43 protein-coding genes and 2 pseudogenes are annotated in these 54,799 nt (G+C 68.7%); 28 read left to right on the top strand and 17 right to left on the bottom strand.

Going from position 1 to position 54,799, the window contains the following annotated elements:
- Nucleotides 1–60: 60 nt before the first annotated feature.
- Nucleotides 61–1,146, bottom strand: coding sequence for a phosphoglycerate mutase (locus LJE69_RS17340; RefSeq protein ID WP_296927287.1), 1,086 nt, complete (start codon nt 1,144–1,146; stop codon nt 61–63).
- A 135-nt stretch (nt 1,147–1,281) separates the two neighbouring features.
- On the bottom strand, nt 1,282–2,862 hold the full coding sequence (locus tag LJE69_RS17335) for a peptide chain release factor 3 (RefSeq protein WP_296927286.1): 1,581 nt from the start codon (nt 2,860–2,862) through the stop codon (nt 1,282–1,284).
- Between the two features lie 572 nt (nt 2,863–3,434).
- Here LJE69_RS17335 and LJE69_RS17330 point away from each other — a divergent pair.
- On the top strand, nt 3,435–4,586 hold the full coding sequence (locus LJE69_RS17330; protein ID WP_296927285.1) for a carbon-nitrogen hydrolase family protein: 1,152 nt from the start codon (nt 3,435–3,437) through the stop codon (nt 4,584–4,586).
- A 442-nt stretch (nt 4,587–5,028) separates the two neighbouring features.
- Here LJE69_RS17330 and LJE69_RS17325 read toward each other — a convergent pair whose 3' ends face one another.
- Nucleotides 5,029–5,304 carry a hypothetical protein gene (locus LJE69_RS17325; RefSeq protein WP_296927284.1) on the bottom strand — a complete coding sequence of 92 codons (276 nt, stop codon included), beginning with the start codon at nt 5,302–5,304 and terminating at the stop codon, nt 5,029–5,031.
- Between the two features lie 756 nt (nt 5,305–6,060).
- On the opposite strand from LJE69_RS17325, the gene LJE69_RS17320 reads away from it, so the two are divergent.
- The 8 genes from LJE69_RS17320 (at nt 6,061) to LJE69_RS17285 (ending at nt 17,169) form a co-directional block, all read left to right on the top strand.
- Nucleotides 6,061–7,017, top strand: coding sequence for an AAA family ATPase (locus LJE69_RS17320; RefSeq protein ID WP_296927283.1), 957 nt, complete (start codon nt 6,061–6,063; stop codon nt 7,015–7,017).
- A gap of 268 nt (nt 7,018–7,285) precedes the next feature.
- Entirely contained in the window at nt 7,286–8,203 is a 918-nt protein-coding gene (locus tag LJE69_RS17315; protein WP_296927282.1) for a DUF58 domain-containing protein, read from the top strand.
- A 129-nt stretch (nt 8,204–8,332) separates the two neighbouring features.
- Nucleotides 8,333–8,941, top strand: coding sequence for a DUF4381 domain-containing protein (locus LJE69_RS17310; RefSeq protein WP_296927281.1), 609 nt, complete (start codon nt 8,333–8,335; stop codon nt 8,939–8,941).
- Nucleotides 8,942–9,011: 70 nt separating this feature from the next.
- Nucleotides 9,012–10,055 carry a VWA domain-containing protein gene (locus tag LJE69_RS17305; protein ID WP_296927288.1) on the top strand — a complete coding sequence of 348 codons (1,044 nt, stop codon included), beginning with the start codon at nt 9,012–9,014 and terminating at the stop codon, nt 10,053–10,055.
- A 99-nt stretch (nt 10,056–10,154) separates the two neighbouring features.
- A complete protein-coding gene (locus tag LJE69_RS17300; RefSeq protein ID WP_296927280.1) occupies nt 10,155–11,198 on the top strand; it encodes a VWA domain-containing protein in 1,044 nt (347 codons plus the stop codon).
- A complete protein-coding gene (locus tag LJE69_RS17295; RefSeq protein ID WP_296927279.1) occupies nt 11,195–12,997 on the top strand; it encodes a tetratricopeptide repeat protein in 1,803 nt (600 codons plus the stop codon). Before LJE69_RS17300 ends, LJE69_RS17295 begins: the two co-directional genes overlap by 4 nt.
- 65 nt (nt 12,998–13,062) lie before the next feature.
- Nucleotides 13,063–15,015, top strand: a complete 1,953-nt coding sequence (locus LJE69_RS17290; protein WP_296927278.1) for a BatD family protein — start codon at nt 13,063–13,065, stop codon at nt 15,013–15,015.
- A 324-nt stretch (nt 15,016–15,339) separates the two neighbouring features.
- Nucleotides 15,340–17,169, top strand: coding sequence for a S8 family serine peptidase (locus LJE69_RS17285; protein WP_296927277.1), 1,830 nt, complete (start codon nt 15,340–15,342; stop codon nt 17,167–17,169).
- A gap of 18 nt (nt 17,170–17,187) precedes the next feature.
- On the opposite strand, the gene LJE69_RS17280 is transcribed toward LJE69_RS17285, so the two are convergent.
- The 3 genes from LJE69_RS17280 to LJE69_RS17270 form a co-directional block, all read right to left on the bottom strand.
- The gene (locus tag LJE69_RS17280) at nt 17,188–18,804 is read right to left on the bottom strand and encodes a glycosyltransferase (RefSeq protein ID WP_296927276.1); all 1,617 of its coding nucleotides are present in this window, start codon (nt 18,802–18,804) and stop codon (nt 17,188–17,190) included.
- 396 nt (nt 18,805–19,200) lie between these two features.
- Nucleotides 19,201–20,055, bottom strand: coding sequence for a cyclopropane-fatty-acyl-phospholipid synthase family protein (locus LJE69_RS17275; RefSeq protein ID WP_296927274.1), 855 nt, complete (start codon nt 20,053–20,055; stop codon nt 19,201–19,203).
- Nucleotide 20,056: 1 nt separating this feature from the next.
- Nucleotides 20,057–20,881, bottom strand: a complete 825-nt coding sequence (locus LJE69_RS17270; RefSeq protein ID WP_296927273.1) for a class I SAM-dependent methyltransferase — start codon at nt 20,879–20,881, stop codon at nt 20,057–20,059.
- 476 nt (nt 20,882–21,357) lie between these two features.
- On the opposite strand from LJE69_RS17270, the gene LJE69_RS17265 reads away from it, so the two are divergent.
- The 4 genes from LJE69_RS17265 (at nt 21,358) to LJE69_RS21035 (ending at nt 23,976) form a co-directional block, all read left to right on the top strand.
- Nucleotides 21,358–21,978, top strand: a complete 621-nt coding sequence (locus LJE69_RS17265) for a MarR family transcriptional regulator (protein WP_296927271.1) — start codon at nt 21,358–21,360, stop codon at nt 21,976–21,978.
- A gap of 250 nt (nt 21,979–22,228) precedes the next feature.
- Nucleotides 22,229–23,035 (top strand): cytochrome c, encoded by an 807-nt coding sequence (locus LJE69_RS17260; protein ID WP_296927270.1) that lies wholly within the window; start codon nt 22,229–22,231, stop codon nt 23,033–23,035.
- 265 nt (nt 23,036–23,300) lie between these two features.
- Nucleotides 23,301–23,552 carry an AbrB/MazE/SpoVT family DNA-binding domain-containing protein gene (locus LJE69_RS17255; protein ID WP_296927269.1) on the top strand — a complete coding sequence of 84 codons (252 nt, stop codon included), beginning with the start codon at nt 23,301–23,303 and terminating at the stop codon, nt 23,550–23,552.
- Nucleotides 23,527–23,976, top strand: coding sequence for a PIN domain-containing protein (locus tag LJE69_RS21035; protein WP_367114701.1), 450 nt, complete (start codon nt 23,527–23,529; stop codon nt 23,974–23,976). The genes LJE69_RS17255 and LJE69_RS21035 overlap by 26 nt, the downstream gene beginning before the upstream one ends.
- Here LJE69_RS21035 and LJE69_RS17250 read toward each other — a convergent pair.
- The 4 genes and pseudogenes from LJE69_RS17250 to ndk form a co-directional block, all read right to left on the bottom strand.
- Nucleotides 23,870–25,387 carry an SUMF1/EgtB/PvdO family nonheme iron enzyme gene (locus LJE69_RS17250; RefSeq protein ID WP_296927268.1) on the bottom strand — a complete coding sequence of 506 codons (1,518 nt, stop codon included), beginning with the start codon at nt 25,385–25,387 and terminating at the stop codon, nt 23,870–23,872. The genes LJE69_RS21035 and LJE69_RS17250 overlap by 107 nt on opposite strands.
- Nucleotides 25,384–26,520, bottom strand: a complete 1,137-nt coding sequence (locus tag LJE69_RS17245; protein ID WP_296927266.1) for a hypothetical protein — start codon at nt 26,518–26,520, stop codon at nt 25,384–25,386. Before LJE69_RS17245 ends, LJE69_RS17250 begins: the two co-directional genes overlap by 4 nt.
- 325 nt (nt 26,521–26,845) lie before the next feature.
- A pseudogene (locus LJE69_RS17240) lies at nt 26,846–27,079 on the bottom strand (PD-(D/E)XK nuclease domain-containing protein); the annotation flags it as partial.
- A 199-nt stretch (nt 27,080–27,278) separates the two neighbouring features.
- The gene (ndk, locus tag LJE69_RS17235) at nt 27,279–27,728 is read right to left on the bottom strand and encodes a nucleoside-diphosphate kinase (protein WP_296927265.1); all 450 of its coding nucleotides are present in this window, start codon (nt 27,726–27,728) and stop codon (nt 27,279–27,281) included.
- A 470-nt stretch (nt 27,729–28,198) separates the two neighbouring features.
- Here ndk and LJE69_RS17230 point away from each other — a divergent pair, with 470 nt between their 5' ends.
- From LJE69_RS17230 to LJE69_RS17220, 3 genes are all read left to right on the top strand, one after another.
- Complete coding sequence (locus tag LJE69_RS17230) at nt 28,199–28,882, top strand: BCCT family transporter (RefSeq protein ID WP_296927264.1); 684 nt, start codon at nt 28,199–28,201, stop codon at nt 28,880–28,882.
- Nucleotides 28,879–30,825, top strand: a complete 1,947-nt coding sequence (locus LJE69_RS17225) for a glycine betaine ABC transporter substrate-binding protein (RefSeq protein WP_296927263.1) — start codon at nt 28,879–28,881, stop codon at nt 30,823–30,825. Before LJE69_RS17230 ends, LJE69_RS17225 begins: the two co-directional genes overlap by 4 nt.
- Before the next feature lie 235 nt (nt 30,826–31,060).
- The gene (locus LJE69_RS17220) at nt 31,061–32,197 is read left to right on the top strand and encodes a glycerate kinase (RefSeq protein WP_296927262.1); all 1,137 of its coding nucleotides are present in this window, start codon (nt 31,061–31,063) and stop codon (nt 32,195–32,197) included.
- Between the two features lie 383 nt (nt 32,198–32,580).
- On the opposite strand, the pseudogene LJE69_RS17215 reads toward LJE69_RS17220, so the two are convergent.
- The 3 genes and pseudogenes from LJE69_RS17215 to zwf form a co-directional block, all read right to left on the bottom strand.
- A pseudogene (locus LJE69_RS17215) lies at nt 32,581–32,784 on the bottom strand (hypothetical protein); the annotation flags it as partial.
- A gap of 99 nt (nt 32,785–32,883) precedes the next feature.
- On the bottom strand, nt 32,884–33,567 hold the full coding sequence (locus LJE69_RS17210; RefSeq protein ID WP_296927261.1) for an ankyrin repeat domain-containing protein: 684 nt from the start codon (nt 33,565–33,567) through the stop codon (nt 32,884–32,886).
- A gap of 136 nt (nt 33,568–33,703) precedes the next feature.
- On the bottom strand, nt 33,704–35,179 hold the full coding sequence (gene zwf / locus LJE69_RS17205; RefSeq protein WP_296927260.1) for a glucose-6-phosphate dehydrogenase: 1,476 nt from the start codon (nt 35,177–35,179) through the stop codon (nt 33,704–33,706).
- Nucleotides 35,180–35,607: 428 nt separating this feature from the next.
- On the opposite strand from zwf, the gene glgA reads away from it, so the two are divergent.
- Both glgA and LJE69_RS17195 read left to right on the top strand, forming a co-directional pair.
- Nucleotides 35,608–37,134: a glycogen synthase GlgA gene (gene glgA / locus LJE69_RS17200; RefSeq protein ID WP_296927259.1), complete on the top strand. Its 1,527-nt coding sequence runs from the start codon at nt 35,608–35,610 to the stop codon at nt 37,132–37,134.
- 304 nt (nt 37,135–37,438) lie between these two features.
- Nucleotides 37,439–39,310 carry an alpha-amylase family glycosyl hydrolase gene (locus tag LJE69_RS17195; RefSeq protein ID WP_296927258.1) on the top strand — a complete coding sequence of 624 codons (1,872 nt, stop codon included), beginning with the start codon at nt 37,439–37,441 and terminating at the stop codon, nt 39,308–39,310.
- Between the two features lie 284 nt (nt 39,311–39,594).
- On the opposite strand, the gene LJE69_RS17190 is transcribed toward LJE69_RS17195, so the two are convergent.
- On the bottom strand, nt 39,595–40,710 hold the full coding sequence (locus LJE69_RS17190; RefSeq protein WP_296927257.1) for a calcium:proton antiporter: 1,116 nt from the start codon (nt 40,708–40,710) through the stop codon (nt 39,595–39,597).
- Nucleotides 40,711–41,182: 472 nt separating this feature from the next.
- On the opposite strand from LJE69_RS17190, the gene LJE69_RS17185 reads away from it, so the two are divergent.
- Nucleotides 41,183–41,581 carry a hypothetical protein gene (locus tag LJE69_RS17185; RefSeq protein ID WP_296927256.1) on the top strand — a complete coding sequence of 133 codons (399 nt, stop codon included), beginning with the start codon at nt 41,183–41,185 and terminating at the stop codon, nt 41,579–41,581.
- Between the two features lie 138 nt (nt 41,582–41,719).
- Here LJE69_RS17185 and LJE69_RS17180 read toward each other — a convergent pair whose 3' ends face one another.
- A complete protein-coding gene (locus LJE69_RS17180; protein ID WP_296927255.1) occupies nt 41,720–42,598 on the bottom strand; it encodes an SIR2 family protein in 879 nt (292 codons plus the stop codon).
- 543 nt (nt 42,599–43,141) lie between these two features.
- On the opposite strand from LJE69_RS17180, the gene nifE reads away from it, so the two are divergent.
- From nifE to fdxB, 7 genes are all read left to right on the top strand, one after another.
- Nucleotides 43,142–44,605: a nitrogenase iron-molybdenum cofactor biosynthesis protein NifE gene (nifE, locus tag LJE69_RS17175; protein ID WP_296927254.1), complete on the top strand. Its 1,464-nt coding sequence runs from the start codon at nt 43,142–43,144 to the stop codon at nt 44,603–44,605.
- Nucleotides 44,598–46,007 carry a nitrogenase iron-molybdenum cofactor biosynthesis protein NifN gene (gene nifN / locus LJE69_RS17170; RefSeq protein ID WP_296927253.1) on the top strand — a complete coding sequence of 470 codons (1,410 nt, stop codon included), beginning with the start codon at nt 44,598–44,600 and terminating at the stop codon, nt 46,005–46,007. Before nifE ends, nifN begins: the two co-directional genes overlap by 8 nt.
- Nucleotides 46,008–46,068: 61 nt before the next feature.
- The gene (locus tag LJE69_RS17165; protein WP_296927251.1) at nt 46,069–46,563 is read left to right on the top strand and encodes a NifB/NifX family molybdenum-iron cluster-binding protein; all 495 of its coding nucleotides are present in this window, start codon (nt 46,069–46,071) and stop codon (nt 46,561–46,563) included.
- Between the two features lie 129 nt (nt 46,564–46,692).
- Nucleotides 46,693–47,175: a SoxR reducing system RseC family protein gene (locus LJE69_RS17160; protein ID WP_296927250.1), complete on the top strand. Its 483-nt coding sequence runs from the start codon at nt 46,693–46,695 to the stop codon at nt 47,173–47,175.
- 116 nt (nt 47,176–47,291) lie between these two features.
- The gene (locus LJE69_RS17155) at nt 47,292–47,762 is read left to right on the top strand and encodes a NifX-associated nitrogen fixation protein (protein WP_296927249.1); all 471 of its coding nucleotides are present in this window, start codon (nt 47,292–47,294) and stop codon (nt 47,760–47,762) included.
- A 188-nt stretch (nt 47,763–47,950) separates the two neighbouring features.
- Nucleotides 47,951–48,163: a CCE_0567 family metalloprotein gene (locus LJE69_RS17150; RefSeq protein WP_296927248.1), complete on the top strand. Its 213-nt coding sequence runs from the start codon at nt 47,951–47,953 to the stop codon at nt 48,161–48,163.
- 102 nt (nt 48,164–48,265) lie between these two features.
- Nucleotides 48,266–48,574 carry a ferredoxin III, nif-specific gene (fdxB, locus tag LJE69_RS17145; RefSeq protein ID WP_296927247.1) on the top strand — a complete coding sequence of 103 codons (309 nt, stop codon included), beginning with the start codon at nt 48,266–48,268 and terminating at the stop codon, nt 48,572–48,574.
- A 165-nt stretch (nt 48,575–48,739) separates the two neighbouring features.
- Here the strand turns inward: fdxB and LJE69_RS17140 are convergent, their stop codons facing one another.
- Both LJE69_RS17140 and LJE69_RS17135 read right to left on the bottom strand, forming a co-directional pair.
- Complete coding sequence (locus LJE69_RS17140; protein WP_296927246.1) at nt 48,740–49,354, bottom strand: hypothetical protein; 615 nt, start codon at nt 49,352–49,354, stop codon at nt 48,740–48,742.
- Between the two features lie 592 nt (nt 49,355–49,946).
- Nucleotides 49,947–51,581: a cation:proton antiporter family protein gene (locus tag LJE69_RS17135; RefSeq protein WP_296927245.1), complete on the bottom strand. Its 1,635-nt coding sequence runs from the start codon at nt 51,579–51,581 to the stop codon at nt 49,947–49,949.
- 239 nt (nt 51,582–51,820) lie between these two features.
- Here LJE69_RS17135 and fusA point away from each other — a divergent pair, with 239 nt between their 5' ends.
- Complete coding sequence (gene fusA / locus LJE69_RS17130; protein ID WP_296927244.1) at nt 51,821–53,869, top strand: elongation factor G; 2,049 nt, start codon at nt 51,821–51,823, stop codon at nt 53,867–53,869.
- A 318-nt stretch (nt 53,870–54,187) separates the two neighbouring features.
- Nucleotides 54,188–54,400, top strand: a complete 213-nt coding sequence (locus LJE69_RS21030) for a Uma2 family endonuclease (protein WP_367114703.1) — start codon at nt 54,188–54,190, stop codon at nt 54,398–54,400.
- Nucleotides 54,401–54,799: the final 399 nt, after the last annotated feature.

The following is a 54,799-nucleotide window of genomic DNA, read 5'->3' as shown; positions in this document are numbered from 1 at the left end:
GCGGACATGTGCCAGGTCGAGGGTGCCTGGAAGGTGCTCCGGTTGCCGGAGTAGCGCGGATCAGTCTTGCAGCAAACCCGACGGCGGCCGCAACGCCGGTCCCGGCGAAGACCCGACGGTGGCCCGCTCCAGCAGTGCCCGCGGCCGCCGCAGCAGGCGCCGGTACCAGCGCAAGTCCAAGCCGCGCACAAGCAGGCAGTCGCCGTCGCAGGTGTCGATGCGCAACGCGCGCACCTCGCCGCGCCGCAGCGCCATCGGCAGCGACGCAACCCACCGCTCAAGCCGGGCGGCGGCGCCGGCCCAGGCGTCCTGGTCGCGGTCCCGCAGGGCCTCATCCAGGCCGCCCCAAAGCACCAGCACGCGCCCAGGCTTACCCCCGACCCGGGTCACCCCGAGCTCGGCGGCGGCGTCGGCGCCGGGCCGGGCGCGGTGCTCGATGCCGGCGGCCGCGGCGAGCCCGCGCAGCAGCGGCGCCGAGCCCAACGCGAGCGCGGGCGGCGTCGCCGGAACCTGCCAGATGCCGCCACCCCAGCACCACAATCCGTTCACGGCCGGGCGGCCGGCGGCCTCGCGCGCGCGGTTCATGGGGCTCTGGAACAGCAGCATCTGCGCCTCGCTCATGAGCGCTGCCCAGCGGGAGGCATCGGGGCCGGTGGGCAGAGCGCCGTCGATGTGCCGACCGTCCACCCGCGCCAGCGATGTCGTGTCCAGGCGCGGCGGCGTGGCGCACTCGACGTACCAGCGGTCCGCCACCGGCGCGTGGAAGCGCAGGCCGTCACCGACGAAGTGGCCGTTCAGCGCCGCCACCAGCGCATCCGCCTCGGCGCGGCTGATACCGAGATGCGAGGCGTCGAAGAGCCGCAGCAGGTCGCGGTCCGGGCGCAGGTGCACCGGATCGGCATGCAGCCACCAACCGCTTCGATCCCAGTCCGGATCATCGGCGGCCAGCGCATAGGGCGCGCTCGCCGCGGCGCCGAAACGGGCCAGCAGCACCGACGCCGTGTCGTCTCCCGCCGGCTCGGCCACCACCGCGCGGTCCAGCAACAGGTCCAGCGTGGGCGTGCGCAGCGCCCGCACCGGCACCGGCACCGGCACCGGCATAGGACCGAGGAGGCCGGGGACGAGAAGATCAAGCGTTTCGGGCATGATTAACGTGCAACGCGGCGAAAGGCGGATCGCGACCGACCACGCGGGCGTTCGAGTGCGCAGTACTCAGTGCGCAGTGCCGGGCGGCGACAAGACGCCGACCTAACCGCACTTCGCACTCCGCACTTCCCCCTTTCACAACTCCCGCGTCGCCGAAAACCGAATATCCGGCCACCGCTCCTCCGTGAGCTGAAGATTCACCCGCGTCGGCGCCAGGTAGACGAGCTGCTCGTCGCCATCCACGGCCAGGTTCTCGTACGCCTTGGTCCTAAATTGCTCCAGCAGCTTCGGGTCGCTGCAATTGACCCAGCGCGCGGTCTGCACCGAGACCGGCTCGACGACGGCCTCGACGCCGTACTCGTCCTTGAGCCGGTAGGCGGCCACGTCGAACTGGAGCATGCCGACGGCGCCCAGGATCAGATCATTGTTCTTGAGCGGGCGGAATACCTGGGTCGCACCTTCCTCGCAGAGCTGCAGCACCCCCTTCTGCAGCGCCTTGGTCTTGAGCGGGTCCTTCAGCACGACGCGGCGGAACAGCTCCGGGGCGAAGTACGGGATGCCGCCGTACTTGAGCTCCTCGCCCTCGGTGAAGGTGTCGCCAATCTGGATGGTGCCGTGGTTGTGCAGGCCAATGATATCGCCCGGCCAGGCCTCGTCCACGCGCTTGCGCTCGTCCGCCTGGAAGGTGATGGCATTGGCCACCTGCACCGTCTTGCCAATGCGCGCGTGGCGCATCTTCATGCCCTGCGTGTAGCTCCCGGAGCACACGCGTAGGAAGGCCACGCGGTCACGGTGGGCCGGGTCCATGTTCGCCTGGATCTTGAACACGAAGCCCGAGAACTTGTCCTCGTCGGGGGCGACGGTGCGGCTGCCGGCCTCGCGCGGGCGCGGCGGCGGCGCGTACTCGACGAAGGCGTCCAGCAGCTCCTTGACACCGAAGTTGTTGATGGCGGAGCCGAAGAATACCGGCGTCTGCTCGCCGCGGCGGTAGGCGTCCAGGTCCAGCGGGTGGCTCGCGCCCTGCACCAGCTCCAGCTCCTCGCGCAGCTCCGCGGCCTGGTCGCCGAGCAACTCGTCCATGCGCGGGTTGTTCAGCCCCTCAATGACCTCGCCGGTCTGGATCCTGCCGCCGTGGGTGGCGCTGAAAAGATGCGTGCAGTCGTGACGCAGGTCGTAGACGCCCTTGAAGCGCTTGCCCATGCCGATGGGCCAGGTGACCGGCGCGCACTGGATCTTCAGCACGTCCTCGATCTCGTCCAGGATCTCGATCGCCTCGCGCCCCTCGCGGTCCAGCTTGTTGACGAAGGTAAGGATGGGCGTGGTGCGCAGCCGGCACACCTCCATCAGCTTGATGGTCCGCTCCTCGACGCCCTTGGCGGCGTCGATGACCATCAGCGCCGAGTCCACGGCCGTCAGCGTGCGGTAGGTGTCCTCGGAGAAGTCCGCATGCCCGGGCGTGTCCAGCAGATTCACGATGGACTCACCGTACGGGAACTGCATGACCGACGAGGTCACGGAGATGCCGCGCTGCTTCTCCAGCTCCATCCAGTCCGAGGTCGCATGCCGCGCCGCCTTGCGGCCCTTGACCGTGCCAGCCATCTGGATAGCGCCGCCGAACAGCAGCAGCTTCTCGGTGAGCGTGGTCTTGCCCGCGTCCGGGTGGGAAATGATCGCGAAGGTGCGCCGTCGCGCGACCTGTTCGTGGAGGTGGGACATGGGTGTTGAACCAGGTGCTGGGCCTTGAGATAACCCGCCATGGTAGCGCCCCGAGGGCAAGCCAACCAGTGCCGGTTCTGCGCCGCATCCCGCGCGGTCATGCCCGTCCCTGCCCAACCACCTTCGAGGGAGTAGTGGACGGTCTTGGAAAGGTTGATGGCGTCCGCCCCGGCGCGCGCAGTGTCGCCCTGGAGGGCGACACTCCGGCCATCGCGACCCGCGGCCGGAGTGTCGGCCTCCAGGTCGACACGCATCATCACTGCGGGCGGCGTCGAGAGTGGTCTTGATACTTCCGGATGAGTGCACCGGGGGCGGTAGTGCTCGGATCTGGCCAGGCCGGCGGAACGGTCCGCGGAGCGGACTCGACGCCGGCCGCAAGCGCGAGCCGAAAGCGTTGGCGCCCCCGCGCTTGTCCACCGCCTCGGTCATCGGCGCCCGATTGCTCTTGAGCCGCTCGTTCATCACCCACGCCATCGCCGGGCCGCAAAATGGGCAAATGCGACCTATGCTTGCACTCTCGCGCGAAGCAGGGGCAACGCAGGCAAGGCCCCGCCTACACCAGCGGTGAATCCATGCCTCAGCATCAACAGCACCAACACGACCTCTCGGACGGCCAACCGGAGCCGCCAGATCGGCAGCGGTTATCCCGCCGAACGCTCCTGCAAGGTCTCCTGGCAGGTATTGCCGGCCTCGCGGGCGGCGCGCACCGGCTCGCGGGCGCCGCATCGGAACGCGCCACAACATCGAATCCCACCACCATCAAGGCTGCGGCCGTCCAGATGGCCCCCAAACTGGGCAATGCCGCAGCAAACCTCGCCCAAGCCGAGCGGCTCGCGCGTGAGGCGATCGCCGCCGGGGCAGACTGGATCGTGCTGCCGGAGATGTTCACGTCGGCCGCCGCCTTCCATCCGGACATGCTGACGGCCATCCACCCCATCGACGGCGCACCGGCGCGGCTGCTGCAAGACCTCGCGCGCCAACACCACCTGACCATTGGCGGGTCCTTCCTGGCCCGGGCTGGCGAAGACGTTTACAACGCCTTCCTCCTGGCCATGCCGGACGGCTCCGTGCGCCGCCACGACAAGGACTTCCCCACCTACTGGGAAACTTGCTACTACGTTGGCGGAGACGACGATGGGGTCTTAGAGACACCCATCGGGCCGGTGGGCGTCGCGCTTTGTTGGGAGATGGTCCGCGCCGGCACGGCGCAGCGTCTCGCCGGCAAGGTGCGGCTCCTGCTTGCCGGTTCCACGTGGTGGACCTTGTCAGACGAGGCGCCGGACGATCACCCGCTGCGCGCGCTGAACCGGCGCATGCTGCGGGAAACCCCGCCGCGGATGGCACGGCTGCTGGGGGTGCCCGTGATCCATGGCTCCCATGCGGGCCCCTTCGCCGGCTTCGATAGCCCGGAGCTGCCGGATGTGTCCTACGACTCCCGCTACCTCGGCGAGGCCATGATTGTCGCTGCCACGGGCGAGATCCTGGCACGTCGCCCGGCGGAAGACGGTCCGGGCATTGTCACGGCCGAGCTCCGCATCGCCCAGGCGCCGAGCCCGTTGGAACCGCTGCCGGACCGCTTCTGGCTACCGGAGGAGATGCCGCAGGAATGGCAGCACGCCTGGAAGCGCTGGTTCCCGCGCGGCGAGGACTACTACCGCACCGTGACGCTTCCCTACCTGGCGACGGGTGAAGTACCGGAGTACGTGCCTCCATACATGCGCTAGTGCAGCGTTTCTCCCAACTTCGCTTTCGTTGTCGTTGTCGTTGTCGTTGTCGTTGTCGTTGTCGTTGTCGTTGTCGAGTATCCGATTACGATTACGACCACGACCACGAGCATGAGGACGAGCACGAGCAGAGACTTCGACCCGGTTCCTCGGCTCCGGCCTCACCCGGGTTGACGCCTGCAAAATTGGCTGAAACGGGGTAATAGCACCTCGACGAGCATTGGCCCTTGAGGTTCCGAGACCCGTGCCCCCGGCGGCGCTGGCGGCCCGCGGCACTGCGTCATCGGCTAGGACGACACTCTGGTCCAGGCAGATCCAGGGACAAGGCCGTGAGGGCGAGGTCCGGGGACAGCGTCCGCAATAGGCATCGATTCCGGGGTCAGTCGACCAGCGCCCCTAGAGCAGCACATCCCCACGCAGTACGCGAAGAGCACGAAGCGTATCAGTAGTCGGCCGTGTGGGCCTTTTGCCGGGCGATCACCACCGCGTCGCGGATCGCCTCCCGCGGCGGGGTGGGCCACAGGCCGTCGTGGCGCAGGGTGTTGCTGCCAAAGCCGGGGCGGTCGTCGGCGGGCTCCAGGGAGCCGTCCTGCTTCACCAGGAACAAACCCTCGGTGCCGGCGGCGTCGCTACGCACGATGATGCGCGCCACCGCGGCCTCCTCGCCGTAATCCACCTGGTACAGGTAGGTGTGCCCTCGATACCGCTTGATGTACAAGCTCCCCTCCTCCCGTCGTTGTCATTATTCGGTCACTTTCTGCCCGCGGGAGACTACCCGAAAACCCAGATTCCGGCGACGCCCGCCCCCGTGCGCCGAGACGCGTTGTACAGGCCGGCGGATGGCCCTTTGGCGGCTTTCGGCATCCACTGGACGAAGGAGAAGACTTTGTTCGGCGCGAATAATGGATTTCGCCGCGCCCATCGATGGCTCACCTGTCGCGCCCGATGTGCAACCGGCGCCCGCAGCCGGCTCAGCGGCGAAACGGATGCGGTCGTCGGCGCGGTCAGTGGCCGCCGAGCGTGCTGCAGTTCACCCGCCCCATGACGGTGCCCGCATTGCCGCCGGCACTGCGCACCGCAGCGCATTGACTCGACTGCGCAAGAAGGCTCGACCGGGTAGCTGGCGGAGCACGGAGCATCAGAATATTCCAATATTTCAGAAACCCTTATGCGACTCGGCAGAAATCGCAACACGCTTGCGTCCAACCGCCAAAAGCCGCAGGATTGAGGCGCTGCGGGAATGCTGAGTATTGGCAAACCCGAATCACAATAACGCGGCAGACGGCATGCTCCCAACGCCCCAGCTGTCGAAGGCCGCCGCAGGAGCGTCCGCCCTCGACAGCGGCATGCCCCAAGCGGGTGCGCGCCGTCACCGGGAGCGATGCCCCGCGACAAGGCGCCCAACGAGGCCCCTGACGAGGGCCAAGCCGCACCTCACCACCAAGACCCCAGAGCAGTACCCAAGTACCCGAGCATGACCCCCGCAGACCTGACCCCCGTCCGCGAGCACATCGCCTCCCGCATCATCGGCCAACAGAAGTTCATCGACAGCATGCTCGTGTGCCTGCTGAGCGACGGGCACCTGCTGGTGGAGGGCATGCCGGGCCTGGCCAAGACCACCGCCGTGAAGGCACTGGCCGAGGCCATCGAGGGCGATTTCCACCGCATCCAGTTCACGCCCGACCTGCTGCCGTCGGACCTCATCGGCACCGACATCTACCGACACGAGCAGGGCGAGTTCGAGTTCCGCCCCGGCCCGCTGTTCCACAACGTGCTGCTGGCGGACGAGGTGAACCGCGCCCCCGCCAAGGTGCAGTCGGCGCTCCTGGAGGCCATGGCGGAGCACCAGATCACCGTCGGCCAGCGTACTTATCCGCTGCCCAAGCTGTTCATGGTGCTGGCGACGCAAAACCCCGTGGAGCAGGAGGGCACCTACCACCTGCCGGAGGCGCAGTTGGACCGCTTCCTGATGCAGGCGGTGGTGACCTACCCCACCCGCGAGGAGGAGCTCAAGATCCTGGAGCTGGACAGCGCACAGCAGAAGCACCCGGAGCCGCCACCGGCCAGGCCACTGAGTCAGGCGCAGTTGTTTGCAATGCGCCGCAACGTCGCCGAGCTGTACCTGGACCCGAAGCTGCACAGCTACATCGTCGACCTGGTGCAGGCGACCCGCAACCCGAAGCTCTACGACCCGGACCTCGCGCGCTGGTGCCGCTTCGGCGCATCGCCGCGCGCCAGTATCGCCCTAGCCCGCTGCGCCCGCGCCCGCGCCTGGCTCGACGGCGACGAGTTCGTCGCGCCGCACCACATACAGCTCGTCGCCCCGGAGATCCTGCGCCACCGCCTGCTACTCACCTTCGAGGCCGAGGCCGAGGGCATCACCACCGATGAGTTCGTCAATCGGTTGTTGAATTTGGTGGCGATTCCATGAACGGGGCTGTTCGCGTGCCATCGGCCCTCTTGGAAGCGTGCGAAGTGCGTCGTGCAAAGCAGAAGTGCCAGGTGCGCGGTGCGCAGTGCAGGGACGGCGCCAGTAGCAACCAGCGCAGCATGCCGCCGGCGGGTGTTGCCCCAGCAGGCAGGGCAAGCGCATCGCCGATGGGATCGGGCCACGCACTGCGCACTTCGCACCGCGCACACAACCGCCGCATTGCGACGTATCGATCCCCCGTCCCCAGGCCCTCGTCCCTGCCGAAAGCATGAGCCTCTACCCCCGCCTCGACGATCTCCTGGAGCTCCGCCACCAGGCGCATACCCTGGGCGTGCCGTCGCACCACCTGGTGAACTCCACCTTCGCCGGCCTGTACGCCTCGGTGTTCCGCGGCGCCGGCATCAACTTCGAGGAGGTGCGCGAGTACCGCGAGGGCGACGACATCCGGCACATGGACTGGAAAGTCACGGCCCGCTTCAACGAGCCGCACCTCAAGGTGTTCCGCGAGGAGCGCGAGCGCAGCGTCGTGCTCTGCATCGACCGCGGGCCACACATGGGCTTCGGCACCCGCGGCACGTTCAAGTCGGTGCAGGCGGCGCGCACCGCCGCGCTCATCGGCTGGGCCGCGAGCCGCCTCAACGACCGCGTCGGCGGCATGGCCTTCGGCGACCCGGAGGCCGGGCTGCAACATTTCCGCCCCGCCCGCGGCCGCCGTGCACTGTGGCAACTGCTGCGCACACTGACCCAGCCGGCGGCCGAACGCAGCACCTCCATCGACGCCCTGGCCGGCGCCTTGCGCCGCGCCACCCGCGGCCTGCCGACGGGCTCACTGGTGTTCGTCATCGCCGACCTGAACCGCGAGGTGCGTGACCTCGAAGGCGTGCTCGGCAACCTGGTCCAGCGCAACTCCGTGGTGCTGATACCGGTTGACGACCCGGCGGACTGGGAGATCCCGGCCATGGGCAACGTCACCTTCACCGCCACCGACGGCACCTTGGTGGAGATCGACACCGACGACAGCGCCGCCGGACGCGCCTACCGTGACGCCTGGCGGCGCCGTCGCGAAACGCTGAAGGCCATCGCCACCCGGCTCAATATCATTCTGATGCCCATCCGCACCGACCAGGAGATCCACCTCAGCCTCATTCACAGCCTGGAGCAACGAGCCAAGGCGCGGAGCGTCTGAGCGGAAGGGCAAGCACCGAGGGCCGAGGGCCGACGAGTTCTCAAGCTACACACTTGTACTTCTGCACTACTGCACTACTGCACTCCAAACACTCGAGACAACGAAACGCGTACCCCGTACTGACATCCCATGGACGCAACCCAACTCCGCGACATCCACGTGAACATGGGCCACCCCTGGTGGCCGCCCGCGCCGGGCTGGTGGCTGCTGCTGGGGGCGCTGGTGCTGCTGGGCCTGCTGCTCTGGCGCTACGACCCGCGCTGGCGGCTGTACGTGCCGCTGCCGGTGATCACGCTCGGCACCTGGCGCTGGGAGGCCGCGCAGGGGTTGCGCGCCATCCGCCGGCGACTGGAGCAGGAGCCCGTCAAGCAGGCAGCCGTGGACCTCTCGGAGCTGTTGCGACGCATCGCCATGGCCCGCCACGGCCGCGCCGCCTGCGCCGGGCTGAACGGCGCGGACTGGCTCGCCTGGCTGACGGCCAACGACCCACGGGGCTTCGATTGGAGCCGCGACGCCCAGATGCTGCTTACCGCGCCCTACGCCCAACCGGCGGCGCCCATCACCCAGCGGGAGGCCATCAGCCGGCTGCTGGACGCCGCCATGGAATGGGTCGCGGCACCGGACCCGAAGCCGCCCCGTCGCCCGGGCCGGCGCTGGCTGCCCGCCGCCGTCCCCAACCCCCTGCGCCGGCTGCGCCGCCGGCGCCTGGCGGCCGCCACGGTGAGCGACGCCGCATGATCGCCCCAACACAATCCAAACCAGCCCAATCCGCCCCGGCGCACGCCACCGCCGCGTAATTCAGATGATGCTGTTCGAGTTCCATTGGCCCTGGTTCGGCCTGCTGCTGCCGCTGCCGCTACTGTTGCCCCTGCTCTGGCGCGAGCGCCGTGCGCAGCCCAAGGAAGAGCAGCTCGAGGGCGAGCGCATCACCCTGCTCCACCCGCACCTCGACGAGCTCAAGGCCGCCTACCAGGCCCGGCGCCCGCGCCGCCAGCTCGCGGGCTGGCTGCACCGCGTCCTGCTCTACCTGCTCTGGGTGGGCTTGGTGCTGGCGCTGATGCGCCCGCAATGGCTGGTGCCGCACACCGAGATCTCGGCGCCCGGCTACGACCTGATGCTCGCAGTGGACGCCTCTCACTCCATGGACGCGCTGGACTTCACCGTCGAGGGCCGGCAGGTGAGCCGCATGCAGGTGGTCAAGGGCGTCATGAGCCGCTTCATCGACGAGCGCGCCGGCGACCGCATCGGGCTCATCATCTTCGGCAGCGGTGCCTATGTGCTGGCGCCGCTCACCATCGACCGCGCGGCCGTGCAGATGCTGCTGGACCGCGTCGTGCCCAGCATCGCCGGCGGCAGCACCGCGCTGGGCGACGCCGTGGCGCTGGGCGTCAAGAAGCTGCGCGACCGCCCGCCCGGCTCGCGGGTGATGATCCTGATTGCCGACGGCGACAACACCGCCGGCAACTTCCAGCCGCTGGAGGCCGCCACCCTGGCGCGCATGGCCGGCGTGCGCATCTACGTCATCGGTGTCGGCAGCAACCAGAAGCGCATCCCGATTTTGCACGAGGGCAAGATCGAGTACTGGGACGACCTCACCATGGACGAGGACACCCTGCAGCGCCTCGCCAACATCACCGGCGGCGCCTATTTCCGCGCCACCGACACTCGCGCGCTGGAAGAAATCAGCCGGCGTATCGCCGAGCTCGAAAAAACCGAGACCGAGACCCGCACCGCGTTCGTGCCGGAGCCGCTGTACCGCTGGCCCCTGGCCTTGTCGCTGCTGGCGCTGCTCGCGCTCGGGCTCTTCCCGGAGGGCCGCCGGCGCTTCATCGTCCGCCAGGCGAGTAGCTGAGCAACGCCCATCCGGCCAAGTCAGCCTGAGCCAAAGCAGCCGAGCACCGGCAGCCAGCCCCGCGCAGTTGATCACCACGGCAACCCCCAACCCAAGAGCATGACCGACAACGGCTTTCACTTCGCCCAGCCCGCCTGGTTCTGGGGCCTGCTGGTGCTGCCGCCGGTGGCCTGGTGGCTCTGGCGCAGCGCCGCCAAGGCCGCCAAAGCCCCCGTGCAGCGTTACGCGGACGCGCACCTGCTGCCGCACCTCTCCGGCACCCGGGCGCTCGCGACCTCCGAGCGCTGGGGGCGCTTCTTCGCCTGGTCGGCGCTGTGGCTCATTCTGCTCATAGCCATGGCCGGCCCGCGCTGGGGCTACACCGACGTGCGCCTGTTTCAGCCAGGCGACAACCTCCTCATTCTGCTCGACGTCTCACGCTCCATGGAGACATCGGACGTGGCCCCGACCCGCCTCGGCCGCGCCCGACAGGAGATCCAGGACCTGATCATGCAGAACCGGCGCCTGCGGCTCGGTCTCATCGCCTTCGCCTCGGTGCCACATGTCATCGCGCCGGTCACCGAGGACAGCCGCACCATCCTGCTGGCCCTGCCGGCGCTGGCGACAGACCTGGCGCGCCTACAGGGGAGCCGGCTGCAGGAGGCCCTGGACCGCGCCCAGGTCCTGTTGGAGTCGCTGCCGGAGGACAGTGCCCGCTCGCTGCTCCTGATCTCCGACGGCGACTTCGACGAGCCGGGCTTGGTCGATCACGTACGCAAGCTGCACCAGGCCGGCATTGCCATGCACGTGCTCGGCATCGGCACCCGCGAGGGTGGCGACGTGCCCGGACCGCGCGGCAGCCCACTGATCGGACCCGACGGCAATCCGGTGCGCTCCCGTCTGGACGAAGACCAGCTCAAGGCCCTCGCCGAGGCCGGCGGCGGCCTCTACCGCCGCGCGGACTATCGCGACAAGGACACCGGCGACATCCTGAAGGCCGCGGCCGTCAGCACCCTGCCGCCCAAGGCCAGCGACGACCGCACCCGCATCTGGCATGACCGCTACTACATCCCCGTGCTGCTGCTGGCGGCGCTGTTGCTGCCGCGCTTCAAGGGACGGGCCAAGACCGAGCCAAGCGGCCCGCGGCAGGAGGCAGCCCGATGAGCGCGCGCATCGCGGTCCTGCTGCTCGTGCTTGCCGGGCTCGGCGTTGGTCTCAGTCAGGCGGACATGTTCCGCAACGGCGAGCAGCAAGCGCTGGAAAAGTTCCGCGCCGGCGACTACACGGCCGCCGCCGAAGGCTTCAGCGACGCCTACCGCCGCGGCGTGGCCTTCTACCGCGCCGGGCAATACCGTGCCGCCGAGGTGGCCTTCGCTGATGCGGACCGCGGATCGGAGCGCCTCACCGCCCGCTACAACCTCGGTAACGCCCGCTTTCAGCAGGGCGACTACACCGGCGCCATCGAGGCCTACGAGCAGGTGCTGGCCGAGCAGCCGGACGACGACGACGCCCATTTCAATCTGACCCTCGCCCGCGCCCTGCTGGCGAAGCTGGAGCAGCAGTCCTTCGAGCAGGCAGCCGACCAGAAGAAGGAGCCGGAAGCCGAGCAGCAGAAGCAGCGCGCAGAGGACCAGCAGCAGCAGGACCAGCAGGACCAGCAGCAACAGCAGGCCGAGCAGCAAGCGCAACAGCAGAAGCGCGACCAGCAGCAAGACCAGCAACAGCAGTCTGAGCAGCAGCAATCCGAGCAGCAGCAGCAGCAGCAGTCCGACCAGCAGCAGCAGTCCGACCAGCAGCAGCAGTCCGACCAGCAGCAGCAGTCCGACCAGCAGCAGCAGTCCGACCAGCAGCAGCAATCCGACCAGCAGCAGCAATCCGACCAGCAGCAGCAATCCGAGCAGCAGCAGCAATCCGAGCAGCAGCAGGAATCCGATCAGCAACAGCAGTCCGACCAGCAGCAACAGTCCGACCAGCAGCAGTCCGACCAGCAGCAGCAGTCGCAGCAGGGCCAGCAGCAACAAGAAGACCAGCAGCAACAAGGCGGGGAGCAGCAAGAGCAGCAAGGCGGACAGCAGCAGCAAGGCGGGGAGCAGCAGGAGCAGCAGCAACAGGGCGAGCAGCAGGAGCAGCAGGAATCCGGCGGCGGCGAGCAGCAGGACGAGCGCGGCAGCAGCGGTCAGGAGTCCGACGAGAGCCGTGGCGACGAGGGCGACGAGGAAAAAGGCCAGAGCGGCGGCGAGCGCGAGTCGGGCCGCAAGGGCGACCGCGACCGCGAGGAGCAAGAGGCCGAAGGTGGCAAGAAGAAGGGCGAGGAAGACGCCGAGGGCGGCGACCGCGAGCGCCGCAAGGACGCAACCGGCGCCAAGGACCAGGACCAGAACAAGCGCGACGAGAGCCGCGGCGGCGAGCAGTCCAGCGAGGACGAGAGCCCCGGCGGCGAACTCCCTGGTGAAGAAGAGGGCCGCGCCAAGGCCGAAGATGAGGACAGCCTGACGCCTACCGGCGGCGGCGAAGAACACCCGGAGCAAGACATGGGTGGCGGCGAAAAGCCACCGGAGCGGAAGCAGGCGGAGCACCCCGGCGAGGAGGTCCAGCCGGAGAGCGATAAGCCCGGCACCGGCACCGACGAACAGGGCCCTGAACAGGGCCGGCGCAGCCACGGCGGCGAGCCCGATCAGAAACCGCCGGACATGAAGGACCTCGCCGGCGACCGCGAGGCCGTGCAACGCTTCGATCAGCTCGGCAGCCAACCCTGGGCGGGCGCCGGTTCGGACTCGGAGATGAGCACGGCGCCGGCCCTCGGCGGCGAGATGGTGCTCGGCCCCGGCATGGCCATCATGGAGCAACGCCTGCAACAGGTGGAGGGCGACCCATCCATGCTGATGCGCAACGAGTTCATGCTGGAGGACATGCGCGAGATGCGCGAGATCGGCGGACGGTTGCAGGAGAGTCGGCCATGGTAGAACCGCTGCGCGGCAGGACCGAGGGCCGAGGCCCGGGGGCCAAGGTCGTCGTTCGATGCGTTGGTATGCTGCTCGTGCTCGGCGCGGCGTTCGCGGCGGGCCAAGTCGCGCTTGCGCAGATGCCCTATGGGGGCCAGCCGCCCTACCAGACTTGGCAGTTCCGGCCCATGGCGCCGAGCAATGCGCGCGGCGTGGCGCCCCAACCTCCTACCCAGCAGCCCACCCAGCAGACGGGCCAACGCCCGGAGCAAGTGCCGGAGCAATGGCCCGAGCAGTGGCCGGCTCGGGGCAACGCGCCGGGCTGGGGCCAACCGGGCGGCTTCCCGGGTCCGCAGCAAGGGCTGCCGCGGGGCTACCCGCAGGGTGGTCAGGCACCCGGCTACCCGCAGGGCGCGCCCCAAATGCAGCCCCAAATGCAAGGCTATCCGCAGCGCGGACAGTTTCCGTTCCAGCAGCCGCCCCAACAATCGCGCTACGGCCAGCCCGGCCAGTACCAGCCCGGCCAGTACCAGCCCGGTGAATTCCCGCCGAGTCAGTACCAGCCCGGCCAATATCAGCCCGGTCAATACCAACCGGCCCAGCGCGCGCCCGGGGGCTACTATGCGCCGGGCGGCACCCAGCGCGGCGGCCTCGCCAGCGCAAGCCCCAGGCTCGAGGTACTGGTCAACGAGCGTCACCCCTACGTGCAGCAGAACGTGCTGGTGCGTCTGCGGGTGGTGAGCACCGGCAACCTGGCCACCGCCTCGCCGGAGCTCTCGGGCTACGAGGACGTGCTGTTCGATCAACTCGAGGGCCCCACCACCAGCACCCGCGGCAGTGGCAACAGCCAGGAGATCGTCAACGAGTACATCCTGACCATGACGCCGCTGCGCGACGGCCCGATGGAGATTGCACCGCTCAGGGTCAAGGGCACACTCGCCGGCGGCGTGCCCTTCGAGGCCGTCGCGCGCGAGCCCATCCAGCTCGACGTGCTCCCGCCCATGGCCACGGTGCGCCCGTGGCTGCCGCTGCGCAGCCTGCATATCGACGCCCAGCTCACCGACGTTGAGGGCATGACCCGCGGGCGCCCTGCGACCCTGACCGTGGAACTGGAGGCGGAGGGCGCCGCCGGCGACCAACTGCCATCGGTAGAGTCCATGCTCCGCTCCGAGGACTTTCGCGTCTACCGCGAGCAGACCATCGCCAACACACGGTTGGCCGACAACGGCCGCACGCTGGTGGGCAAGCGCATCGAGGTCTACACCCTGGTGCCCCACTCCGGCGGGCGCCTGCAGCTGCCGGAGATCCGGCTCAACTGGTGGAACGTGGAGACGGCGAGCCGCGAGGCATCGTCCGAGCCCATCCAGGTCTTCAAGGTCGCCGGCAAGTCCGGCCCCTTCGGCTTCGCCAACTCCACCCGCGCCCGCGCCGCCGCCGACTGGCAGAAGTACTGGCTGCCGGTGGCCGGACTCGCGCTCCTGCTGCTCGGCTACTGGGGCGGCGTCTGGTTGCGCGGCCGGGTGCCCGCCGGCGAGCGTGCGCCGCTATGGCCGCGTGTCCGGCATGTCGCGGGCGTCGGCGCGCGGCTCGCCGGCCGCGGGCTGGTGGTGGTCGGCCGGGCGCTGAACCCGATGCCGCTGTTGCGCGGGCTCGGAGACGCCCTCGGCAGCCTCGCCCCCAGGAGCACGCGTGTCTATCAATGTGCCAAGGCCGCCGACAGCGAGAACGAGCCGGCCGCGTGGTGCCTCGCCTTCCAGCGCAACGCCTGCCGCCGGCTCAATGCCGATGCCCGCGAGCCGCTGCCGCGCATGGCCGACCGCATCACGGCACTGCGCCCGGGCGCCAACCGCGAGCAGGTACAGGCGCTGATGCAGGCGCTGGACCGCGCCCTCTACAACCGCTCCGACATCGACTTCCCGCGCTGGAAGCGTGACTTTCGCCGCGCGCTCCGCCCCGGCACGGGCGCCATCGGCAGCCTCATCAGCGACCGCGTGCGGCGGGCGCGCCTGCCGGAACTGAACCCGCGCCCAGCCGGCTGAGCAGGAAACCCGCGCGAGCCATGGCCGTGGCTTGGTGAGCGGCGCTGACCCCGGGGCATCGGCACCGATCAGGGCTTCCGCCAGCTGCGTGCCCAGCATGCGCTGATTGGCCCCGAAGGCGCGGGCGCCGTCGCCCCCCCTGGGCTATGATCTGCCCCGAAATCGGCTCGCGGAGCGCCGTCACGCGGTTGCGCAGGCGGGTCTCGGCTTGATGGGACTCGTCATCCGGACATGCGCAGAGCAATCGCTCATCAACAGCTTGGCCGCGCAGTTGCTCTGTGTACGGCTGTCGTCGCCAACGCGTGCCCGGCGGGAGATCTCGTCATGCCGGTGGGCGCGGCGCCCATGGTGAATGGCGTGACGAAGCCGACCGCCAACGAGCCAGCCAAGCTCACCCAAGGCATCGCCCCCCTGATGGAGGAGTATCAGACCTACGTCATGGCCGCCGCGGCGGGCACCGGCGCGCCTCCCACCTTCAGGTCCACGCGGACCATCGCAGAAATCAACGATGGCTACGTCGTCATCGACGCGGTGGCCGCGGGCGACGTCGAGCGCTTGCGGATGGATCTCCAGGCGCTCGGCGCAACGATCACGGGCGTCGCCGGACGCATGATCTCGGCCAAGCTGCCGCTGGAGCGGATGGACGCATTGCAAGCGCTGGACTCACTGCGCTTCGCCCGCCCGGCGATGGCGGCCACCCACGCGGGGATTGCCACGAGCCAGGGCGATTCGGGGCAGCTGTCGGACGCGGCGCGCGCCACCTTCGACGTGGACGGCACGGGGGTCATGATCGGCGTCCTGTCTGACAGCTTCGACTGCTCGGGCAATGGCAGCTATGCCAGCGATCTGGACACGGGCGACCTACCGGCGGGCATCGAAGTGCTCGACGATACGTCCCCCTCCTGCACCGACGAGGGGCGCGCGATGCTGCAGTTGATCCACGACGTGGCCCCGGGCGCCAAGCTGGCCTTCCACACCTCCTTCAACGGCGAGGCCGGCTTCGCGCAGGGCATTCGCGACCTTCAGGCAGCGGGCGCGAACGTCATTGTCGATGACGCCAACTATCTGGCGGAGCCCTTCTTCCAGGACGGCGTCGTCGCCCAGGCGATAGACGAGGTCACCGCCAAGGGCGTCAGCTATTTCTCGTCCGCCGGCAACAGCGCGCGGCAATCCTACGCGGCGCCGTTCCGCCCCAGCACTCAGACGATCCTTGACGGCACCCTCGCGTTGCACGATTTCGATCCTGGACCGGGTGAGGTGGTCTGGCAGCAGATCGACTTCGCGCCCACCCCGGTCACCACGGTCATTCCATTCAGCCTGCAATGGAGTGACCCTTTCTTCACGGTGAGCGGGGAGCCGGGTGCCGCGAGCGACCTGGATCTGTGCGTGTCGAAGACCGCCGGCGAAGCCGGCATCACGAGCTGCACGGCGAGCGACAACCAGGGCGGTGACCCGGTCGAGGTGTTCGCCATCCGGGTGCCTGCCAGTACCACACCCACGACCCTGTACTTCGCCATCGGTCTGCGCAGTGGACCCGAGCCCACGCTGGTGAAGTACATCTGGTTCAAGAAGGGCGTCCAGAAACTGGCGTTCGCGACGAACAGCCCGACGATCTACGGCCATGCCAACGCCGCCGGCACCAATGCGGTGGGTGCGTCGGCGTACTACTTCACCCCCGAGCTCGGGCAAGACCCACCGCTGTTGAACGACTTCTCGTCGGCGGGCGGCACACCGATCCTGTTCGAGACGGACGGCGCGCCGACGTTCGAGGTCCGCAACAAGCCGGACTTCACCGCCCCGGATGATGACAATACGACCTTCTTCGGCACCGACATCGACATGCCGGAATTCGGCGAGCCGGACGGCTTCCCCAACTTCTCCGGCACGTCCGCGGCCGCATCGAACGCCGCCGCCGTCGCCGCGCTGATGCTGGAGTCCGACGCGTCGCTGACCCCGGTGGATATCACCGCCGCACTGCAAGCCACCGCCACCGACATCCTGAACCGGAGCAGCGGCGAGGACATCGGTGAAGGTCAGGACGAGGACAGCGGCGCGGGCCTGATCAACGCCATCGAGGCAGTCGGCGCCGCACGACCATCAGCCTCGGCGGCGCCCAACCCCGTCGGCTATGCGCCCGGCCTGGCAACACGGTGAAGGCACGTCGGCATTTCCCTAGACACCGGAGTCGCTGCGCAGCCCGACCCGCGCGGCTTCCCCTGGTGCCCAAGACGCCAGTTCCTCCGTCTGCGCCGGGCGTCCGCCCGAGTGCGGAGGCAGCGACAGGATGACCGGCGCGGGCTCCAGCGCCGGCGCCACGGCACCGATAACGGCTGCGGTGGCCCCGAGCCGTGCAAACGCGGCATCACGGCGCAGCAGCGACCCGAGCCCGAGCAGCCCACTGATGGCGAGCGCCAGCGCCGGCAGCGCCAGCGGGCTTTCCACCAGCACGAAGAGCAGCAGGGCATAACCCGCGGACAATTCCGGTAAGCCGGCCAGCAGCAATCGCCAGCGCCGCTCGCCGCGACCTCCGCCCACGCCCTTCGGCGTGCGCACGAAGGGGCTACGGATGCCGACCAGCGCCTCCAGCGACGCACGGGCGTTGGACAACAGCAGGCCGCTGGTCAGCAGCAGCGCCGCGGCGGCATCGCGCATCAGCACCTTGACGGGCGGCCGCTGCTCGCTGCCGCCCACGAAGCCGCCCGTGAACAGCATCCCCAGCGGCCCGAGCAGCCCGATACTGGTGGTGGCGAGCGCCATCACCGTCAGCGCGGTGCCGGGCACGAGCTTGCCGGCGATGAAGGGCAAGGCCGTCAGCAGACACAGCGTGCCCGCCAGAAAGCTCAGCGGCTGCGCCAGTTGCAGGCTGATGAGGATCTTCTGCCACAAGGGCAGCCGGCTCGCGCCAATCTGTGGTGCGAGCTTGCGCAGGCACTGCACGAAGCCCTTGGTCCAGCGGAACTGTTGCGCCCGCCAGGCGCGCGCCGAGACTGGCAACTCGCCGGGCACGCCCAAGTCTTCGAGATACGCGGAGCTCCAGCCGACGAGGCGTGCCCGCAGGCTCAGATCGAGATCCTCCGTCAGCGTGTCACCGGACCAGCCGCCGGCGCCCTCGATGGCCGCCCGGCGCCAAACGCCGCACGTGCCGTTGAAGGGCACGGGCAAGCCGAGCCTGTGGCGCACCGCCTGCTCGACGCGGAAATGGCCGTCCAGCAGCCGCGCCTGGGCGCGGGTCAGCATTGAGGCATCGCGGTTTGCATGCAGCCAGCGCGCTTGCACGTGGCCCAGATTCGAATCCGCCAAGAGCACACCGATGGTGCGGCGCAGGAAGTCGGGCGCCGGCATGAAATCGGCGTCGAATATCGCCACGAAGGGCGCGTCACAGACCTCCAGCCCCGCCGCCAGTGCACCCGCCTTGAACCCGCTGCGCAAGGTGCGGTGGTGCAGCGACACGCGCCAGCCCCGCAGCCGCAGCCCGGCAACCGCGCGCCGGCTCGCCGCCAGGGAGCCGTCGGTGCTGTCGTCCAGCACCTGGATCACCAGCCGCTCCCGGGGCCAGTCCAGCGCGGCGATGCTCGCCAGCGCGCGCTCCACCAGCTCGCCCTCGTTGTATAGCGGCAACTGCACCAGCACCGTCGGCAGGGCTTCCTCCGCGGGCAGGCGCATCGATCGCGGCCGCTCCGGCAAGAGCCAGCGCAAGGTCGTCAGTGTCAACAGGTGCAGCGACAGCAGCGCCAGCACCGCGAGCCCCAAGATCAGCAAAGACTCCAGCAGCGGCGCCAACAAAGCCATTGCGTACACCCTTTTTCCAACACGCAAAAATCAGCATTTGACGCCGGATGCGGCCGGCAAGCAAAGGGTTTCCCCTCGAACCGGCCGCCTGCTGGATGCACGGTGGTCGGCGCCGGCCAAATTGCGCCGGCAGGTGCGCCAACCGCGTCCTCGACGGCGCCCGGACGCCGGCACAGTGGCCAGCCCGGGCGCAGCGGCAAATGTGGGTGCAAAGCGTGCGCCTGCAAGCGCCGCTTACACGGATGAGCGCGCTGAGGCACCGGTCGAGACACCGGATTCCGGATAGCCCGTGGCGGGCGGTCGGTCGGCTTGGTGGGCCGGGTTGGGCTGGAGCGGGGGCGCCTCGGAGAGATGCGACCGGATCGAATGATCCGGTCCGACAAGAGGCAGGTCAGGTCAGCCGGGCTTGCGGAAATGCATCACGCCCCAGGCGAGATAGCCGTTGCGGCCGGCGTCCACCCAGTGCTGGAGGCCCTGGAGCATGCGGTCCATGTAGCCATCGGACACTTTGCCCGCCAGCGCCTCGCGCTCGGCCCGCAGCACCTCGGCGACGCGGCCGTAGTGGGTGACGAGCTGCCCGGTCAGGTCCACGACCTCGACCTCTTTCCAGCCCAGGCGCCGCGCCTGCGCGCGGTAGAAGGCAAAGGAGCCCAGGCTCTCGAGGTGGATGCGGTCGAGCACCGGCTGCAGCACGCCGTCGGGGCAGTCGTCGGCCTGCATCGGGTCGGTGAAGACGAGCTCCCCGCCGGGCTTCAGCAGCCGGTCCACCTCGTCCATGACCTTGTCCCGACGGCCCGAGTGCAGGATGGCGTCCTGCGACCAGGCGGCGTCGAAGGTGCCGTTCTCGGCGGGCACCTGCTCGAAGCTGCCTTCCACCACCTCGATCAGGTGATCGAGGCCGGCGTCGCGGTTCATCTGCCGGTCGCGGACGTTCTCCGCTTCGCTCAGGTTCAGCGCCAGGACGCGGCAGCCGAAGCGCTTGGCCAGCCAACGCGCGGCGCCGCCGTAGCCCGCGCCCAGATCGATGAGCCGCGCCCCGGGGGCGGCGAGCTTGTCCTTCACCCGCTCGGACATGAAGGCGACGGTGCGCTCGGAGGCGCCCGCGATGGCATCGTCGGCACCCTCGTACAGACCGATGTGGATGTCCTCGCCGCCCCAGACGTGGAAGTAGAAGTTATCCGCATCGTCGCTGTTGTAATAGTCCCGGGCGGTCTGCACGGCCTCGGAATAAGCTTGCTGCGGCTGGGTCATGTCAGGACACCTCCCGGTATTCTTTCTCGGCCACGTGGATGAAGAAGTCCGGCTCGGTCTCGCGGTAGGTCTCCTGGAAGTCGCCGTAGGTGTCCACGCGCTGGAAGCCCACCTCGCGCATCAGCCCCTGCACGTAGCCCTTGCGCAGGGGGAACATGTTCAGATGGAATGCCGAGCCATCGTTGAAGCTGTACTTGAACCGCGCCAGGCTGTCGTCGACGTACTCGGGCTCGGCGCGCACCTCGTCGCCGCAGTAGTAGTAGTTGTGCGTGGGCTGCACCTGGTGGTCCAGCAGCGCGTCATAATTGCGCTGGTCCAGGATCAGCACACCGTCGTGCTTGAGGGTGGCGTAGAACTCCGCCAGCGCCTTGCGGCGGTCGTTGTCCTCGTGCAGGTGGGTGAAGGAGTTGCCGAGGCAGATGACGGCGTCGTAGAGGTCGTGCACGCTCTTGTTGAGCCAACGCCAGTCGGCATGAATGGTGCGCAGAATGTGGCCATGGCGGCGGGCGTTCTCGAACGCCTTGGCGAGCATCACCGGACTGCCGTCCGCGCTGGTGACCTCGAAGCCGGCCTTGAGCAACTGCACCGAGTGGTAGCCGGTGCCGGTGGCGACGTCGAGCACCTTTTTGGCGCCGCGCTCGCGCAGCTGCTCGATGAAGAACCGGCCCTCGGCGGCAGCGCGGCCCTCCCAGTCGATGAGCTCGTCCCATTTGTCCACGAAGGACTGGACGTATTCTTCCTGATACTTTTCGGACTCGCGCACCGCGAGTGGATCATCGCCGTAGTCCTGGTGCTGCGGCGTCTCGGTCTGAACGGTGGAATGCATGGGGCTCGTCCTCTGGCTGTCGTACTCTCTGCGCCGGGCGCGCCGGCGCCCGTACCGCGGCGCCGGATGCCGCGGCTGGCGCAGTGTGCGGGTCAGCGAAGCGCGTCGGTGGCCGCTGGGGCCTGCAATGCGGCGGGCCGTGACTCGGCCTGTCTTGGAACGATGGGCTCGGGACAACCGGGTGTGGTGCCCGTCACTACCGAAGTGCGTCACTGGACGCCGCACTGGACGCCGCACTGGATGCCACACTGGGCGTCATCGCGGCCTTCGCGTGGGTGTCGCCGGCAAGGTCAGGCGGGGTGGCGACCGTGCCGCCGGGTTGCTACGCGTCCGCATACTACTTAGAACTCGAATTAATGCAACCGGGCTTTACTACAATATAGGCGCAGGCGCATGCCAGGTAAGGATGCCATACCGCGAGAAAACAACATAGTTCAATGCCTTCACGGCCTTGAGGTAGCCCTCAGGAATATTTTGTGAACGAATCATTACAACAGTCCCCGGCCGACGGCCGCGGCCCCAACCCCTGCGCCCATCGCTGTGACGAGGTGCTGGTGGCCCTGCGCCGCGTGATCCGCGCGGTGGACCTGCACTCCCGCGCCCTGGTGCGCAGCCACGGCCTCACGGCGCCGCAGGCGCTGGTGTTGAAGGAGATCGTCGCCGCCGGCGAGTTGCCCGTCGGTGCAGTGGCGCAGCGCGTGAGCCTGAGCCACGCCACCATCACCGACATCCTGAACCGCCTGGAGCGCCGCGGGCTGGTGGCCCGCACCCGCAGCGACACCGACCGCCGCCGGGTACTGGTACGCGCCACGCCCGACGCCAAGCAAACCCTCAAGCGCGCACCGCCGCTGTTGCAGGAGTCCTTCGCCTCCCGCTTTGCCGGCCTCGCGGACTGGGAGCAGACCATGCTGCTCGCCTCCCTGCAGCGCATCGCCGCGCTGATGGATGCCGAGCGCATCGACGCCGCGCCGGTGCTCGCACCGGGCAGCGTCAGTGACGCGGCCGAGCCCGCCGGCACGGCGGCGCCGCAGAGCGCTGGCTCGGATATCGCACCGGCAACGGCAGATGAAAGCGAGATCTCCGATGCCGGCGCCTGAAGCGACCCACCGCAGACGCCCAGCAGCCGCTCGGCGCGGATCAGCCCTGCGCCTTGCGTTGCCACCGGCGCCGGTGGAACGCGGCGAGCCATCACCAGGTCGGCGCACACGCGCCGCAGGGTGGATCAGCGCGACGCACTCCACCCTTCGCGCAACGGCTCGCACCGCTCGCGCGCGCCGCGGCGGACCAAGTCCGCTCGCCGCACCGGTCACCCTGCTGCGAGCATCGGCACTGCTGTCTGCCCTGCTGTTGGCGATCATCACGCTGGCGGCGCCCGCCGCGGCCCCCGATGAGCGGGTGCTGCGCGTGCGCGACGGCACCGAGGAGCGCATCTACCCGGTGGCCGAGCTCGTCGCCGCCGTCGGCCTCAGCGAGCTCACCGTCCCCGACGACCCGCTGTTCGGGTCGCATCGCACCTACGCCGGCTTCGACCTGCCGGCGCTGCTGCGGCACATCGGTCTCGGCGGCGCGCCCGAGCTGCTGCTGGTCTGCGCCGACGGCTACAGCATCCCGTTCGATGCGGCCGCGGCGCTGAAGGAACCCGTGCGCGGGCTGTTGGCGCTGCGCGACACCGCCGTGCCCGCCGACAGCGGCCGCCACTGGCAGCCATACCGGCACGGCACCGAGGCCATCAGCCTCGACCCCTTCTTCCTCGTCTGGGCACCCGCCAAGCCCGGCGCCGACGTGGACCTCGGCCCAGAGACCCTGCCCTGGCCCTATCAGCTCACCGAGATCCGCCGCTTCGACCGCGCCGCCTATTTCGCCCCCGCCCGCCCGCCGGACCGCACCGGCCCAGAGGTCGAGCACGGCTTCGCCATCTACCAGGCCCACTGCGGCAAGTGCCACCAGATGCGCGGCGTCGGCGGCAGCGTCGGCCCGGCGCTGGACCGCGCCGCGAGCGCGTCAGCGCTGTCCACGCCGGCGCAGCTCGGCGCCTACGTGCGTCACGAGCGCTGGCTCTTCCCGCGGTCGAAGATGCCCGCGTTCAGCGCCCTCCTCGCGCCCGCGGACATCGACGCCGTGGTGGCCTACCTGAAGGCGATGCAGACCCGCTGATCATTTCGGCGCTCGGGTGCGGAACGCTTTCCGGCCGCTCTGGCGCGCGGTACAGGCCGCAAGGCCGGAGCGCCATGACGACCGGAAACGCATGTCGGACTCGGCCATCGAAGCTGGCCATTCGGTAGACCGTCACCGGATCTGCGCGAAGAAGCTGCACTGACGACAGAACGGCAACCGCTGCCCGGTCCGCCGGCCGGATTCCGGAAAGCCGGAATTCGGCGTAAGCTGTCAAGCAGCAACGTGGCATGCAGAGGTATCGAGCATGGAACTGGTGAAGCTGGGAAAGAAGGGCCAAGTGACCATTCCGCGGGCCATCCTGCATTCGGTCGGCCTGAGCGGGGATGCTCCGCTGCTCGTCGAGACGACACCCGAGGGGGCGATCCTGCTGAAGCCGGCGGCCGTCTACCCGATCGAGGTCTATTCCGAACAGCGTATTGCGGAGCTCGAGCGCGAGAACACGGTCCCCGAGGATCTTCAGGCGCAAGTCCGTGCATCGCTGGGTCAGGGCGATTGAGGTGCGCCTATTTCTGGATGCGAACATCCTGTTCAGTGCTGTCTACCGGGATGGCAGCCCCGCGCTGCTGCTGTTCGAGCTGGCCTCGGCAGGCCGATCCTGCCTGGTGACCTCGCGGTTCGCGTGGGACGAGGCACACCGAAACATCTCCCTCAAGTGTCCCGGGCGCTCACCGACACTGGACACCCTGCGGAGGCAGCTGGAATACGCGCCGGAGCCCGGCGCTTCGTCGATAGCCGACGCCGCGAAGCAAGGACTGCCGGACAAGGACGCGCCGATTCTCGCGGCAGCTGCCGGCGCACAAGTGGACCTCTTGGTCACCGGAGATCGCGCCCATTTTGGACACCTGTACCGCAAGTCCATCGGTGACCTCCGGGTACTGACGTTGCGCGATGCCGTGGCAAGCTTGCTCGGCGATCAGTAGGTGCCCCCCAAACCGAACCGGCTTCGATAAGCGCAATCTTGCGTTCGCGATGCCGTCTCCGAAACCAATCTTTGTCGGCAGCCCAATGTGCCCAGGCTACCCTGGCTCCAACGCTCCAGCGTTGGAGCAAGTGCCGACGCTCCCGCGTCGCGTCGGCGCGACCGGCGCCTGCGGGGCGCTCGGGCCGCCACTGCGGACGGGCGGCGCGCCAACGCGGGCGCGTTGTACGCCCTTTGATCGCGACGGTGCTCCAGCGCCATCGCGCAGCTTGCGGCGCTCCGGCGCCGCGTCGGCTCGCGCGGGGCCGGCTCTGGCGATGCCCGGACGGCGGTGCATCGCTATCCGCTGCCACCGCAAGCCCCTCGCGACCCAGCCAGCGGCAGTAAGCCTCGGCCTCGTACCAGCTCACGCCGACCACCGGGCAGAGGGGATTGTTGAAATCGGCGCGGCGCCCTGGCTCTGGCGCGGAGACCGTTTCGCGCTCCCGCCAGGCCCAACCCTCCTGGCTCCAAAAGGCCGACCGCGCATAGCCGCCCGCGGCAATGAAGCGGCCATATTGCAGGTTGGTCACCGGGTACTTGGCAATCCAATAGCGATACGGAATCTTCCGCGGCTCCTTGCCGTCGCGATACAGAAACGGGCCAGGCGGGATCTCGATCCAGGCGTCGAGGTCATCCGGCACCCAGCCGAGGTCGCCCAGCAGCAGGCCGGCGCGGCGGCGTTGCGTGGGCTTCACAGCGCTCGACTGGGCGGTCCGCAGCAGTGCGCCCATGACCGTGCGCATGCCGCGCTTGCCGGCACCGACCGCACCAACGTCCTTCAGCGCCTCTGCGGCGAGAAACGCTTGGGCGGCTTGCGTGTCGCCGTCGGCTGCTTGCTCAGCATCATGACCCGGCGCGTCGTTGACTAACCCGTCCAACAAGGCGGCGGCCCCGTCCGGACTCTGCCGAACGATGCCCAGCGCACCGACGGCCAGCAGGAAAGTCTCGCGCCAACGGCTGTCCTCGGGATTCGCCTTGATGCGCCTGACAGCCTCCTCCGGCGGGAGCCGCGCCAGCGCCTTCGCGGCCAGGTATTCCTCGAAGGTCAGGTGCAGGAAGCCGAAGCGGTCCGGCCCCTTCTCCAGCAGCAGGCTGGAGTAGCGGTGCACGGCATCGAGGAACGTACGGGCGGCCTCCCTTGCCTTGTGGCGGCGCAGGCCCTCCTCGCGCTCGTACCAGTCGCGGAGCCAGTCCATCAGCGCCTCGCGCGGGATCAGGCTCGCCTCGGGGTTCTCGTCCCGGAGCCAGAGCGCGAGCGGCTGCAGGACCTCCAGCAGCTCCAGATAGTCGGCATCCGGGCCGATAGGCGATCCCTCCAGATTGCGTGCCTTGCGCCAGGACTCCAGCAGGGTCTTCAGGTACAGCTTCATACAGCTCCACCCGGCGTTGCGGCAGAGTCACGCCCTGGCGCTTGATCAAGGCGAGGATGGTCGCGAGCAGCGGGTTGCCGGCGAGCTGCTCGATCTTCGGGTTGGCGAAGATGGACGCCAGCAGCTCGTCCCGCTCCCGCGCCGCCTTGGCGATGACCTTCGGCGTCTCCTGCCCGCGGGCGATGGCGAGCTCCACGGCGCGGGTCCAACGCTCGGCGAACCGCGTGATGCCGTCCCGGTCCCAGTCGCAGACGGCCAGCGTCAGCCAGCGCGGGTCGGCGAGCGGATGCTCCCGGTAGCCGACAAAGCGGCTGGTGACGACGACCCGGTTGCCGGGCGGGATGGGCGAACGGTCCGGGTCCGCGTCCACCGCCGGCACGATCTCGCGGGCGAAGTCCTCCACCCGTTTCACCAGCGCGCCGCGGTCCGTCTGCACCTCGTCGAGGCCGTCCAGCAACACGAGCGCCCGGCCGCGCTCGATAGCGTGCTCGAAAGCGATAGCTGTCGCTGAGGTAATCGAGGTAGCGCTGGCGCAGGTCATCCAGGTCCGGCGGACGCTGGATGGGCGCCATCACGGCATCGAACAGCGGCCGATAGGTGTCTGGATGCGCGGCCCACTCGTCCCAGAGTGCCAAGCCGAAGCGCCGGGGAAGGCGCGCGGCGATGACTTCAGCGCTGTCCTTTTCGACCCCAAAGGCCCACAGCCAGCGGGCGAAGGCGGGCTCCAGGGCTTTCAGCAGCGGCAGCTTCCAGGATTCGGTCGGCAGGCGCTCGTCGACGCGAAGCTCGGTCTCCTCGAGGACCAAGGCGATCTTATCCGGCAGCGCGTCCGCGTTCTCCGGCCGGCGCAACAGCAGCAGACGGTACTCATCCACCAGCCCCAGCACCGCGCGCCGCAGCGAAGTCAGCACCAGCCGCCACGCGAGCGCCCCGGCGTCGTCGGCCGCAAGCCCAAGCCCGTCGATGAACCCCTCGCCCAGCCGCCGGGCGGCGCCGTACCAGTCGCCCTTCAGCGCGTCGGTCCCGCCGCCTACGAGCGCCTTGCCGAGCTGGCGCAGGTCGAGCTTGATTTCCCGCTCCAGGAGCGGCTTAGGTGCCGTGGCGGGGAGGCCGTGGGTGTCTTGCTCCGTCATGACTACATCTCCCGTGGGAGCGGCGTCCCCGCCGCGACTGACGCGGGCGCCACAGTTGCGTCATGGTTGGTTGTTCACCAGGCAGTATCCGCGGGCCGTCCGCGGCGGTCAAAGGGCTGGAGATAGAGAACGGCGGGCCGGTGCGAGCGGGTTGGGCGGGTTGCGTGATTGCGCACCGCGATCTCGCGTAGTAGCCGCCTGGTGCAAGGCTGCGAAGATGCCGACACCGTTTGTCCCAACGCGGAGAGGTGTCGCCCTGGAGGGCGACACGGATCGGCACTGCGGCTGGCGTTGCGAACGGTCTCGGCAATTTCGCACTGGAGCACTAGTCTTGCAACGTCTCCACCTCGAACCCCTCCAGGGTACGCTGCTCGCGGCTGAATTCGAGGCCGATGAGATGGATCGGCAGGCGGTCGTCAAGGTAGCGGTCCGCGTAGCCGGCGTCCTTGCTCTGCTGCAGGGCACGGCCCTTGGGAGCCAGCTCCACCACTTTGAACTCGAACAGGTAGACCTGGCCGTTGAAGCGCAGTGCCATGTCCAGCCGGCCGGCGTTGCTGGACTGACCACCGGCAAGTGTAGCGGCTGCCTTCCTCGCGACGAATACCGGCCGTGACTCGTTGGCCAGGGCTTGGCCCTCACCGGCCTGCATCGACCCCGGCCGCCGGCGGCGGCAACCGCTTGGTCGCGGCCGCGGTTGCGGCACATCGCGGCGCCGAGCCTGACGGCGCCGAAACCGCCGGCCGCACGCGTCCCGGTGCTTACTCGAAGATCCAGGCGTCCGTCGCCCGGTCCCAGCTCACCAGTTCCTCGGGCTTGAACCACAGGGCCACTTCGCGGGCGCCGTTCTCCGGCGAGTCGGAGCCGTGGGTCAGGTTGCGGCCCACGTCCATGCCGTAGTCGTGACGGATGGTGCCGGGGGCGGCCTCCGACGGCTTGGTGGCACCCAGGGTCTGGCGCACGGCGGCGACGGCGTTGCGCCCCTCCCAGGCCATAGCCAGCACTGGGGAGCTCGTGATGTAGTCGATGAGGCCGGGGTAGAAGGGCTTGTCCTTGAGCTCGGCGTAGTGCTCGGCGGCGAGCTCCTGCGACACGCGCATGAACTTGGCGCCCACCAGCTTGAGGCCGCGACGCTCCAGGCGCGCGACGATCTCGCCGACGAGACCGCGCTGCACGCCGTCGGGCTTGACCATGACGAAGGTCTGTTCCATGGGTTGATCCTCTTTGGATAGATGACTGGACGGCCCCGCGCGGGGCCAAAGAGACGGGATGAGTGATCACGGGCGTCAGCGACGCCTGGGGCGCGGATGATAGCGGCCGGACGGCCACCTGTCGCCCACGCGTGACCTGTTAATCCCCGCCGGCACCAGAGGCGGCCTCGATCAGAGGCAGCTTTGATTGGAGACGGGGGCGAGCGCGCTGCGCCGTGGGAGCGCCGTCCTCGGCGCGATGGGCGCCGTGAGAGCGCCGTCCCCGGCGCGATGGGCGCCGGTCGCGGCGGGGACGCCGCTCCCACAGCGGGGCGAGACCGGGCGAGAATTGGGTGCAGGTCGGGTTAGCGATCGCCCTGCAAGCGGCCCGTTCGGGGAACCAGCGGGCCGGACACCGAACGCGCGGGGTGTATCCCGCGCGCCGAACCTGCTGCAATAGCACCTCGGCCCAGACAATCACGGGAGTCGATTTGTCTTCCACCGCCACGGCGGCCGGCGCGCCGCGCAACGCACGCATCGTCGTCATTATCTCGTTTCTGCTGGTGCTGGCGTTCGGTGTCTGGGGGCTGTTGGCACCGGACACTATGACCTCCGCGTCGGTCGGCCTGCTGAACTACGTGCTGGACAGCGTCGGCTGGCTCTACCTGGCGCTCTGCACCGGCTTCGTCATCCTCGCCGCCGTGCTCGCGCTGAGCCCCTACGGGCGGCTGCGGCTTGGCCCGGACGACTCCCGCCCCGAATTTTCCACCGCGTCCTGGCTGGCCATGCTGTTCGCGGGCGGCATGGGCTCGGGGCTGGTGTTCTGGGGCGTCGCCGAGCCCATCACCCACTTCGCCCACCCGCCGGGAGACGTCGCGCGCGCCAGCGCCGAGTCGGCGCGGCTGTCCATGGTGACCAGCGCGGACTCCGGCACCTTCGTCATCAGCATGATGACCTCCGAGGGGCGGCTCAACCCCGGGATGCCGCTCAAGCTCGCCTGGGGCACGGCCATCACGCTGCTGACCCTGGCCATCCTGCTCTCGGGCAGCGTCGCGGTGGCCAAGGCCATGGCCGCGTTCGGCGCCGTGCCCTTCACGCTGATCCTGGTGCTGCAGCTCGTCGCCTTCCTGCGGGCGCTGCGCGAGGAGCCCATTGCAGGGAGGAGGCGGGCATGAGGACGTTGCGGTTCATTCGATTGCGCCGGCGGCCGGGCCTGCGCGGCTGTCTCGCCGTGCTTACGCTCCTGCCGTTACTGCTCCTTGGCGGGGGCTGCGGCAAGGACTTCCAGCGGGTGCGCATCGGCTCCCACGATTTCACCGAGCAGAAGATCCTCGCCGAGATGATGGCCCTGCTCGCCGAGAACGCCGGCGTGCGCGTGGAGCGCGCCATCCCCTACGGCGACAACCGCAAGAGCCTGGAGGCCATCCAGCGCGGCGTCATCGACGCCTACCCGGAATACGACGGCACACTGCTCAGCATGAGCGGGGCGCCCCGGGTGGTGGACACCCGGCTCGCCACCGAGGAGACGCGCGAGCAGATGGCGCCGCTTGGGCTCGCGTGGCTGGAGCCCTTCGGTCTGGAGAACGGCTTTGCCGTGGCCATCCGCCGCTCCACCGCCATCCGCCGCGACATCCAGACCCTCTCCGAGCTGGCGGCGGCGGATCAGCCCATCAGCTTCGCCGTGGATGCGGGCTACCTGGAGCGGCCGGTGGACGGTCTCTATGCGCTGGCGCGCCGCTACGGGCTCAACCTCGGCGAGACCAAGATCTTCCCCATCGGCGACCGCAACGGCATCTACAACGCCCTCGCCGAGCAGCAGGTGGACGCCGCCGAGGCGTTCCTGACCGACGCCCGGCTCGACGATTACGGCATCACGCCGTTGGCAGACGACCTCGGCTTCTATCCCATCTACCGCCCGGCGCCGCTGGTGCGCCAGGCGGTGCTGGACCAGCACCCCAAGCTCGCCGCCGCCTGGAACAAGCTCGCCGGGCGCATCAGCACCGACGACATGCGCCGGCTCAACGCCCGGGTGGACCGCAAGGGTGAGGATTACCGCGACGTCGCCCGGGGGCACCTGGAGAAGCTCGGCCTGCTGCCGCAGGCGCCGGCCGCGGAGGAGCCCCGCGGCAGCGTGACCCTGGCCGTCACGCCCATCTCCGATCTCGGCTACCTGCCCATCCGCGCCGCCGAGGCCATCCGCGAGGTCATGCCCGCGCGCCGCCTGCTTGTGCAACAGACGGACCTGCCCGCCGTCGCAGTGCGCGACGGCGAGGCCCGCTTCGGGCTCGTCGGCGCCGAGGAGGTCTACCAGATCGGCCCCGAGGGCGGCATTACGCCAGCGCAGCAGATCGAGGCCGTCGGCGCCGTCGGCAGCCGGCTCGCGCACGTCATTGCCCGCGCCGAAGACGCCAACCCACGCGCCTGGCGGCGCGTCGGCGTCGGTGTCGAGGGCAGCAGCAGCTGGAACCTCGCCTGGCTGATCCTGAACACCGCCGGCCTGCTGGACCAAGTTGAGCTGGCGCCCATCCACAACCCGTTGACGGCGCGGCTGCAACTGACGGACGGCGACGTAGACGCGCTGATCTTCATGATCGAGCAGGGCCACGCCGGCGTGGTCAAGCTGCTGGACGACCCGGACCTCGTGCTGGTGCCGCTGGACGCCTTCGGGGGCACCAGCCCGGCGCTGCGCTATCCTTTCCTGCGGGCGGCGCGGATCTCCGCCAATACCTATCCGCGCCAGCCCAAGGCGCTCGACACCGTCTCCGCCCAGATGGTGCTCGTGAGTCGCGTGCCGGAGCAGCAAGACCTGCTCGGCGAGTCCGGCCCCGGCTTCGTGCCCGGCGTGTTCACCCGTCTGCCGCAGCGGCTGCCCTTCGACACCGCCGCCCGCTTGGCGCAGGCACTGGACACGCCCGAGAGCGTGGACCCGCTGCTGCCCGCCTCCCCGGGCCTGAAGCCGGACACGCCGCCCACCAAGCAGCGCTTCACCGCCGACGTGCTCTCCGCGCTGCTGAACGGCCTCGCGGTGGCCTTTCTGGTGGCCATGGTGATCCTCTACTTCCAGCCTCTGCCCGCGGTGCCCGCGCTGCGGGTGGGGGACGTGCCGCCGGAGGAGTGAGCCCAACAGGCCGGGGGCGCTCGCGCGAGCGGCGTGTGCGGCACGATACAATCGCCGCGCTCGGGTGGGAGCGCCGCCCCCGGCGCGATCGGCCGCGCCGGCGCTCATCGCGGCGAGGACGCATCGCGGCGAGGACGCCGCTCCCACGGATCGGCGGCGTCTGCGCTCATCGCGGCGGGAACGCCGCTCCCACAGCAATCCGACCGCAACGACGGGATTCTGTGCCTGCCCCAGCATGCCCAAGATCATCCTCGCCCCCAACGCGCTGAAGGACAGCTGCACCGCTGCCACGGCAGCCGCCGCCATGGCCCGCGGCATTGCTCGCGCGCTGCCGGACGCCGAGCTGGTGCAACTGCCGGTGGCCGACGGCGGCGACGGACTGGCCGAGGTGCTCACCGAGGTGCTGGACGGCGAGCATCGAACCTTCACCGTCACCGGCCCGCGCTTCACACCGGTGGATGCGGCGCTGGTCTGGAGCCCCGCCCACCGCACGGCCGTCGTCGAGATGGCGCTCGCCAGCGGCCTCGCGCTGCTCGCCGAGCACCAGCGTGACGCCACGGCCACCACGACGCTCGGCACCGGCGAGCTGATGCGCGCCGCGCTGGACCTCGGCGCCAAGCACATCATCGTCGGCCTCGGCGGCAGCGCCACCAACGACGGCGGCGTCGGCATGGCCCAAGCCCTCGGTTGGCGGTTCCTGGACGCCGCGGGCCAACGCGTGGAGCCCATGGGTAGCCGGCTCGCCGACATCGCCCGCATCGACGCCACCGACAAGGACCCGCGGCTGGCGCAAACCCGCATCGAAGCCGTCTGCGACGTGGACAACCCCCTCACCGGCTCGCGCGGCGCCGCCCGGGTCTACGGCCCACAAAAGGGTGCGAGCCAAGCACAGGTGGACGCCCTCGACGCCGGCCTCGCCCACCTGGCGGGCCTGATCGAGCGCGACCTGGGTCTGAGGATCTCAGACCTCCCCGGCGCCGGCGCAGCCGGCGGCATCGGCGCCGGCCTCGCCGCCTTCGCCGGCGCGACGCTCCGGCCCGGCGCCGAGCTGGTGCTGGACCTGCTGGAGCTCGACCACCACCTCGCCGGCGCCGACCTGGTCCTCACCGCGGAAGGCCGCATCGACCACCAGACCGCCCACGGCAAGGCCCCCGCCGCCGTCGCCGCCCGCGCCAAGGCATATGGCATTCCGTGCATCGCCATCGCCGGCGGCATCGGTGATGACATCGCCGCGCTGCACGCCATCGGCATCGACGCCGTCTTCAGCCTCTGCCACGGGCCGATGAGCCTGGACGCCGCCCTGGCCAACGCCCAACCCCTGCTCGCCGATGCCGCCGAGCAAGCCGTCCGCGCCTTCTTTGCCGGCCGCTGAGCCGCCCCCGGTACGCCGCTTCAGTCGATGATCATCTCCAGCCGGTACTTCGCCACCTCGTCGCGGCGCGCGGCGCTGCGCATTAGATAGACGCGTACCTTGTAATCGCCGCTCGCGGGCAGCGTGCCCTCATACTGGTTGCCGGACGTGGAGCCGATGAACATCGCCTCGTCCGCCTTGCCCGGCGCGATGATGTTGAAGTAATTGGCCCCGTTGTCCGTGGCCATGCTGACGTTCATGGACTGGCCCTTGCGCGCACCGAGCACGTAGTCCACGGTCTCGTAGCCCTTGATGGTGCCCTGTACCGTCGCGCTCGTGGCGCCCTTCTCGAAGTGAACCCGTTCCGTGCGGATGTCGTCCGCCACGGCGCGGGAGCGGTCGGCGAAGTCGTGGTAGAGCACATGCGGGCGCTCCAGGGAGTGCGCGAGGGCGGTGGCGAAGGCGGTCTTGCGGCGCTCGCCGTCGCCTTCGATGCTGAGCGTGCGGATGCCGTCGGCGGGGCCGTGGAGCAGGCAGCAGACCTGGAATTCGTAGTCGTCGTTGGACTCGAATCCGTTCCGAGCCATGGTTTCGCGGAGGCTGACCATGGGAGGGATGATAAGGGAAGTTCGGGGACGAAGCCCGATATGGGCTCGATGCAGCCGACTGGTCGTCGGGCCTCCTGGCGTCGGCCCGACCTACGTCGCTCAGCTTCCCGCCGCGGGCTGCGCGCTCGGAGCGGCCGGCGCGAGCAGCGCTGCCACGTCGGCATGCCCCAGTTCCTGTGCATGCCAGGCCGCGTCATGACCCTGGAAGTCCGGCAGCGTGGTGTCGGCGCCGCGGGCGAGCAGCAGCTTGACGGTGTCGGTGTTACCGCGCTGGGCGGCCCAGATGAGCGGGCTGTAGCCCTGTGTCTGCTCCTGGGCGTCGATCGCGGCGCCGTTGTCAAGCAGCAGTTTGACCACGTCCACGTGGTTGTTGCCGGCCGCCAGCAGCAGGGCCGTGTAGCCGCCCTTGTCGGCGGCGTCGACCGTCGCGCCAGCGGCGAGCAGGCGCTTGGCGACCTCCAGGTGACCGTTGTTGGCGGCCTTCATCAACGCGGTCCACTGGCAGCTGTCGCGGACGTTGGCGTCGCGGTTGCGGCGCAGCAAGGCGTCCAGGGCGGAGACATCGCCGCGCTCGGCGACTTGCAGCAGCTTGGGCGTGCTGGACTGCTCGGTGTCGGCGGACTGGTTGCAGCCGGCCAGCAGCAGCGGCACGGCGGCCAGCAGCACCGGCAGGAATCGCGGGAGGATGCGCTTGCTCATGGTGGAAATGGCAATGGGATGCGTTTGCGTGTTCATGCGGGCATCTTCGCCGATGGCGTTGCCATAACCAATGCGAAAGCGCAAGGTCAATGTGCTGAGGGGCTGCGGTCTGGGGTTTGGAGTCATCTTCAACCGATAGTGTGTGTCGCCCTGGAGGGCGACACTCCGGCCGACACGCCGGCCGACACGCCGGGCGATGCGCGGCGTCGGCGCACGGGTCTCACTCGTCCAGTCCGTTGCGCCAGTGCTGATCCTCCTTGTCGAACAGGCGATTGGCCTCGCGCGGCCCCCAGCTGCCGGCGTCGTAGGTGTGGATGAACTCGCGCTCGGTGGCCCAGAGCTTGAGCACCGGGTCGACGACACTCCAGGCGCGCTCAACCTCGTCGGAGCGCAAGAACAAGGAATGATCGCCGCTCAGCACGTCCAGGATCAGCGCCTCGTAGGCGTCGATGTGGTCTCGGCCGATGGAGCACGTGCTGGCATCCAGGCGCTCGGTCTGGGTGCGCATGGTGAGCCCGGGCTGCTTCACCAGCAGCTCGAAGCGCATGCACTCGTTGGGCTGGATGTTGAGCAGCAGCCAGTTGGGCTTGAGCTGCTCGATGGGGGTGTCGCTGAAGAGCTGCTGGGGCGGGTGTCGGAAGCGGATGGCGATGAGCGAGCGCGTCGCCGCCATGCGCTTGCCGGTACGCACGTAGAAGGGCACGCCGCGCCAGCGCCAGTTGTCGATATAGAGCTTGAGCGCGGCGTAGGTCTCGGTGGTGCTGTGCGGGTCCACGCCTTCCTCTTCCAGGTAGCCCGGCACGCGGACACCCTCCTCCTGGCCGGCGCGATACTGCGCGCGGAAGGCGTGGGCATGCACCGCCTGGCGTGGGATGGGCCGGATGGAGCGCAGCACCTTGACCTTCTCGTCGCGCAGCGCCTCGGCGTCCAGGCTCGGTGGCGGCTCCATGGCCACCAGCGTGAGCATCTGCAACAGGTGGCTCTGGATCATGTCCCGCAGCGCACCGACGCCGTCATAGAAGCCGGCACGCTTGCCGATGCCCTTCGCCTCGGCATGGGTGATCTGCACGTGGTCGATGTAGTTGCGGTTCCACAGGGGCTCGAGCAGCAGGTTGGCGAAGCGGAACACCAGCACGTTCTGCACCGTGCTCTTGCCCAGGTAGTGGTCGATCCGATAGATCTGCTCCTCGTGGAAGTGGCGTTGCAGATGCTCATCCAGGATCTCGGCGCTCTCGAGGTCGTAACCGAAGGGTTTTTCAACCACCAGGCGCGCCCAGCCGTGCTCCGGGCGGCTCAGCCCGCAGGCGGCGAGCCGGTCCGCAGCCTCACCGTAAAAGGTGGGCGCGATGGCCAGATAGAACACCAGGTTGGGCGGGAAGCCATCGTCGTCGCGCAGGCGCTGCGCCAAGCGCTGGAAGCCGGCGTCGTCCTCCAAATCGCCCTCGACGAAGTGAAGCCGCTCCAGGAGCCGCTCCAGCACGGCGCCGTCCAGCCGCTCGCCGAGCTGCTGGCCGAGAATCTCGCGCACCTCGCCGCGCCAGTGCTCGTCGGTCCAGTCGCGGCGGCCGAAGCCGACGATGCGCATCGATGGGGCCAGATGATCGGCGCGCTCCAGGTTGTAGAGCGCGGGCAACAGTTTTATTTGTGACAGATTGCCGGTGGCGCCGAAGATCACGAGCGTGCAGCATGTGGGCATGGAATATCCTCCGCCGATGGAAAATGTCTGTCGTACATTGGCTGAACTTTGTGCTAGCTTGATTGAACAAAACCTAGCCATCGCCGCAGGTCGTCCGACGTACGGGCTCCCGACAGCAGACCTGGACGGGATACGGGCCAACCGCCCCCATCGGTCAGCGGAGCGGGCTGCAGAGATGGGATCGGGCGCTGCAGGATCTGGGAACGGCGCACCGTCCGCACCGGTTCGCGCACATAGCGCGGCCACGGCGCCAGCCCGCGCAGCGTCGAACCCGCCCACGCAGCGTCGAGCCCAGCCGCGCAGCGTCGAACCCAGCCGCGCAGCGTCGAACCCAGCCGCGCCGCTTCGACCCCGGCCGCGCAGCTTCGACCCCGGCCGCGCAGCATCGGAGTCCACCCACGAAGAAACCCAATATTGCGCCGACCCCCATGGACCACAGTGAGATTTCTCCTGACGCCAGCCCGACCGGCTACCGCGTACTGATCGCCAGCAGCGAGGCCCATCCGCTGGTCAAGACCGGCGGTCTCGGCGACGTGGCATCGAGCCTGCCCATGGCGCTGCGCGACTTAGGCCACGACGCGCGGCTCGTCCTGCCCGCCTACCCGAGCGCCAGGAAGCAAGTACGCGAGTTGAAGCACCTGATGGACCTGCGCATCGCCGGTGCCGTCGGTGGCGTTCACCTGCTCGGCGGCCTGCTGCCGGACCGCGACCTGCCGGTGTATCTGGTGGACGCACCGGCCTATTTCTGCCGCGAGGGCAACCCTTACACCGACGTCAGCGGGCGCGACTGGGGCGACAATCCGGAGCGCTTCCTGCTCTTCAGCCGTGTCGTCGCCCACCTCGCCATGGGGCTGCCGCCGCTCGAGTGGCGCCCGCACATCCTGCACTGCAACGACTGGCAAACGGGCCTGGCGCCGGCACTGCTGCGCGACCAGGACGAGCGCCCGGCGACGGTGTTCACCATCCACAATCTCGCCTACCAGGGGCTGTTCGACCGCGCCACCTTCGACCGGCTGCACCTGCCGGCGTCGCTCTGGGCCGTGGCCGGGCTGGAATTCCACCAGCGCATGTCGTTCATCAAGGGCGGCATCGTCTTCTCGGACCGGGTCAACACCGTGAGTCCGCGCTACGCGGACGAGGTGCGCACCCAGCGCTTCGGCTGCGGCCTGGACGGCCTGCTGCGGCAACTGGGCGGGCGCTTCCGCGGCATCCTCAATGGCATCGACTACCGCATCTGGAACCCCGCCGACGACCCGGCCCTGCCGCAGGGCTACGACAGCGACCACGTGCACCTGAAGGGCGAGAACAAGCGCGCCCTGCAGCAGCGCTTCGGCCTGCCGCGGAACGAGCACGCCTTTGTGCTCGGCCACGTGGGCCGGCTGGTGGAGCAGAAGGGCGTGGACCTCATCATCGCCATCCTGCCGCGGCTGGTTGCCGTAGGCCAGGTGCAACTGGTGATGCAGGGTGCCGGCGACCGCGCCTTGGAGCAGGCGTTGCAGGACGCCGCCGCCCAACACCCGGACCGGGTCAGCGTCTTCGTCGGCTACGACGAGCCGCGCGCGCACCTGATCGAGGCCGGCTGCGACGCCTTCCTGATGCCCTCGCGCTTCGAGCCCTGCGGGCTGAACCAGATGTACAGCCTGCGCTACGGCAGCGTGCCCATCGTGCACAGCACCGGTGGCCTCGCGGACACCGTCGTGGACGCCAGCGACGCCGCGCTGGCCACCGGCACCGCCACTGGCTTCCTATTCAACGACCCGAACCCCGACGGGCTCTGGTACGCCGTGGAGCACGCGCTCTGGATGCACCGCGAGCGCCCGGAGCAATGGCGCCAACTGGTGCTCGCCGGGATGCGGCAAGACCTGAGCTGGCAGGCCAGCGCCAGACGCTATCTGGCGTTCTACGCCGAGGCCATCGCCTCCCGGGAGCGGCTGCCGGAGGCGGCCAGCGCCTGAAGACGGCCAGCGCTGACGTGCCCAGCCGCCTGCGCTCCGCCCCTAGCCCTTAGAGACCGTGAAAGTATTGCTCGCAACGCCGAAAGCGAGCGGATCGTAGGTCGGGTTAGCGATAGCGTAACCCGACAATAAACGGCTTACCGGCGCCCATCGTCGGGTTACGCCGCGCTAACCCGCAGTTCAGGCCGCCGGCGACGCCGGTGCTGAATATCGCCCCGCATTGGCCAATAATCGGCGCCGTGTGAGCCGCCGACAGGCGTGCCGTACGATTTCCACAGCCTGAAGCACCGCGGGTGAACCCAAGATGATCGACCTCGAGCAACTCGGCGCCGTGCCGGACACCACGGCGGGCTCGGACCGCCTGCGCCTCGGCATCCTGTTACCGGCCATCACGCCGGACAAGGGTTATCGGCTGTTCGCCGACCTGATTCACCAGGCGGACCAGTTCGACCCCGGCATACCCGCCATCGCCGTGGAGCTGTTACACGCCGGCGGCGAGTACGACCGCTGGGCCTTCGACGGCCACCTGTCCGCGCTGCCCGGCGGCACGGGGCACTTCGGCCAGCCGGGGCGCTATCTCTACCGCTACCGGCTGGAACAAGCCGGCCATACCCTGGTGCCATTCTTCGCCGACCCGTTCGCGCGCTTGAGCGGGACGGGGACCATGAGCGCCTTCGAGCTGCCCGCCGCGCCGCCCATGGCGTGGACCGACGCCGGCTTCCGCGTGCCGGCCCTGGACGAGCTCATCTGCTACGAGTTGATGGTGGACGACTTCGCGCGCGACTTCGACGGCGTGCGCGAGCGGCTCACTTACCTCAAGAGTCTCGGCGTCAACTGCATCGAGCTCATGCCGGTCACCAATGTGCCGGAGCCCTACCGCTGGGGCTACATGCCCATGAGCTACTTCGCCATCGAGGAGCGCTACGGCGGCGTGGCCGGGCTCACGGCGCTGGTGGATGCCTGTCACGCGGAGGGCATTGCGGTGATCCACGACGCCGTCTACGCCCACATGCACGAGGAGTTCGCCTACCGCAAGGTCTACGACCTGACCGGCGAGCCGAACCCCATGATCGGCCCCTTCGCCGGCGATCTGTTCGGCATCGGCACGGACTTTTACAAGCCCTTCACCCACGACTACTTCAGCGCCGTCAACCGCTACTTCATCGAGACGCTGCACTTCGACGGCTTTCGCTATGACTACGTGCCGGGCTTCTACGACGGCGCCACCGGCAGCGGCTATGCGCGGCTGGTGTTCGAGGCCTACCAGGCGAGCAAGGCCATCGGGCGCTTTCAGCAGCCCGAGGGCCACAGCGGCATCCTCCAAGTGGCCGAGTACCTGGACCGCCCCAAGGCCGTGTTGCGCGAGACCTACACCACCGCCAGCAAGCGCTGGTGGCCCATGGACAAGGCGATGGCAATGATACGGGGTCCGCACGGCCCGGTGCCCGAGGGGCTGATCCACGACCTGCTGCTGATCGACCTCGGCGAGCCGTGGCCCGAGCACTACGAGAACCCGGAACTCGGCGACAGCTTCCCGGTGGCGCCGCTCCAGTTCATCGAGTCCCACGATAAGAGCCGGCTCATGTACCTGCTGAGCGGCGAGCACAACCCCTACCAGGGCGGCTTCGACCTGTTCGGTCGGGACTACCAGGCCTGGTACCGGCTGCAACCCCTGGCCATCGCCCTGATGACCGCCGTCGGCATACCGTTGCTGTGGCAGGGGCAGGAATTCGGCGAGACCTACGGCCAGCACGACGACGGCGGCTCCCGCGTGCTTGCCGCCCGCCCCCTGCACTGGAACTTCTTCTATGAGCCGGGTGGACGTGCGCTGACCAACCTCTACCGCCGGCTCGGCCAGCTCCGCCACGAATTGCAGGCCCTGCGCAGCCGCAACGCCTGGTACCACCAGGACCGCTCGGACCCCGCCCACGGCCTCATCGTCTACCAGCGCTGCCCGGACCACGGCGCCGAGCCGACGGTGATGGTGCTGCTCAACTTCAGCGGCATCGACAGCGTCATCCGCGTCCCCTTCCCGCGCCCGGGCGAGTGGACCGACCGCCTCGGCGGAACCGCCACCGACGCCGCCCTGGTGCTGGACCTGCCCGCGGGCGAGACCGATGTCGAGGTCGACGTGCCATCCAACTACGGGCGGGTGCTAGTGAGCGGGTCGGGCTGAGCGAGCCGGCACCGAAAGCTGCCGGAAAGCATGCCGGGCCATTGTCGCTGTCACCGCCAAGCACGGCAGCAGCCACCGCTCGCCGCCATCGTGGGCGCCAACCGGAAGCGCCAACTGGGAGCGTCAACCGGGAGCGCCGGCATATTGCCGGCAACCGGGTCCGGCGGCTTCCAGCCGCCGGTACGGGACGAGGCACAGCCGTCCAGCAGTTGACCCTGCGAATCCCCCCTCGGTGGCAGAACGCTCCCGTTCTCAATACCCGACGGGCAGCCGGCGCTCCCCGCTCAAGGCGCAAAGATCAGCATCAGATAGGCCACGAACAGAATCAAGTGCACCATGCCTTGCAGCAGGTTGGTGCGCGCGGCGCTGAACGTCACGACGGATACCACGAGCGTCAGCAGCAGCAGGGCGAAGTCGGCGTGCTGGAGCCCGAGCTCCACGGTCTCGCCAGTCGCCAGGCTCACCATCAGCACCGCCGGCACCGTGAGCCCGATGGTCGCCAGCACCGAGCCCAGCAGGATGTTCACCGAGCGCTGCAAGCGGTCCTCCAACACCGCTTCCAGCGCACCGATGGCCTCCGGCGTCAGCACCAGCGCTGCCACCACGAAGCCGCCGAGGGCCGCCGGCAGGCCGAAGGTCTCGATGCCGTAGTCGATGGGGATCGCGATCTTCTTCGCCAGCAGCACCACCGGCAGCATGTACGCCAGCAGCATGGCCGCGTGAAAGGGCAGCGAGCGGATCACCCGGCCGTGGTCGCCGTGGTTGTCCGGGTGCCCCGGATCTCCGGCCGCGAAATAGCCGGCATGGCGCACCGTCTGGATGGCCAGGAAGGTGCCGTACAGCGCCACGCACATCACCACCAGGAAGGCGGCCTGGAAGCCGGACAGGGTCGGCGCCGAGGTGGACACGGTGTAGTCCGGCAGCACCAGCGCCAGCACCGCCAGCGGGATAATCACCGACAGATAGGCGTTGGCCCCCTGGAGGTTGTACACCTGCTCGCGGTAGCGTAGCGCACCGACCAATAGCGTCAGACCCACCAGGCCGTTCAGCACGATCATGATCACCGCGAACATGGTGTCCCGCGCCAGCGACGGATTGTCGCGGCCGTGGAGCATCAGCGTGGCGATCATCATCACCTCGATGGTGATGACCGACAGAGTCAGGATCAGCGTGCCGTAGGGCTCGCCCAGCTTCGTTGCCAGACACTCGGCATGATGCACCACCCGCAGCGCCGCCCAAAGGATGACGGCGAACAGCCAAACGAAATGGAAGACGAACCAGAGCGGGTTGCCCGGCGCCGCGAGCCAGTCGCTGCCGAACAGCAGGAACAGCACGGTGGTGGCGACGATGGGCGCGAGCGGCGCCTCGGCGCGGGACACGGAGATGGTTGCAGCACTCATGGGCAGGAAGTCCTGATGTTGAAGCAGGGATCACTCAGCGTCGTCGCGACCACCGGCGCCGCGCGGCGCCGGTGTCGATATTAGCCTCGTCGAGCGTCCGGCACTCAGCCGCCATAAATCAGTGGCAACATCCCTCGTGCCGAGCTCCGGAGCCCGCCCCCCGTTACGCTGTTCGCTGCCGCGCCTGCGGCGAGCTCAGTAACATCGAGCGCCGCAACGCGCTCGCGGCGCCGATCCTTGGCGACAAACCGATGGCCCTCCGCCGGCAGCGTCTCAAAATGGCGGACCGTCCTGCTCTGCACGAAAAGCGCCCACAGATCGGCGTTTCCCTAGGAACAACGGGCCGGGTCAATGATCCGACGCCGGGGCACAACTATCATTTGCGACTCCGATTGCGCCGCCGCCCTGCGGCCTGAGCCGACGGCGGATGCGCCCAAGCTCCGATGGCTCCCGCCCACAACGAGGAAGTCGCATGCCCCGAATCAGCCAGCGCGTCAACGACCTAGCCGAGCTGCCCGCGGTCTTGGAAGAGGTCCGTCATCTGCTCCAGTACCACACCGAGTCCGGCTTCAGCAGCGAGGAGGCCAACGGCTACGCACAGCAACTCCATGACCTCCAGGACTTGCTGATCCCCGCGTGGCGCGAGCGCCTTGCGGGTGCCGCCTACGCGGTGGAGGTCGTGGCCGTCCCGGAGCTCGGCGGTTTTGTGAAGATCGTGATCGAGCGCGAGGGGACGGCCGCCGTTCAGGTCTTCACCGAGTCCTACGGGCACTTCAACGCCGAGATGTTCGACGGCTCCTGCAACCAATACGTCTATCAGCGGGTTCTCTGCTACCTGGAAGGGCTCGACTCCGGGCGGGTGCCGCTCTAGCGCAACAGTGCGCAAGTCCCGAAGCGGTCGCGAGTGCTCATGTGGCACATGGGTGCGCGATTCCCGGGGGACCGTAGGACGACGGTTCCTCGCGCTCCGGCCACCAGCGCGCTAACGATACCCCGTATCGCAGCGCCCTCAGCGGCCCGCCTCGAACGCGGACTGCGCCGGTGCAGCGTCGGCGCCGCCAACCGCGGCAAGCAAGTCCGCCACATCTGCCGCGATGACCTCGACGCCCTTTTTCTCGCAGAAGCGCAGTTCCTTCTCGGTGGGCTCCGCGATCAGCGCGTAGCCCGCGGGCTCGCCCGCCGCGTAGATGATGTCGGACATCACCATCCGCTCCGTGTCGCGGGTAAAGCGCATGCCGAGGAAGAGATACTGCCGCCCTACCCGGTACTCTTTCAGGAACTTCGGCAGGCCGAAACCGCCCATCAGCTCGGTGATGTAGTCGACGAAGTCGGCATCGGAGGCGATATAGGTGGCGTCCGGCCGCGGGCTGCCTAGCGGCTTGAACAGGATCGGCAGCTTGGGGTCGGCATCGGCCTGGTCGATCTCGCGGTAGCGCTCGCCGTCGTAGGCATGCAGCTTGAAGCGATAGTCGGTGCCGCCGACGCGGGCGATGCCGCGGATCAGCGTGTGCGGGCGCCCCGCGTAGGAGTCCTGGAGTTGGGTGTCGCGGTTGATGTCGATGACATAGGGCGGCGCCGCGGCGGCAAGCCAGTCGTGCAGCGCGCTCCGGGTCCAGTGGCGCTGGCCGTAGAGGCCGTCCAAGAAGCGGTTCACGGCGCTGCGGCCCCGTTTCAATTCCACGTCCATGGCCGCGCGCGGGAACTCCCACATAAGCCGCGGCGCCATGGGACGGCCATTGTTCATGGCCAGGATCAGGTCGTCGCTCAGCGCCGGCATGGGCGCGCCGCTCTCGGCGTCCGTCACGTCTGCCAGCACGCCGGGGCCGAGGTAGGGAATCAGGTCGCCGCGCTGCACGGCACGGGCGAGGGCATCGAGAGACAGGGACATGGGCTTGGTGTCCTTTCGTTGTCGGGCAGAGGGTTATCCCGGCGAGATACGCAAGATTGGCGCCAGTCTAGCCCGAACGGCGGCCGTCCGCGGGCAGGTGACGACTGCTCACGCGAAGCCGCGGACCGGCGAGCTGACGAAGGTGGGTCACGCGAAGCCGCGAAGACGCGAAGGAAGTAGAGCCTTATGGCAACGCGCGAAGGCGGATAGGCGATCGACGCCCATCTCGAATTCAACGGGTTTCAAGACAAGCACAGTATTGGTTCGCCGGACCAGCCCAGTGCATCACCCTGCCCCGCTTCGCGTCTTCGCGTGCCCCCCCTTCAACAGCAGCCAGGCAACGCTGTGCCAAACCCTTCATCCAGTGCGGCTTGTCGGCTTTCCGACAGGCGCCGGCGGTCCCGTTGCGGTTTCTCAGCCACGGCCACGCGAGCTTTCTCCAACAATCACTTAGCGCGCACATCGCGCCGCGCGCGACAGCCGCCGGCGCGCTGGCACGGCTTCTGCTTCTCTGGCCCCGAAAGCATCCCAGCAGGATCGAGCATGAAGCAGAAAGACATCGCGGCGCTCTTAGACGAACCGGCGTGCGAGCACAACAAGAAGGCAAAGTCCGGCTGCGCCAAGCCCAAGCCCGGCGCCACCGCCGGCGGCTGCGCCTTCGACGGGGCGCAGATCGCGCTCCTGCCCATCGTCGACGTCGCGCACATCGTGCACGGCTCCATCGCCTGCGCCGGCAGCGCCTGGGACAACCGCGGCACCCGCTCCACCGGCCCGACGCTGTTCAAGCTCGGCATGACCACCGACCTGACGGAGCAGGATGTCATCATGGGCCGCGGCGAAAAGCGGCTCTTCCACGGCATCAAGCAGGCGGTGGAGACCTACCATCCGGCGGCGGTATTCGTCTACAACACCTGCGTGCCAGCGCTCGTTGGCGACGACATCGAGGCCGTCTGCAAGGCGGCGGCCGAGCGCTGGGGCACGCCCGTGATCCCGGTGGACGCCGCCGGCTTCTACGGCACCAAGAACCTGGGCAATCGCATCGCCGGCGAGACCATGGTGAAGCGCGTCTGCGGCACCCGCGAGCCGGACCCGGTGCCCGCGGGTATCGAGCGCGACGGCTTCAAGGTGCACGACATCACGCTCATCGGCGAGTACAACATCGCCGGCGAGCTCTGGCACGTGCTGCCGGTGCTGGACGAGCTGGGGCTGCGGGTGCTGTGCACGCTCTCGGGCGACGCGCGCTTCCGCGAGGTGCAGACGATGCACCGCTCGAAGGCGAACATGATGGTCTGCTCCAAGGCCATGATCAACGTCGCCCGCAAGCTCAAAGACGCCTACGGCACCCCTTGGTTCGAGGGCAGCTTCTACGGCGTCGCCGACATGTCGCAGGCGCTGCGCGACTTCGCCCGCCTCATCGACGATGCGGACCTCACTCGCCGCACCGAGGCGCTGATCGCCCGCGAAGAAGCGCGCATGGACCAAGCGCTGGCTCCCTGGCGCGAGCGCCTCGCCGGCAAGCGCGCCCTGCTCTACACCGGCGGAGTGAAGTCGTGGTCGGTGATCTCGGCGCTGCAGGATCTCGGCATGACCGTGGTGGCCACGGGCACCCGCAAGTCCACGGAAGAAGACAAGGCCCGCATCCGCGAGCTGATGGGCGATGACGCGCCGATGCTGGAGGACGGCAACCCGCGCGCTTTGCTGGATCAGTACCGGCGCTTCGACGCCGACATCATGATCGCCGGCGGTCGCAACATGTACACGGCGCTGAAGGCGCGCATCCCCTTCCTCGACATCAACCAGGAGCGCGAATTCGGCTACGCCGGCTACGACGGCATGCTGGAGCTGGCACGCCAGCTCTGCGTGACCCTGGAGAGCCCCATCTGGGCCGCCGTGCGCAGCGCCCCGCCTTGGGCCACCCGCACCAAGGCGGATGTCGTGGGAGCGCCGTCCCCGGCGCGATCCGCCGAGCAGACCATCGCGGCACCGGAGGTCGCCACCCATGCCTGAGACGACCATCACCCCACCCGAGATCGTCAAGCGCAACAAGGCGCTGGCGGTCAGCCCGCTCAAGGCCAGCTCCACGCTCGGCGCCACCCTCGCCTTTCTCGGCATGGACCGCTGCCTGCCCATGCTGCACGGATCGCAAGGCTGCACCGCCTTCGGCAAGATCTTCTTCATCCAGCACTTCCGCGAGCCCATGCCGATGCAGACCACGGCGCTGGACCAGGTCAGCACCATCATGGGCAGCGACGACGCCGTGGTGGAGGGGCTCGCCACCATCGCCGCCAAGCACGCGCCGGCGCTGATCGGGCTGCCGACGACGGGCCTGACCGAGACCCAGGGCGCCGACATCGAGCGCGCCGTGGCCATGTTCCGCGCCAAGCACCCGGAGTACGACCAGATCGCCGTGGTGCCGGTGAACACCCCCGACTACGCCGGCAGCCTCGAGTCCGGCTTCAACGCCGCGCTCAAGGCCATGATCGAGCGCCTCGTGCCCAAGGCCAGCGCCGCCGGCACCAAGCCCGGCCGCCGGCGGCGGCAGGTGAACGTGCTCGCCGGTGCGCACCTCACGGTCGGCGACATCGAGCACATCAAGGACCTGCTGGAGCGCTTCCGGCTGCGGGCGCTGGTGCTGCCGGACATCTCGGACTCCCTGGACGGCCACCTGACCGACGCGGACTTCAGCGCCGTCACCATCGGCGGCACGCGGCTCGACGAGCTGGCCCACGCCGGCGACTCGGTGGCGACCCTGGTCATCGGCAGCTCGCTCGCCGGCGCGGCCGACGCGCTGGCCGCCCGCACCGGCGTGCCGGACTACCGCTTCGCGCACCTGATGGGCCTCGAGGCCATGGACGCCTTCATCACGGCGCTGGCGGAGATCAGCGCCGAGCCGGTGCCGGAGCGCATCACCCGGAGCCGCAGCCAGCTCCAGGACGCCATGCTCGACGCCCATTTCGCCTTAGGCCAGGCCCGCTTCGCCGTGGCCGCGGACGGCGACCTGCTGGTGGCGCTGACTCAGCTCCTGGCCGGCATGGGTGCGGAAACCGTCGCCGCCGTGGCGCCGAGCAACAGCCCGGCCTTGCAGCAGGTGGCGGCACGATCGGTGAAGATCGGCGACCTCGAGGACCTGGAGCAGGCCGCCCGCGCCAGCGGCGCCGAGGTGCTCATCACCAACAGCCACGGGGTGCACACGGCAGAGCGCCTCGGCATCCCGCTGCTGCGCGCCGGCTTCCCGCAGTTCGACCTCCTCGGCGGCTACCAGCGCCAGTGGGTGGGCTACACCGGCACACGGGCGACCCTGTTCGAGCTCGCCAATATCGTACTCGGCCTGCACAAGGGCGAAATCCACGCCTACCGCTCCAGCCTCAAACAATGGCCGGAGGCGGAGCAGGACGCCGCCGCGGCCTGAGCCCCGGACCAAACGATCCGGCGAACCGATCCAGCGAGCCCCGTCACGGCGGGAGAGGACCATGACCCTGCAACGCAAGCTCAAGCTCATCGATGGCGGCACCACCGCCGGCCTTGCCGAGGACGGTGGCGGCACGGTGCTGGTGGCCTTCGCCAGCGCCGACCGCAAGCACGTCAACCAGCACTTCGGTGCGGCAGAGGGCTTCGTCATCTACCGTGTCGGTCCACATCGCTACGAGCTCAAGGAGGCCGCCCAGTTCGGCCGCCTCGATATGGACGGCAACGAGGACAAGCTCGCCGCCAAGATCGACGCCCTGGCCGACTGCGTCGCCGTCTACTGCCAGGCCGTCGGCGCCTCGGCCATCGGCCAGCTCAAGAACCACGGCATCCAGCCCATCAAGGTGGCGCCGGACACCCTCATCAGCGGTCTGCTGCGGGAGCTGCAGCAGGAATTGCGCGAGGGTCCCAGCGCCTGGCTCGCGCGCGCCATCGAGCGTCGCGCACCCCGCAGCGAAAGCCGCTTCGATGCCATGGAAGCGGAGGGCTGGAGCGAATAGGAAGGGCCGAGCGCCGAGTGCTCAGGGCCACAAGCCGCGTGACAACCCCAGGGCTCGGTCCTTGGCGCGCATCGCTGGCAACCGCACCGAACCGACGTGAACAAGAGAAACCGATCACGAGCGCAGACCATGATTGAACAAGAAGCCGCCGTTGTCGCCGTGGCTGACGGCGCCGCCCTGGTGGAGGTGCCGCGCCAAAGCAGTTGCTCCACTTGCGGGCACGGCAACGCCTGCGGCACCGCCACCGTCGCCAAGCTGTTCGGCAACGGCAACAGCACCCGCCTGCGCGTGATCGACCACCTCGGGCTCGCCACCGGGGAGCGGGTCATCATCGGCATCCGCAGCCGCATGCTGGTGCGCGCGTCGCTGGCCGCGTACCTGCTGCCCCTGCTGGCGTTGTTCGGGGCCGCCGGCGGCGCCCAGGCGGCTGGGCTCGGCGACACCGCCGGCGCAGCCACCGGCGTCGTCGGCCTGCTCGCCGGGCTTTGGCTTGCGGGACTCATCACCGGCGGCAGCGGCGCCAAGGCCCGCTTTCGCCCGGTCCTGCTGCGGCGTGCGACCACCGCTGGCTACGTGACCTGCGAGCCGCCGCATCCGACAGTGGCGGGATGAAGAATAGTGCGCAGTGCGGCGTGCGAAGTGCGCGGGGCCGAGCCACTGCGATCCAGGCACTTCGCACTTCGCACTTCGCACTTCGCATTGAACCCTTAGAAAGACCCAAGCCAACCATGACCACTACCTCCAAAATCGCCGCCGACGACCCAGTTCTGACCACCGATTTCGGCCTCGAGATGGTGCGCCAGATGCGCGCCATCGACGCCTACGGCACCGCCGACAACCAGTCCCCGGCAGAGGTCCTGGCACCCTTCGTGCTCACCAAGGAAGAAAAGCGCGAGCTGCCCATCGTCGGCGACCCCGACGAGATCGTCGTCGCACGCATCAAGGTGTTCTATAACGCCATCTCCGCGCTGATCGAGCAGGAGTGCGGGCGCATGGCCGTGCCGCTGGTGAACCTCACCCACGAGGGCTTCGGTCGCGTGCTCATCACCGTCGGCAAGCTGGTGGTGCTGGACCGCGCCGTGCGCGACGTGCACCGCTTCGGCTTCCCGAGCCTGAGCAAGATGAAGGACGAGGCCGACAAGCACCTGTCCGTGGCGCTGGAGCTGGTGGGCGAGTATCCGGACGTGGCGGGGCTGTAGGAAGTACGGGGTACAAAGTACGGGTGCGCATCGGGGCAACTGAGCAACACCGCCGCCAACGCTCCGACGTTCTGAGTGCGAAGTGCGAATTGCGTGGCTGGCCCAGCCAGCCCCCAGCCCCCAGCCCTCAGCCCTCAGCCCCTCATTTCAGCCCCCGGGCCGTGACAAGTTGAGCAGAGTAGAGACCCATGACTGACGAAGACCTGAAGAGCCTGGAGAAGGCCGTCAAGAAGGCCAAGCGCATCGCCAGCGAGCGTGCCAGCGAGCTGCACGACCTGGTGGAGGACCGCCTGCCGGCGGCCTACGAGGAAATCCCCGCCGTGGCCCAGGCTACGTACGAAGCCTGCCAGGCCTGGGCGGAGGCCAACGCAAGACTCAAGGCCGCGGAGGCGGCCGCCTGAGCATCACCTGAACCAAAGGGGCTCGACATCGGGAGCACGGCAGGGTTTGGCGCGGCGAGCCCGCCCCACCGGCCAGTCCCCTGCCCCTCAACGGAGAGCGACATGAGCACCATCACCGGCCTGACCCGCGGCGGGTCCCAGTGGACCCCGGCATTCGTCACGGCACTGAACCAGAACAACTGCATCGGCTGCGGGCGCTGCTTCAAGGTCTGCCCGCGCGACGTCTTCGAGCTCATCGACCGGGACGACTTGGACCTCGACGACGATGACGACTTCGACGACGAGTTCGACGAGGCGCCCGGCATGGTCATGAACCTGAAGAACGTCATGGACTGCATCGGCTGCGAGTCCTGCTCGCGGGTCTGCCCCAAGGGCTGCCTGAGCCACGAGCCGCAGCCGCTCGCCGCCTGAGCCGGGCACGGCGGCACATCGCCCGTCCGTTCGCTTGCCCGGCCCGGCGCCAGCGCCCGGGCGGAGCGGGCACCGGCCGAGGTGCCTGCCCCCGAAAGGGCCGCGGTGACCGTGGCACGACCGTGAGCCCCGAACTCGGCCTCGGCCGCGCCAGTCATGCGCCGGTCACGCGCTGGGCTTGGCCGGCGCCCTCTTGGCGCCAGCCGGCTTGGCGGCTGATTCGCTGGCCTTGGTTGCGGCCTTCTTATCGGCCGCCTTATCGGTTACGGCCTTCTTGTCTGCCACCTTCTTGGTGGCCGCCTTGTTCGCTGCCGCACTCCCGGGCGGCGTCTTCTTCGGCGCGCTCTTCTGCGCTGCGGTCGTCTTTGCAGCAGTCTTCTTGGCGGCCTTCTTTTCCGCCGCCGACTTCGGCGCGGTCGCCTTCTTCGCGGCCGGCGCCTTCAAGGCGGTTGTCTTCTCGGTCGCAGCCTGCTCGAGAGCCGCCAGGCTGCCGGTCGCCATGGCCGATGCGGCGGGTGTCGGATTGGTGTGTCTTGGCGCTGCCGCGAGAGCTCGCTCCGATGACTGCCGCGGGGCCGCGGCCGGAACCGCGCTCGGCGCCGGCCAAGCCGTGGCCGGCGGCTCGGTCCGCGGGGGCTGCTGCGCGGCCGCGGCCGGCGGAGCCGCGGCACTGAGCTCCGCCGCCAGCGCCGGCGCATCCGCCGCCGCGGCCGGCGGTGCCCGGCGAGGCGATGGCTTTCCAAACAATCCGTCCAACAAGTCTTTGATCAGATAGTACATACATACCCCTAAAGGATTGCCCGGCTACCCGGCCAACCGCTAACGAAACGATGAAGGTCTATGTGCGAGAGATGGCGGTGACAGTCTTGGCCGGCTGGCCGCCGACGCCGTTGCAGCGTCCTCTGTCCAGCCCCAGATCCGTCGGCGCGGAATGCTAACATCGGCCGCTGTTTCGGGTGGGATCGATGATGCAGGTCGCCGCGCCACGTCCGGCACCGGCATCCCAAGACGCCCGTCACAACGGCACCGCCGCGGATGCTGCATGCTTAAGCTCTGGACCATCGAGCGCACGCGCTACGCCGCAGGCAACCCCGACAGACGTGCCGTCAGGCCCGATGAGCAGGGTTCATGCTTAGGGGTCAGTAGGACTAATCTTTAACTCAGAACCTGACGGGGTATTTTCAGAGACGCAAGCGCATCGATTCTCTTTTCGATCACCGCGCGCCCGCGACCAGCGTGGCTGCACGACACCGGTCCCTAGCTGTGCGTCCTTTGGCGGCCAACAATTGGCCGCTTTTTTTTGCCCGCGTCTTGCACGAAGGACCGAATCTGGCCAGACGCCGACGCCACGACGCGGCAGCGCCGGCACGGCTCAGGTGACGCAGGCCGACGTGCCCGCTCCTGGTGCGCCGCTGTCCGGATCATCCGCGCTCGGCGTCAGCGCCGAGCACACGTGCTGGGCAAGGCCGGCACCGGCCTCGGCGTAGAGATTGAACACCTGATGCACACCGGCGGCGCGCAGCGCTGCCTCATCGTCCGGGAACTTGGCGATGGCCCCGACGCTGCCCCTGAAGCCCTCCTTCAGCAGGTGCTCGGCGGCGAAGACGTTCTCGTGCGCCTGCGGCATGGCCAGCAGCACGAGCTTGATATGACCGTCGTCGAGGTGCAGCCGGTGCCAGAAGTCGGCGTCCGTCGCCGAGCCCTGCACGACGTTGCGGCCCGCGGCCTTGTGCCGTTTCACGCTGTCCGGATCGGCGTCGATGCCCACCGGCCGCAGCCCCCGTTCCTGGACCAGGAAGTCGTAGGCGCCGCGACCGACGCGCCCCATCCCCACGATCATCACGTCCGCATCGCCGGGGTCGATCTCGCGTTCCACGTCCAGGCGCTTGCTGCGTTCCTGGCGCCGCAGCCGGGCGCTGAACAGCTCGTAGAGCGCGTGCGACTGCGCATTGAGCGGCGAGGCGATGACGAAGGACAGGGCCACGGTGATAGCGACGATAGCTAGCCAGTCCGAGGACAACCACCCATTCTTGTTGGCCACGGCGGCGACGATGAGACCAAACTCGCTATAGCTGAACAGGGTCAACGCGCCGAGCAGGGCCGTACGTGCCCGCAGCCGAAAGCCGAGCAGCAGTTGCTCGAACAGGAAGCCCTTCAGCAGCAGTGCCGCCAGCAGCAGGATCACCACCGGCAGCATGTCCAGGCTCGGCGTCGCGGTGAGCCCGATGCTCAAGAAGAAACCCACCAGGAAGAGATCCTTCAGGCCGAGCAGCGCCTTCGCCAGCTCACCGGACTTCGGATGCTGGGCGACCAAGACGCCGATCACGAGTGCACCGAGATCGCCCTTGACCCGCGCGAGCTCGCAGAGCTCCGAGAACCCGAGCCCGAGCGTGAGGCCGAACAACAGCAGCAGCTCGCCGTGTCCCACCCGCTCCAGGAGCCAGAACAGCAGCGGACGCGCGTAGAAGACGGCAAGCAGCCCGAGCGCCCAGAAGGTCGGGATCTTGCCAGCCGTGAAGGCCAGAAACAGTACCGCAATGAGATCCTGCACGATGAGGATGCCGATGGCGATGGTGCCGTAGAGGGAGCCCATTTCGCCCTTCTCCTCCAGCACCTTCACCGCGAACACGGTGCTGGAGAAGCTGAGCGCGAAGGCCAGCACCAGCGCCGGACCGTATTCCATGTCCGCCAGATGCGGGAGACCGAGGTTGCCGAAGGTCAGGAGCAACGGCACCAGCAGCGCGACGATCGCCACCATGTGCAGCGATGCCACGCCCCACACTTGCGGCGCCGCCAGACTCTTCGGCTTGAGTTTCAGGCCGATGGTGAACAGCAGGAGCGTGACGCCGAGTTCCGACAGCGTCTCTATCAGGGGTCCCGACTCGGCGCCGAGCCCATGCAGCACGAAACCGGCGACCAGATAGCCCACCAGCGGCGGCAGCCCATACTGTTTGGCGGCAACGCCGGCGCCAAAGGCGACAGCAATCCAGGTGATGGCGTCGAACATCGACGGCGACTCCACTGCAGGAAGAACGCATCCAGCGGCCAGCCCCGGTCCCTGGTCCCTAGCCCTTGGCACCATAGCCGCACGGCCGACTTGACGCAAAGCACAGTCTGTGGCGATTCGCGCCGGCGCCCCGCCGCGCGTGACAAGGGCGTTACGATATACTCGACCAACGCGCGGTCCTGCCCTGGACAACGCCGACCGCCATTCCCGAAAACCGCTTAACGATCAAGGGTCAATCCATGTCCGAATACAACGCGGAGGACGTCCGCAACGTCGCCCTCGTCGGCCATGCCGGAGCCGGCAAGACCACGCTGGTGGAAGCACTTCTTGCTGCCGCCGGTGCCATCAAGGAGCCGGGCAGCGTCGCCAAGGGTACGGCGGTCTGCGACTGGGACGACATGGAGAAGGACCTTAAGCACTCGCTCGATGTCGGCATCACCGGCTTCACCACCCACGGCAAGCACATCAACCTGCTGGATGCGCCCGGCTACCCCGACTTCCTCGGCCGGGCGCTGTCGGTGCTGAGCGCCGTGGAGACCGCCGCCATCGTCGTCAATGCCGAGAACGGCATTGAGAACCTGACTCAGCGCATGTGGAACGCCGCCGACCGGCGCAACCTCTGCCGCATGTTCATCATTAACCGCATCGACGCGGACGGTGTGGACCTCGGCGAGCTCACGACCCAGATCCGCGACGCCTTCGGCGCCGAGTGCCTGCCCATCAACCTGCCGGCGGAGGGCGGCAAGCGCGTCATCGACTGCTTCTTCAACCCGGCCGGCGAGGGCGCCGACTTCTCCAGCGTCGAAGAGGCCCACAGCCAGATCATCGACCAGGTCGTGGAGGTGGACGAGGACCTCATGGACGTCTACCTGGAGCAAGGCCAGGAGCTTAGACCCGAGCAGCTCCACGACGCCTTCGAGGAGGCCCTGCGCGAGGCACACCTGGTGCCCATCTGCTTCTGCTCCGCCGAGACCGGCACCGGCATCCCCGAGCTCTTGGAGATCCTGACCCGGCTCATGCCGAACCCGGCAGAAGGCAACCCGCCGGCCTTCATGAAGGGCGAGGGTGCCAACATGCAGCCGGTCGCGGTAACGCCGGACCCGGGCAAGCACGCCATCGCACACGTGTTCAAGATCATCAACGACCCCTTCCGGGGCAAGATCGGCATCTTCCGCATCCACCAGGGGCGCATCACGCCGAACACCCAGCTCTTCATCGGCGACGCCCGCAAGCCCTTCAAGGTCAACCACCTGTTCCGCGTGCACGGCGCCGAGCTGATCGAGGACGACGAGGGCGTGCCCGGCGACATCCTCGCCGTCACCCGCGTAGACGACATGCACTTCGATGCCGTGCTGCACGATAGTCACGACGAGGACCATTTCCATCTGAAGAGCATCGAGTGCCCGATTCCGCTGTTCGGCCTCGCCGTCAACGTCGCCAAGCGCGGCGACGAGCAGAAGCTCACCGACGCGCTGCACAAGCTGGAGGCCGAAGACCCCTGCTTCCACGTCGAGCACAACGCCGCCGCCAACGAGACGGTGATGCGCGGCCTCGGCGAGCTGCACCTGAAGGTGCTGATGCGGCGGCTCTCCGAGCAGTTCCACGTGGACATCGAGACCAAGCCGCCGAGCATCCCCTACCGCGAGACCATCACGGCCAAGGCCGAGGGCCATCATCGCCACAAGAAGCAGACCGGCGGCGCGGGCCAGTTCGGCGAGGTGTACCTGCGCATCGAGCCGCGCGAGCAGGGGGCAGGTTTCGAGTTCGCGGACGAGACCGTCGGCGGCTGCATCCCGAACCAGTTCATCCCGTCCATCGAGAAGGGCGTGCGCCAGGTTCTGGATGAAGGCGCCATCGCCGGCTATCCGCTGCAGGATGTCCGCGTGGCCGTGTACGACGGCAAGTCCCACCCGGTGGACTCCAAGGACATCGCCTTCGCCACCGCCGGCAAGAAGGCCTTCCTGGAGGCCGTGGACAAGGCCAAGCCCGTGATCCTGGAGCCCATCGTCAAGATCCGCATCACCGCGCCCGACAGCAACATGGGCGACCTCGCCGGCGACCTGTCGGGACGGCGCGGGCGCATCAACGGCAGCGAGTCCAAGAGCCGCGGGCGCATCGTCATCGAGGGCGAGGTGCCGCTGGCGGAGCTCGAAGGCTACGAGTCCAGGCTCAAGTCCATCACCGGCGGCGACGGCACCTACGCCATCGAGCTTAGCCACTACGAGGCGGTGCCCGCCAACATCCAGAAGCAACTGAGCGACGCCTTCCAGCGCGCGAGTGACGACTGAAGCAACCCGTCGTATGCGGTGAGCGCGAGCAAGCCGCATCGTCTCCAAGGTCAGCGCCACCGCGCGCCGAGGCGCTGATGCGAGACTGGGTAAGAATCCGTCGTAGGTCGGGCTGAGGTACGAAGCCCGACAGGATGCGCGCAACGTAACCGCCTGATTGCCGCGCCTCCTTCGTCGGCCCGACCTACAGGAGCGCGCGTCGTTCGGTGGCGAGCGCGAATACTTGCCCGATCTCACTGATCCGCGTCGGCGCAGCGGCGATGGCACAGTCTCTGGATGTGCTACGGGCTCCTACCCCGCGCTTCCTGAGCGGCGCCACTGTACTTCGACCGCGTCGCCAAGAAGCGGCTCTACGCCCGCAACGGCATCCCCGAGTTCTGGATACTGGACCTGAAGACGGGATTGCTTGAGGTCTACCGCGAGCCTCACGGCGAGGACTTTGCGGTTCTGGAGAGCTATGGAAAAACCGGCGCGGTGAACCCGCTCGGGGCGCCGAATGCGGTGATCCAAGTCGCCGACTTGCTCCCCTGAGCCGGCGGGCATATGGCTGACTCGCCGCAGCTGGCGCCGCCGCCACGGGGCGCCGACCACTAAAACCGCGCCGGCATGCGACTGATTAGATCCCGAAGCTCCCGAAGCGTCTGTCGCCACGGGTAGCAGGAAATTGGGCAAGGGCACTCGTGCAACAGTGCGCAAGTCCCGAAACCGTCTCAGGTCGTTGTCGTTATCGTCATCGTCATCTCAACCGTGCGGATACTCGATTACGACAACGACAACGACAACGAGGCAGCAGGGTCTCGGAATTTCGGTCTTGATCGTAACTCCGACCAAGCGCTCGTCCTGTGGGAGCGGCGTCCCCGCCGCGACCGGGCGCCCGTCGCGCCGAGGACGGCGCTCCCACGGCGGTGGACGGACTTATGATCAAGGCCG

This window comes from Thiohalocapsa sp. (assembly GCF_022340605.1).
Lineage (GTDB): Bacteria > Pseudomonadota > Gammaproteobacteria > Chromatiales > Chromatiaceae > Thiohalocapsa.
This window is presented reverse-complemented; position numbering and strand designations above follow the sequence as displayed.

Bases quoted from the DNA above. Each gene is read 5' to 3' on its own strand.
- LJE69_RS17340 (WP_296927287.1), bottom strand. From the start codon at position 1,146: ATGCCCGAAACGCTTGATCTTCTCGTCCCCGGCCTCCTCGGTCCTATG.
- LJE69_RS17335 (WP_296927286.1), bottom strand. From the start codon at position 2,862: ATGTCCCACCTCCACGAACAGGTCGCGCGACGGCGCACCTTCGCGATC.
- LJE69_RS17330 (WP_296927285.1), top strand. From the start codon at position 3,435: ATGCCTCAGCATCAACAGCACCAACACGACCTCTCGGACGGCCAACCG.
- LJE69_RS17320 (WP_296927283.1), top strand. From the start codon at position 6,061: ATGACCCCCGCAGACCTGACCCCCGTCCGCGAGCACATCGCCTCCCGC.
- LJE69_RS17315 (WP_296927282.1), top strand. From the start codon at position 7,286: ATGAGCCTCTACCCCCGCCTCGACGATCTCCTGGAGCTCCGCCACCAG.
- LJE69_RS17310 (WP_296927281.1), top strand. From the start codon at position 8,333: ATGGACGCAACCCAACTCCGCGACATCCACGTGAACATGGGCCACCCC.
- LJE69_RS17300 (WP_296927280.1), top strand. From the start codon at position 10,155: ATGACCGACAACGGCTTTCACTTCGCCCAGCCCGCCTGGTTCTGGGGC.
- LJE69_RS17295 (WP_296927279.1), top strand. From the start codon at position 11,195: ATGAGCGCGCGCATCGCGGTCCTGCTGCTCGTGCTTGCCGGGCTCGGC.
- LJE69_RS17290 (WP_296927278.1), top strand. From the start codon at position 13,063: ATGCTGCTCGTGCTCGGCGCGGCGTTCGCGGCGGGCCAAGTCGCGCTT.
- LJE69_RS17285 (WP_296927277.1), top strand. From the start codon at position 15,340: ATGCCGGTGGGCGCGGCGCCCATGGTGAATGGCGTGACGAAGCCGACC.
- LJE69_RS17280 (WP_296927276.1), bottom strand. From the start codon at position 18,804: ATGGCTTTGTTGGCGCCGCTGCTGGAGTCTTTGCTGATCTTGGGGCTC.
- LJE69_RS17275 (WP_296927274.1), bottom strand. From the start codon at position 20,055: ATGACCCAGCCGCAGCAAGCTTATTCCGAGGCCGTGCAGACCGCCCGG.
- LJE69_RS17270 (WP_296927273.1), bottom strand. From the start codon at position 20,881: ATGCATTCCACCGTTCAGACCGAGACGCCGCAGCACCAGGACTACGGC.
- LJE69_RS17255 (WP_296927269.1), top strand. From the start codon at position 23,301: ATGGAACTGGTGAAGCTGGGAAAGAAGGGCCAAGTGACCATTCCGCGG.
- LJE69_RS17250 (WP_296927268.1), bottom strand. From the start codon at position 25,387: ATGAAGCTGTACCTGAAGACCCTGCTGGAGTCCTGGCGCAAGGCACGC.
- LJE69_RS17245 (WP_296927266.1), bottom strand. From the start codon at position 26,520: ATGACGGAGCAAGACACCCACGGCCTCCCCGCCACGGCACCTAAGCCG.
- ndk (WP_296927265.1), bottom strand. From the start codon at position 27,728: ATGGAACAGACCTTCGTCATGGTCAAGCCCGACGGCGTGCAGCGCGGT.
- LJE69_RS17225 (WP_296927263.1), top strand. From the start codon at position 28,879: ATGAGGACGTTGCGGTTCATTCGATTGCGCCGGCGGCCGGGCCTGCGC.
- LJE69_RS17220 (WP_296927262.1), top strand. From the start codon at position 31,061: ATGCCCAAGATCATCCTCGCCCCCAACGCGCTGAAGGACAGCTGCACC.
- zwf (WP_296927260.1), bottom strand. From the start codon at position 35,179: ATGCCCACATGCTGCACGCTCGTGATCTTCGGCGCCACCGGCAATCTG.
- glgA (WP_296927259.1), top strand. From the start codon at position 35,608: ATGGACCACAGTGAGATTTCTCCTGACGCCAGCCCGACCGGCTACCGC.
- LJE69_RS17195 (WP_296927258.1), top strand. From the start codon at position 37,439: ATGATCGACCTCGAGCAACTCGGCGCCGTGCCGGACACCACGGCGGGC.
- LJE69_RS17190 (WP_296927257.1), bottom strand. From the start codon at position 40,710: ATGAGTGCTGCAACCATCTCCGTGTCCCGCGCCGAGGCGCCGCTCGCG.
- LJE69_RS17185 (WP_296927256.1), top strand. From the start codon at position 41,183: ATGCCCCGAATCAGCCAGCGCGTCAACGACCTAGCCGAGCTGCCCGCG.
- LJE69_RS17180 (WP_296927255.1), bottom strand. From the start codon at position 42,598: ATGTCCCTGTCTCTCGATGCCCTCGCCCGTGCCGTGCAGCGCGGCGAC.
- nifE (WP_296927254.1), top strand. From the start codon at position 43,142: ATGAAGCAGAAAGACATCGCGGCGCTCTTAGACGAACCGGCGTGCGAG.
- nifN (WP_296927253.1), top strand. From the start codon at position 44,598: ATGCCTGAGACGACCATCACCCCACCCGAGATCGTCAAGCGCAACAAG.
- LJE69_RS17165 (WP_296927251.1), top strand. From the start codon at position 46,069: ATGACCCTGCAACGCAAGCTCAAGCTCATCGATGGCGGCACCACCGCC.
- LJE69_RS17160 (WP_296927250.1), top strand. From the start codon at position 46,693: ATGATTGAACAAGAAGCCGCCGTTGTCGCCGTGGCTGACGGCGCCGCC.
- LJE69_RS17155 (WP_296927249.1), top strand. From the start codon at position 47,292: ATGACCACTACCTCCAAAATCGCCGCCGACGACCCAGTTCTGACCACC.
- LJE69_RS17150 (WP_296927248.1), top strand. From the start codon at position 47,951: ATGACTGACGAAGACCTGAAGAGCCTGGAGAAGGCCGTCAAGAAGGCC.
- fdxB (WP_296927247.1), top strand. From the start codon at position 48,266: ATGAGCACCATCACCGGCCTGACCCGCGGCGGGTCCCAGTGGACCCCG.
- LJE69_RS17140 (WP_296927246.1), bottom strand. From the start codon at position 49,354: ATGTACTATCTGATCAAAGACTTGTTGGACGGATTGTTTGGAAAGCCA.
- LJE69_RS17135 (WP_296927245.1), bottom strand. From the start codon at position 51,581: ATGTTCGACGCCATCACCTGGATTGCTGTCGCCTTTGGCGCCGGCGTT.
- fusA (WP_296927244.1), top strand. From the start codon at position 51,821: ATGTCCGAATACAACGCGGAGGACGTCCGCAACGTCGCCCTCGTCGGC.